This is a genomic window from Streptosporangium sp. NPDC002607 (assembly GCF_053592655.1).
Genome location: NZ_JBSFWD010000008.1, coordinates 261,319 through 305,424 on the forward strand (window position 1 = coordinate 261,319; position 44,106 = coordinate 305,424).

At 70.1% G+C, this 44,106-nt stretch carries 42 protein-coding genes and 1 pseudogene (1 of these 43 only partly in view); 15 read left to right on the forward strand and 28 right to left on the reverse strand.

The window, feature by feature from the left end:
• Nucleotides 1–713 carry the 5' end (the start) of a peptidoglycan D,D-transpeptidase FtsI family protein gene (locus ACWD3H_RS12685; RefSeq protein WP_451955037.1) on the reverse strand. It extends 754 nt beyond the left edge of the window, so the window shows 713 of its 1,467 coding nt (coding positions 1–713); its start codon is at nt 711–713; the stop codon falls past the left edge of the window.
• 187 nt (nt 714–900) lie between these two features.
• The gene (locus ACWD3H_RS12690; protein ID WP_350912094.1) at nt 901–1,263 is read right to left on the reverse strand and encodes a MerR family transcriptional regulator; all 363 of its coding nucleotides are present in this window, start codon (nt 1,261–1,263) and stop codon (nt 901–903) included.
• A 101-nt stretch (nt 1,264–1,364) separates the two neighbouring features.
• Here ACWD3H_RS12690 and ACWD3H_RS12695 point away from each other — a divergent pair, with 101 nt between their 5' ends.
• On the forward strand, nt 1,365–2,303 hold the full coding sequence (locus tag ACWD3H_RS12695; RefSeq protein WP_451955038.1) for an aldo/keto reductase: 939 nt from the start codon (nt 1,365–1,367) through the stop codon (nt 2,301–2,303).
• Between the two features lie 129 nt (nt 2,304–2,432).
• Here the strand turns inward: ACWD3H_RS12695 and ACWD3H_RS12700 are convergent, their stop codons facing one another.
• Complete coding sequence (locus ACWD3H_RS12700) at nt 2,433–3,089, reverse strand: TetR/AcrR family transcriptional regulator (protein WP_350912090.1); 657 nt, start codon at nt 3,087–3,089, stop codon at nt 2,433–2,435.
• Nucleotides 3,090–3,157: 68 nt separating this feature from the next.
• Here ACWD3H_RS12700 and ACWD3H_RS12705 point away from each other — a divergent pair, with 68 nt between their 5' ends.
• Nucleotides 3,158–4,459 (forward strand): GH1 family beta-glucosidase, encoded by a 1,302-nt coding sequence (locus ACWD3H_RS12705; RefSeq protein WP_451955068.1) that lies wholly within the window; start codon nt 3,158–3,160, stop codon nt 4,457–4,459.
• Between the two features lie 127 nt (nt 4,460–4,586).
• Here the strand turns inward: ACWD3H_RS12705 and ACWD3H_RS12710 are convergent, their stop codons facing one another.
• The gene (locus ACWD3H_RS12710) at nt 4,587–5,399 is read right to left on the reverse strand and encodes an aldo/keto reductase (protein ID WP_451955039.1); all 813 of its coding nucleotides are present in this window, start codon (nt 5,397–5,399) and stop codon (nt 4,587–4,589) included.
• Nucleotides 5,400–5,754: 355 nt separating this feature from the next.
• Here ACWD3H_RS12710 and erm point away from each other — a divergent pair, with 355 nt between their 5' ends.
• Nucleotides 5,755–6,585 (forward strand): ErmE/ErmH/ErmO/ErmR family 23S rRNA (adenine(2058)-N(6))-methyltransferase, encoded by an 831-nt coding sequence (gene erm, locus ACWD3H_RS12715; protein WP_451955040.1) that lies wholly within the window; start codon nt 5,755–5,757, stop codon nt 6,583–6,585.
• Nucleotides 6,586–6,668: 83 nt separating this feature from the next.
• Here the strand turns inward: erm and ACWD3H_RS12720 are convergent, their stop codons facing one another.
• From ACWD3H_RS12720 to ACWD3H_RS12730, 3 genes are all read right to left on the reverse strand, one after another.
• Complete coding sequence (locus ACWD3H_RS12720; protein WP_355554306.1) at nt 6,669–7,292, reverse strand: hypothetical protein; 624 nt, start codon at nt 7,290–7,292, stop codon at nt 6,669–6,671.
• Nucleotides 7,285–8,328 carry a hypothetical protein gene (locus tag ACWD3H_RS12725; protein WP_451955041.1) on the reverse strand — a complete coding sequence of 348 codons (1,044 nt, stop codon included), beginning with the start codon at nt 8,326–8,328 and terminating at the stop codon, nt 7,285–7,287. Before ACWD3H_RS12725 ends, ACWD3H_RS12720 begins: the two co-directional genes overlap by 8 nt.
• Nucleotides 8,329–8,582: 254 nt before the next feature.
• On the reverse strand, nt 8,583–9,404 hold the full coding sequence (locus ACWD3H_RS12730; protein WP_355554310.1) for a helix-turn-helix transcriptional regulator: 822 nt from the start codon (nt 9,402–9,404) through the stop codon (nt 8,583–8,585).
• Between the two features lie 118 nt (nt 9,405–9,522).
• Between ACWD3H_RS12730 and ACWD3H_RS12735 the strand changes: the two genes are divergently transcribed.
• From ACWD3H_RS12735 to ACWD3H_RS12755, 5 genes are read left to right on the forward strand one after another with little or no spacing between them, the layout of a single operon-like run.
• Nucleotides 9,523–10,524: an ABC transporter substrate-binding protein gene (locus ACWD3H_RS12735; RefSeq protein ID WP_451955042.1), complete on the forward strand. Its 1,002-nt coding sequence runs from the start codon at nt 9,523–9,525 to the stop codon at nt 10,522–10,524.
• Complete coding sequence (locus tag ACWD3H_RS12740; RefSeq protein WP_355554314.1) at nt 10,521–11,336, forward strand: siderophore-interacting protein; 816 nt, start codon at nt 10,521–10,523, stop codon at nt 11,334–11,336. The genes ACWD3H_RS12735 and ACWD3H_RS12740 overlap by 4 nt, the downstream gene beginning before the upstream one ends.
• Nucleotides 11,326–12,315 (forward strand): FecCD family ABC transporter permease, encoded by a 990-nt coding sequence (locus tag ACWD3H_RS12745; protein ID WP_451955043.1) that lies wholly within the window; start codon nt 11,326–11,328, stop codon nt 12,313–12,315. Before ACWD3H_RS12740 ends, ACWD3H_RS12745 begins: the two co-directional genes overlap by 11 nt.
• A complete protein-coding gene (locus ACWD3H_RS12750; protein WP_451955044.1) occupies nt 12,312–13,343 on the forward strand; it encodes a FecCD family ABC transporter permease in 1,032 nt (343 codons plus the stop codon). The genes ACWD3H_RS12745 and ACWD3H_RS12750 overlap by 4 nt, the downstream gene beginning before the upstream one ends.
• Nucleotides 13,328–14,104 (forward strand): ABC transporter ATP-binding protein, encoded by a 777-nt coding sequence (locus tag ACWD3H_RS12755; RefSeq protein WP_451955045.1) that lies wholly within the window; start codon nt 13,328–13,330, stop codon nt 14,102–14,104. Before ACWD3H_RS12750 ends, ACWD3H_RS12755 begins: the two co-directional genes overlap by 16 nt.
• A gap of 50 nt (nt 14,105–14,154) precedes the next feature.
• Here the strand turns inward: ACWD3H_RS12755 and ACWD3H_RS12760 are convergent, their stop codons facing one another.
• The 7 genes from ACWD3H_RS12760 to ACWD3H_RS12790 all read right to left on the reverse strand — a co-directional run bounded on the left by ACWD3H_RS12760 (nt 14,155) and on the right by ACWD3H_RS12790 (nt 21,248).
• Nucleotides 14,155–15,273: a hypothetical protein gene (locus ACWD3H_RS12760; protein WP_451955046.1), complete on the reverse strand. Its 1,119-nt coding sequence runs from the start codon at nt 15,271–15,273 to the stop codon at nt 14,155–14,157.
• The gene (locus ACWD3H_RS12765; protein ID WP_355554324.1) at nt 15,270–15,809 is read right to left on the reverse strand and encodes a sigma-70 family RNA polymerase sigma factor; all 540 of its coding nucleotides are present in this window, start codon (nt 15,807–15,809) and stop codon (nt 15,270–15,272) included. Before ACWD3H_RS12765 ends, ACWD3H_RS12760 begins: the two co-directional genes overlap by 4 nt.
• A gap of 410 nt (nt 15,810–16,219) precedes the next feature.
• Nucleotides 16,220–16,930, reverse strand: a complete 711-nt coding sequence (locus ACWD3H_RS12770) for a hypothetical protein (RefSeq protein WP_451955047.1) — start codon at nt 16,928–16,930, stop codon at nt 16,220–16,222.
• Between the two features lie 124 nt (nt 16,931–17,054).
• Entirely contained in the window at nt 17,055–18,095 is a 1,041-nt protein-coding gene (locus ACWD3H_RS12775; protein ID WP_451955048.1) for an LLM class flavin-dependent oxidoreductase, read from the reverse strand.
• On the reverse strand, nt 18,092–19,123 hold the full coding sequence (locus ACWD3H_RS12780; RefSeq protein ID WP_451955049.1) for an alcohol dehydrogenase catalytic domain-containing protein: 1,032 nt from the start codon (nt 19,121–19,123) through the stop codon (nt 18,092–18,094). Before ACWD3H_RS12780 ends, ACWD3H_RS12775 begins: the two co-directional genes overlap by 4 nt.
• On the reverse strand, nt 19,123–20,346 hold the full coding sequence (locus tag ACWD3H_RS12785) for an amidohydrolase family protein (protein ID WP_451955050.1): 1,224 nt from the start codon (nt 20,344–20,346) through the stop codon (nt 19,123–19,125). The genes ACWD3H_RS12780 and ACWD3H_RS12785 overlap by 1 nt, the downstream gene beginning before the upstream one ends.
• 2 nt (nt 20,347–20,348) lie before the next feature.
• Nucleotides 20,349–21,248, reverse strand: a complete 900-nt coding sequence (locus tag ACWD3H_RS12790; protein ID WP_451955051.1) for an ABC transporter substrate-binding protein — start codon at nt 21,246–21,248, stop codon at nt 20,349–20,351.
• 206 nt (nt 21,249–21,454) lie between these two features.
• Between ACWD3H_RS12790 and ACWD3H_RS12795 the strand changes: the two genes are divergently transcribed.
• From ACWD3H_RS12795 to argH, 5 genes are all read left to right on the forward strand, one after another.
• Nucleotides 21,455–23,065, forward strand: a complete 1,611-nt coding sequence (locus tag ACWD3H_RS12795; RefSeq protein WP_451955052.1) for a PucR family transcriptional regulator — start codon at nt 21,455–21,457, stop codon at nt 23,063–23,065.
• 90 nt (nt 23,066–23,155) lie between these two features.
• Nucleotides 23,156–24,067, forward strand: a complete 912-nt coding sequence (locus ACWD3H_RS12800) for an amino acid ABC transporter permease (RefSeq protein WP_451955053.1) — start codon at nt 23,156–23,158, stop codon at nt 24,065–24,067.
• A complete protein-coding gene (locus ACWD3H_RS12805) occupies nt 24,064–24,834 on the forward strand; it encodes an amino acid ABC transporter ATP-binding protein (protein WP_451955054.1) in 771 nt (256 codons plus the stop codon). The genes ACWD3H_RS12800 and ACWD3H_RS12805 overlap by 4 nt, the downstream gene beginning before the upstream one ends.
• Before the next feature lie 41 nt (nt 24,835–24,875).
• The gene (locus ACWD3H_RS12810) at nt 24,876–25,778 is read left to right on the forward strand and encodes an arginase family protein (protein WP_451955055.1); all 903 of its coding nucleotides are present in this window, start codon (nt 24,876–24,878) and stop codon (nt 25,776–25,778) included.
• Complete coding sequence (gene argH / locus ACWD3H_RS12815) at nt 25,775–27,292, forward strand: argininosuccinate lyase (RefSeq protein WP_451955056.1); 1,518 nt, start codon at nt 25,775–25,777, stop codon at nt 27,290–27,292. Before ACWD3H_RS12810 ends, argH begins: the two co-directional genes overlap by 4 nt.
• Before the next feature lie 194 nt (nt 27,293–27,486).
• Here the strand turns inward: argH and ACWD3H_RS12820 are convergent, their stop codons facing one another.
• The 3 genes from ACWD3H_RS12820 to ACWD3H_RS12830 all read right to left on the reverse strand — a co-directional run bounded on the left by ACWD3H_RS12820 (nt 27,487) and on the right by ACWD3H_RS12830 (nt 30,902).
• Nucleotides 27,487–28,128, reverse strand: coding sequence for a response regulator transcription factor (locus ACWD3H_RS12820; RefSeq protein ID WP_355554332.1), 642 nt, complete (start codon nt 28,126–28,128; stop codon nt 27,487–27,489).
• Nucleotides 28,125–29,282, reverse strand: a complete 1,158-nt coding sequence (locus ACWD3H_RS12825) for a sensor histidine kinase (protein WP_355554334.1) — start codon at nt 29,280–29,282, stop codon at nt 28,125–28,127. The genes ACWD3H_RS12820 and ACWD3H_RS12825 overlap by 4 nt, the downstream gene beginning before the upstream one ends.
• 288 nt (nt 29,283–29,570) lie before the next feature.
• Complete coding sequence (locus ACWD3H_RS12830; RefSeq protein ID WP_451955057.1) at nt 29,571–30,902, reverse strand: hypothetical protein; 1,332 nt, start codon at nt 30,900–30,902, stop codon at nt 29,571–29,573.
• Between the two features lie 307 nt (nt 30,903–31,209).
• On the opposite strand from ACWD3H_RS12830, the gene ACWD3H_RS12835 reads away from it, so the two are divergent.
• On the forward strand, nt 31,210–31,350 hold the full coding sequence (locus ACWD3H_RS12835) for a helix-turn-helix domain-containing protein (RefSeq protein ID WP_451955069.1): 141 nt from the start codon (nt 31,210–31,212) through the stop codon (nt 31,348–31,350).
• A 149-nt stretch (nt 31,351–31,499) separates the two neighbouring features.
• Here the strand turns inward: ACWD3H_RS12835 and ACWD3H_RS12840 are convergent, their stop codons facing one another.
• From ACWD3H_RS12840 to ACWD3H_RS12865, 6 genes and pseudogenes are all read right to left on the reverse strand, one after another.
• Nucleotides 31,500–31,856, reverse strand: coding sequence for an MmcQ/YjbR family DNA-binding protein (locus ACWD3H_RS12840; RefSeq protein ID WP_451955058.1), 357 nt, complete (start codon nt 31,854–31,856; stop codon nt 31,500–31,502).
• Nucleotides 31,846–32,031: a response regulator transcription factor gene (locus ACWD3H_RS12845; RefSeq protein ID WP_355554340.1), complete on the reverse strand. Its 186-nt coding sequence runs from the start codon at nt 32,029–32,031 to the stop codon at nt 31,846–31,848. Before ACWD3H_RS12845 ends, ACWD3H_RS12840 begins: the two co-directional genes overlap by 11 nt.
• Entirely contained in the window at nt 32,028–32,150 is a 123-nt protein-coding gene (locus ACWD3H_RS12850) for a lasso RiPP family leader peptide-containing protein (RefSeq protein ID WP_451955059.1), read from the reverse strand. Before ACWD3H_RS12850 ends, ACWD3H_RS12845 begins: the two co-directional genes overlap by 4 nt.
• A 72-nt stretch (nt 32,151–32,222) precedes the next feature.
• Entirely contained in the window at nt 32,223–32,504 is a 282-nt protein-coding gene (locus ACWD3H_RS12855; RefSeq protein WP_451955070.1) for a helix-turn-helix domain-containing protein, read from the reverse strand.
• Between the two features lie 1,713 nt (nt 32,505–34,217).
• A pseudogene (locus tag ACWD3H_RS12860) lies at nt 34,218–34,626 on the reverse strand (IS5/IS1182 family transposase); the annotation flags it as partial.
• A 53-nt stretch (nt 34,627–34,679) separates the two neighbouring features.
• Nucleotides 34,680–34,889 carry a hypothetical protein gene (locus ACWD3H_RS12865; protein ID WP_451955060.1) on the reverse strand — a complete coding sequence of 70 codons (210 nt, stop codon included), beginning with the start codon at nt 34,887–34,889 and terminating at the stop codon, nt 34,680–34,682.
• A 247-nt stretch (nt 34,890–35,136) separates the two neighbouring features.
• Between ACWD3H_RS12865 and ACWD3H_RS12870 the strand changes: the two genes are divergently transcribed.
• The gene (locus ACWD3H_RS12870) at nt 35,137–35,628 is read left to right on the forward strand and encodes a hypothetical protein (RefSeq protein WP_355554346.1); all 492 of its coding nucleotides are present in this window, start codon (nt 35,137–35,139) and stop codon (nt 35,626–35,628) included.
• Between the two features lie 49 nt (nt 35,629–35,677).
• Here the strand turns inward: ACWD3H_RS12870 and ACWD3H_RS12875 are convergent, their stop codons facing one another.
• The 5 genes from ACWD3H_RS12875 to ACWD3H_RS12895 all read right to left on the reverse strand — a co-directional run bounded on the left by ACWD3H_RS12875 (nt 35,678) and on the right by ACWD3H_RS12895 (nt 43,956).
• Nucleotides 35,678–37,498 carry an ABC transporter ATP-binding protein gene (locus ACWD3H_RS12875; protein ID WP_355554348.1) on the reverse strand — a complete coding sequence of 607 codons (1,821 nt, stop codon included), beginning with the start codon at nt 37,496–37,498 and terminating at the stop codon, nt 35,678–35,680.
• A gap of 88 nt (nt 37,499–37,586) precedes the next feature.
• Nucleotides 37,587–40,742, reverse strand: a complete 3,156-nt coding sequence (locus ACWD3H_RS12880) for a lantibiotic dehydratase (protein WP_451955061.1) — start codon at nt 40,740–40,742, stop codon at nt 37,587–37,589.
• A 45-nt stretch (nt 40,743–40,787) separates the two neighbouring features.
• Entirely contained in the window at nt 40,788–42,119 is a 1,332-nt protein-coding gene (locus ACWD3H_RS12885) for a lanthionine synthetase C family protein (protein ID WP_451955062.1), read from the reverse strand.
• A gap of 504 nt (nt 42,120–42,623) precedes the next feature.
• A complete protein-coding gene (locus tag ACWD3H_RS12890) occupies nt 42,624–42,794 on the reverse strand; it encodes an FDLD family class I lanthipeptide (RefSeq protein ID WP_355554354.1) in 171 nt (56 codons plus the stop codon).
• Between the two features lie 193 nt (nt 42,795–42,987).
• Nucleotides 42,988–43,956 carry an LLM class flavin-dependent oxidoreductase gene (locus tag ACWD3H_RS12895; protein WP_451955063.1) on the reverse strand — a complete coding sequence of 323 codons (969 nt, stop codon included), beginning with the start codon at nt 43,954–43,956 and terminating at the stop codon, nt 42,988–42,990.
• Nucleotides 43,957–44,106 lie beyond the last annotated feature (150 nt).

A 44,106-nucleotide genomic window follows, 5' to 3' on the forward strand; every position in this document is an offset into this window, starting at 1 on the left:
CCGGAGTGCAGCGCCGCCGCGCCGGTGACGACCTTGAAGGTGGATCCCGGCGGGTAGTTCCGCTGGATCGTCCGGTTCAGCAGCGGGTTCGCGGGGTCACCCCGCAGCCGCTTGTCCACCCTGTCCAGCCTGGCCGCGTCGAAGCTCGCGTACAGGTTGGGATCGTACGAGGGCAGCGAGACCATGGCCAGGATCGCGCCGGTGCGGGGGTTGATCGCGACAACGGCGCCGGGCTTTCCGGTGGCGCGCAGCCCGTTGTAGGCGGCCCGCTGGGCGCCGCGATCGACGGTGAGCCGGAGCGTGGCGCCGCCGCGGGTGCCCCCGACCAGCCCGCGTACCCTCACCCGGGGGTCGCCTCCCGAGAGCAGGGCCTCCTCCGCCTGCTCGATGCCCGCGCCGCCGTGGAGCGAGAAGTGCCCGGTGATCGCCGCGTAGAGCGGGCCATCGGGATAGAACCGCTGATACCGGTAGGTGGCGCTCCTGGCCTTCCGGCTGGTCGCGATGACCGTGCCGTCGTGGAGCAGGATCTGCCCCCTGGGGCTGTGAAAACGAGCGATCATCGTCCGCTGGTTGCGCGGGTCCTCGTTGAGCCGCTCGGAGTCCAGCCCCTGGAGGTAGGTCACGTTGGCGAGGAGGGCGAACAGCATCCCGCCGCACATCAGGGCGACGTGCCGCAGCGGAATGTTGATCCGGCGTGCGCGCGGTGCGACCATGACCCCTCCCCGATACCGGTTTAACAGCCGGACCGAAAAGGGCACCTCGACCAGCGGCAAAGCCGCCGTACGGGTTCTAGCCGACCATAAGCCGCGATGGTCCACGGCCGTGGCCTCCGCCCGGGCCGATCGCCCGTGGTGTCGGATCGGCGACGGCCGCCGACCGGCAACGATGCGGCAAGCGGGGCTAGTCGACCACCGAGTGGTAGAAAGCGATCTTGTTTCGGATCGCCACCTGCCGCTCGCGCAGGTTGTCGACCTGCTCCTGCACCCGCCGGTCGTGGGCTTCGAGCAGCGCGATCCGCTCGCGCACCGTGTGGTCGCCCGCCCTGGTCATCTCGGCGAAGCGGAGCATCTCCGCGATCGGCATCCCGGTGTCGCGCAGGCAGCGGATCATGCCGAGCCAGCCGACGTCCTTCTCGGTGAACCTGCGCTGTCCGGCCGCGTTGCGGTCGATCGACTCAAGCAGCCCGATCCGCTCGTAGTAGCGGAGCGTGTCGAGGCTGAAGCCGGTCTCCTCCACCACCTGTCCCGGTGTGTACACACTCACCTGGGCAGCATGCCACCTGGAGCCCACTCCAGGTCAAGCCCAAAAATTTCTGGATGAACCCGCTTGACCTGGAGCCCACTCCAGCATTCAAGGTCGTCCCCATGACACACATCCCCCTCGCCCTGGGCACCATGTACTTCGGCACCCTCCTCGACGACAAGACCGCCTTCGCGATCCTCGACCGGTTCACCGAGGCCGGTGGCACCCTGCTGGACACCTCGAACAACTACGCGTTCTGGAAGGAGGGTGCCACCGGCGACGAGAGCGAGCTGGCCCTCGGCCGCTGGCTGGCCGCCCGGGGCAACCGCGACCGGGTGGTGCTGAGCACCAAGTGCGGCGCCCGGCCGACCGTCCCCGGTGACCGGACCCTGGACTTCGCCGAGGGCCTGTCGGCCGCGACGATCGCCGCCGCCGCCGAGGGCAGCCTGCGGCGGCTGGGCACCGACCACGTCGACGTGTACTGGGCCCACATCGAGGACCGCTCCACACCCCTGGAGGAGACCCTGGGCGCCTTCGCCGAGCTGGTCGGAGCGGGCAAGGTCCGTGAGATCGGCGCGAGCAACGTGCGGGCCTGGAGTCTGGAGCGCGCCCGCGCCATCTCTCGGGCCACCGGCCGGCCGCTCTACACCCATGTGCAGCTCCGCCACACCTACCTGCACCCCCGGTACGGGACGCGGCTGCCCGATTCAGGTCACGTCCTGGTCGAGGACGACATGCTCGACTACCTGCGCTCGGAGCCCGGTCTGACCCTGTGGGCGTACAACACGCTCATGGCCGGCTCCTACACCCGCGCGGACCGGCCGATGCAGGACGCCTACGACCACCCGGGCACCACGCGCGGGCTCGCCGCGCTACGGGAGATCGCGGACGAGCTGGGCGCGACGGTCAACCAGGTGGTGCTGGCCTGGCTGACCGGCGGTGACGTCACGACGGTCCCGCTCGTCGGGGTGAGCTCGGTGGCCCAGCTGGAGGAGGTCCTGGGCGCCCTGGACCTCAAGCTCGACGGCGAGCACCGCGCCCGCCTGGACGCCGCCCGCTGAAGGAGCATCGGGATCCCGCCCCCGGTCACGGAGACCCGGGGCCGGCCCGCGACCACGCCGTACCCTGCCGTGAAGGCCGGGTACGGCGCCTCCCCCGGCAGGAACGCCTGCCAACGCGGGCGCCCGGGGTCATTCCTGCGGCAGGTGCGCCGACAGGTAGCGGCGGACCAGGTGCTTGCACTCGGCGATCAGCTCGGGGTCCCCGTCCGGCAGGGAGCGGAAGGCGAGCTTGAGCACCGCGTCGGCGGCCTCGACCGCGACGAAGAGCGCCCGATCCAGCTCGGGGCCGATCGGGGCGCCGAGCAGTTCGACGGTGATCGTACGGAGCCGGTCGGCCACGATGACGTTGTTCTCCAGCGCGGCGTCGAGCATCCGGTTGGTCCCCTTGACCACGGGCCCGCCGGGTGCGGCGAGCACCTCCCCGAAGTCGACGACGGCGAATCCCGGCGTGGCCCGCTTCATCGCGACGAACTCGTCGATCGCGAGGTCGACCATCTCCGTCCAGTTGGAGAGCCGCACCTCCGCGAGCCTGGCCGTGATCCGGCCGAGGAACGCCTCCAGGTTGCGCAGCGCCAGCGCCCGTACCAGCCCCTGCTTGTCGGGGAAGAACTGGTAGAAGGTGCCGATCGGCACCTCCGCGCGGCGCGCGACCTCCTTGGTGGTCAGCGCCTCGTAGCCGACCTCGTCCAGCAGCCGCGCGCACTCGTCCAGCATGCGCTCGACCCGTTCCAGGCTGCGGCGCTGGGCAGGGCGGCGGCGAAGCGTTCCCCCGGAGACGTTCGTCATCCCCCCATCATCCCCCACGAGCAGGCCCGGGGGTTAACATGAGCCAGACTCATGCATTGGAGGCCGGAATGTTCCTGTGGGGTACGGCGACCGCGTCCTACCAGATCGAGGGCGCCGTCGCCGAGGACGGGCGGGGCGTCTCGATCTGGGATACCTTCACCCACGAGCCCGGCCGCGTCCGCGGCGGCGACACCGGTGACGTGGCCTGCGACCATTACCACCGCTGGGATGAGGACGTCGAGCTGATGTCCGGCCTCGGCGTGAACTCCTACCGCTTCTCCATCGCCTGGCCGCGCGTCCAGCCGGCCGGCAAGGGCGCGATCAACCAGGCCGGCCTGGACTTCTACGACCGGCTGACCGACGCGCTCCGCGAGCGGGACATCATCCCGGCGGCCACGCTGTTCCACTGGGACCTGCCCCAGCCCCTGGAGGACGAGGGCGGCTGGCTGAACCGCGACACCGCCTACCGCTTCGCCGAGTACGCCGCGGCGGTGGCCGACCGGCTCGCCGACCGGATCCCGATGTGGATCACCCTGAACGAGCCCTTCGTCCACATGGTCTTCGGCTACGCGCTGGGCGCCCACGCCCCCGGCAGGACCCTGGTCCTGGACGCGCTCCCCGCCGCCCACCACCAGTTGCTCGGGCACGGCCTGGCCGTGCGGGAGCTGCGGGCGCGCGGCGCGGAGCAGGTCCTGATCACCAACAACTGCACCCCGGTCTGGCCCGCCTCCGCCGACCCCGCCGACCTGGCCGCCGCCGACGCCTACGACACCCTGCACAACCGCCTGTTCAACGACCCGGTGCTGCTCGGTTCCTATCCCGACCTGTCGGCGTACGGGGTGAGCCTGGACTGTGTCCGGGACGGCGACCTGGATCTGATCGGCGCGCCCCTCGACGGCATCGGTATCAACTACTACAACCCCACCAGGATCGCCGCGCCCACCGATGAGGGCCTCCCCTTCTCCGACGCGGGCGTCACCGGCTACCCCACCACCGCCTTCGGCTGGCCCGTCGTCCCCGACGGCCTGCGCGAGCTGCTGGTCGGCCTCCGGGCCCGGTACGGCGACGCCCTCCCGCCGGTCTACATCACCGAGAACGGCTGCTCCCAGCCCGACGAGCCGGCCCCTGACGGAACGGTCGACGACCAGGCCAGGATCGACTTCCTCGACGGCCACATCGGGGCCGTCGAGCGGGCGCGGGCGGAGGGGGTGGACGTGCGCGGCTACTACGTCTGGTCCCTGCTGGACAACTTCGAGTGGGCCGAGGGCTACAGCCAGCGCTTCGGACTCGTCCACGTCGACTTCCCCACCGGGAGGCGCACCCCCAAGGCCTCCTACGCGTGGCTGCGCCGGCGGATCTCACAGAGCTGACGTCACGTCTTTCCCGCCCGGCGCCGCGTGCTCGGACGCCCGCGTACACCGGGAGCCGGCATCGCGCCCCCGACGCGGGGTCCGTGCCGTGGCGGTGCGGCTCACCGCCACGGCACGGACACCGCACTCAGCGGTTGAAGGTGTCCGGGTCGGGGCCGATGCGGGTGCCGGCGTCCAGCTTGGCGATCTCGGCGATGTCCTCGTCCGTGAGGGCGAAGTCGAAGACGTCGAGATTCTCCCTGATCCGCGACGACGTCACCGACTTGGGGATGACGACGTTGCCCAGATCGAGGTGCCAGCGCAGGACCACCTGGGCCGGGGTCTTGCCGTACTTCTCGGCGATGTCGACGATCACCGGGTCGACGAGCACCGCCCCCTGCGCCAGCGGGCTCCACGCCTCGGTGACGATGCCGTGCCTGGCGTGGAACTTGCGCAACCCGACCTGCTGCAGTGCCGGGTGGAGCTCGACCTGGTTGACCGCCGGGACGATGTCGCACTCCTCGATGAGGCGGAGCAGGTGGGCGGACTGAAAGTTGGACACCCCGATGGCGCGGACCCGGTCCTCGGTGTACAGCTTCTCCAGCGCCCTCCAGGTCTCGACATACAGGTCCCTGGCCGGGGTGGGCCAGTGGATGAGATAGAGGTCGAGCTGCTCCAGGCCCAGCCGCTCCATGCTCGCGTCGAAGGCGGCGAGGGCTGCGTCGTAGCCGTGGTCGCTGTTCCACAGCTTGGTGGTGACGAAGACCTCGTCACGCGGCAGCCCCGAGGCGGCCAGCGCCTCGCCCACCCCCCGCTCGTTGCCGTACAGCTTCGCGGTGTCGATGCTCCGGTAACCCGCCTCCAGCGCGGCGCTCACCACCTGGGCGGTCTCCGGCGGCGGCACCTGGTACACGCCGAAGCCGAGCCGAGGCATGGAGACCCCGTTGTTCAAAGTGATCATCAGTGGTTCTCTCCTTGAGCGGTCGCGAACAACCTGCTGGCCATCACGAACACAGATCTCCGCATTATCGGCAAACGCCGGTTATCTGAGCACGCCGCCACGGCGAACACCAGAACAGATCCCCTCCGACGGAGCGGAAAATCCGTTGCGAGCCGGCGAGAGGGGCCCGTAGCGTCCAGAGCCATGTGCATGTACTTCGCCAACCTTCTGGTCGGCTACGTGATCCGTCCTCGCGGCAGCCGGGCTCTGGCCCGCTAGGGACGCGTCGACCTCCACTCCGTTCCGCACGCGTCCCCGATGCGCGCCCAGGGCCTTTCCGAGACCTTTTCACCTCGGACCCGAAAGGGCGACGGCTGTGGCGCACTCCTTCGCGCACGGAAACCATTCGCACACCCAGAGAAAGGTAAGGAACGGCGGCGGTCGCGATGACCGCGACCGGGCCAGACGCACCCTCTCGCAGAACTTCCTCGTCGATCCGCACGCCGTCCGGCAGATGGCCGCCGCGGCCGGATCGCACGGGCTGGTCCTGGAGCCGGGCGCGGGCGAGGGTGCTCTCACCCTCTCCCTCGCCGAGAGCTGCGCGAGGGTCGTGGCGTACGAGATCGACCCGCGACATGCGGGCAGGCTCGCCGCCCGCACCCGCGGCGACGACAGAATCGAGGTGATCAGGGGTGACTTCCTGACCGCGCGGGCCCCGCGCGAACCGTTCGCGGTCGCCGGGAACATCCCGTACTCGATCACCTCCAGGATCGTCGACTGGTGCCTGCGCGCCCCCGCGCTCACCTCGGCGACCCTGCTCACCCAGCTGGAGTACGCGCGCAAGCGGTCCGGCGACTTCGGCCGCTGGAGCAGGCTGACCGTACTGACCTGGCCGGGTCACTCCTGGGAGCTGGCCGGCCGCGTCGGCCGGATGAGCTTCCGGCCGGTGCCCGCCGTCGACTCGGCGATCCTGCGGATCGAGCCGCGCGGTGTCCGGCTGCTGCCCGCGGAGCGGGACGCGGCCTGGCGCGAGTTCGTCGAGTACGGCTTCACCGGTCTTGGCGGTTCGCTGCACGCCTCGCTGCGGATGCGGTACGCGGCCCACCGGGTCGACGCCGCGTTCGCGGAGGCGCGAGTGGGCCGCGACACGGTGGTGGCGTTCGTCCACCCCGACCGGTGGCTGACCCTCTTCGAGCTGCTCTGCTGACACTCCCGCACACCGCCCGGGTCCGGCCGACCTCATCGGCCGGACCCGGGCCCCTCCCGCCCGAGCCATCCGGTACCGCCCCGTCACAGAGCATGGGCAAGGGGCCGCAACAGGGCCAGGACCCTGTCCGCCGGGTACGACTCACGACGGCTCGTCGACAGCTCACCGTCCAGCGGGCCCAGCACCAGGTTGTGCACTCCGGGACGATGCTCTCCCAGCACAACGGTGGCGGTGCGGCCACGATGCCCGCTGCGGTGGTACTGCCCGGCCGCCAGGCGATAGACCCGTCCCTCCGGGACCTCTTCCAGCCGTTCGCGGACGGAGGTGACGAAGCGCTCGGTGAACCGGGCCTCGTCCACACCGTCCGAACTGTCCACCTGGTACAGGCGATGACCCCGGCGGGCGGCGTCGTCACGAATCTCGAATATCTCGTTGAACACCGTGCCGGACAGCACATAGCTGCACAGGTCCCAGCTGTGCGCGTGGACGACGGGATACACCTCCTCTCCCTCGCCTTCCCACAGGTGCAGGCAGAGTCCGGTCAATCCGTCCCGACGCAGGGGCAGGCACACGAACTCCAGGGGGTGCCGGACCGCCTTGATGGAACGGCGTCCCGAGCACAGTTCGGCGATGGTGTCCCGTGCCCACCGCCGCAGGCTCACCGTGTCGCCGTCACGCAGAGCTCGTACCGGGTCGACCTCACACATACGGGTTGTCGGCGTCGATGGCGTGCCTGACGACCGCTGCGACGTCCGAATCGGAGTAGGCATCTGGAAGCTGCATCTCCAGCTGGGTGAACAGTTCTCGTGCTTCCTCCACCGTAGGCGTATCGCTCAGCATCGGGGCGCGACGCAACGGCACGGCCCGCGCCTGGTTGAAACTCTCGTCCAGTTCATTGCGCCAGTAGTCGTAGTAGAAGCGACCTTCTTTGATCAGCATGGCGGGAAAGCGGGGGCCCCGCTCGGTGATGACCACGCACGCCTGCGTCATGTCCCAGCGGAAGATGGTCATGGTGGACGAGAGTCCCACAGCGATCTTGAGGCGCGGGTATCTCTGCTGCCACCAGCACGCCGCGAAGATCGTGGCGTACAACTCCACCTGCGTCTGCTTGGCCGTCCAGGATCTCTCGTCCTCGTTGGGGTCGTCGACCATGCGCCGGAAATAGTTCGCGTATCGCGCGCACAGCTCATAATTCATCGGATCGAGGATCTCCAGCCGGATACTCAACTCCCGGCGGTTCTGCCGCGCCCGCCGTACACATTCGGGAATCACCACCGCCCGTACGAAAGTCGCCGTGCCCCCCTTGAAAATCCATTCCTTGGCTTCGCTCCTGGCCTCGGCCAGGACCCGGGAGATCTCGCTTCCGGTCAGGACCCTGACCTTGGCCGCCTCGTCCAGCGCGACCCTGGCATCGGAGATCACGTCATCGACGGCGTTGATCCGCTCAAGCTGATCGGGCAACTGCTCCAAGGCGGCCCCGGCGGCCAGCAGGGCCTTGCGAGTATCCGGCTCGGACTCCCTTCCCCAACGCTCACGCAGCAACGCGAGCGAGAGCGCCGCGAGCGTGACCAGGATGGCGCTGTTGACATGCGCGACCGATGCCACACCGGTGAGCCCGAGCACACCCGCCACAACCGCGATCACCAGCGCGATCAGCGCTTCGGCATTGGCACCGAACCAGGCCAGAAGAACTTTTCCGCGCACGCCACCGCCCTCACCTGACCAGCCGGCTGATTCACCCAAGTTAACGGGGAAACGGAACGGATGGATCTACTTCTCCGACAGGAGATTTGATTTCTTCCGCGAAAACGACGTTCTACCTGCCGGGGAGAACGAGAGACCCGTCGGGATCGAATTTATCCATCGGCGATATCCCGGTTTGGTGCGTAGCCAAATGAGGAGCGGACATCGGACGCCCCGGGGTGCCGGCCGTCACGGATCCAGGCACGACCCCGCGCACCTCGTCGAGCAGGGCGCCGGCACCGCCATCCGGACCGTCAGGCCGAATCGGCCTCGCGCAACGCGTAGCGGCCGGGCGTGCATCCGTACTCCCTGGCGAAGGCCGTGATGAAGGCCGAGGGGGTCGCGTATCCGACGCGGCGGGCCACCTCGGCCACCGGCTGGCTCTCCAGCAGCACCCGCGAGGCACGCAGGCGCAGCTTGGTGCGCCACTGCGAGTAGGGCATGCCGAACTCGCGCACGAAGTCGCGTTGCAGCGTCTTGACGCTGACGTGCAACCGCTCGGCCCACTCCTCAAGGAGGACGGGGTCGCCCGGGTCGTGTGACAGCGCGCGGGCGACGGTCATCGCGAATCCGGTACCGGTGGCGTGGTGGCCGACGAAGTCACGGGTCGACGCGCCGAGTCCGGCCATGATGCGCTCGCGGGCGACGAGTGCCGCCTGCTCGTCGTACCCCGGGCGGGCGATCGCCTGGACGAGCCGGGCCGCCTCGTCGTCGATGGACACCGCGCCGGCGCGCAGCCCGCCGAGCACCTCGGGCACCTGGCGCAGGCAGACCCGGTACACGGTCTGCCGGTCCGCCGCCCGCACCTCGTGGCTCACCGCGCGGTGGGCCCAGAACGCCTCCCGCGCGCCCACGAACTGCGCGTCGGCACCGTGCCGGGTGGAGAGCACGCCGTCGGGCGACCAGTAGAGCTGGTGCAGGAAGTCCTGCCTGCTCTGGCCGAATTCGAGCACGGCCGCCGAACGGTACTTGAGCACGAGGATGCCGGTGAGCGTGCCCAGGCCGTAGCCGTACTCCTCGCACCAGAGCGGATCGGTCCCGAAGTGGCCGGCACCGGTCGCAGAGTGACTTCCCATCGACATCGGATGGCCTCCCGTCGATATCAGAAAGGTTTTGGTAAGGCTAACCTAAGTAGCGTCTGACCATGAGGTCGGGCCACCCTCCCGCTCTGAGACACCCCGAAGGAACACACCCATGTCCTCCCGACAGCCCCGGCGCCTTGCCGGCGCTCTGGCCCTCACACTCGCCCTGGTCGCCGGCTGCGGTTCCACCGATTCCGGCGAGGGGTCCGCCGCCGCGGCGCCCGAGACCCGCGTCTTCGCCGCCGACAACGGCGAGATCACCATCCCCGCCGACCCCAAGCGCGTCGTCGCGACCGGGTACGCGGTGCCGGCGCTCATCGAGGCCAACACCCCCCTGGTCGGCATCTCCGGCTGGAGACGTGGTCTGGCGATGATGACCGAGGAGGACCTCGCGACGTACAACGGCCTCGAAAAGGTCGCCGGAGAGACGGCCGCCGAGACCAACTACGAGGCCGTCGCCAAGGCCAAGCCCGACCTGATCGTCATCGGCGTCCCGAAGCCGGCCCTCGCCGATCTCGACATGAAGCGGCTGGAGTCCATCGCCCCGGTCGTCGTCCTCGGCCCGACCGTCCCCTCCGCCTGGCGCGAGCTGTCGCGACGCCAGTCCGACGCCGCGGGCCGTCTCGGCGACTTCGAGACCGCCAAGGCGGCGTACGAGAAGAAGGCCGCCGAGCTCACCGAGAAGTACCGGGGCGCTCTGGACGGCGTGAAGTTCGGCCACGTCGGCGCCTACGGCGACATCGCCAAGGGAACGTTCCATCGCGAGTTCGCCGGGTCGTGGGGCACCAACATCGCCTCCGACATCGGCGTGACCTACTACGGCGAGGTCAAGGAGAAGGGCGGCAACGCGCTCGACGTCAGCGAGCACCCCTCGATCGAGGAGCTGCCGGAGAGCCTCGCCGAGGCCGACGCCGTCACGTACACGCTGGAGAGCGACGGTTCGGTGAGCGAGCCGGTGCGCTACGTCCTCGACTCCAAGCTGTGGAAGAACCTGCCCGCGGTCAAGGCCGGCAACGTCTTCCCGCTGCGCTACACCGAGGCGGCGACGTACCGCTCGGCGCTCAAGGCGCTGGACTCCATCGACGAGGCGCTCGCGCCGCTGCTCAGCCGATGAGCATCGACCGCCTCGACCCGCAGGGCCGGGTCGCCTCCCACCACCGGTCCGGGACCGGCACCGCGCGTATCGGCTACCCGATCGGGGTCCGCACCGTCTCGGTGCTCGCGCGTGAGTACGTGACCCCGCGCCTGCTCCGGCTGACCGTCGGCGGCCCCGGGCTCGAAGGGTTCCACACCTACCAGGCCGACGACCACGTCAAGATCGTCTTCCCGGATCCGGACGGCACCCGCCGCGCCCCGGTCGCCAACGACCACCTGGAGCTCGACTGGCCGAGGCCGATACCCACGACGCGCAAGTACACGGTGCGGCGGTACGACGCCGAGGCCGGCGAGCTCGACCTGGACTTCGTGCTCCACCAGGGCGGGGTCGCGTCGGCGTGGGCGGTCGCCGCCGAGGTGGGCGACGAGCTCACGATCGCCGGTCCGCCGGGGGCCAAGGCGTTCCCCCACAACTACGGCCACTACGTCTTCGCGGTCGACGCCACCGCGCTGCCCGCGGTCGCGCGCTGGCTGGAGGAGTCCCCGGCCGACGTCTCGGCCCAGGTGGTGATCGAGACCGACGACGCCGCCGAGCACGCCTACCCGCTCGCGGCGCGCGAAGGGGTGCAGGTCGTCTGGCTGGTCCGCGAGGGCACCCGCTCCTCGCTCGCGGAGACGGTGCGCTCCCTGCCCCTGCCCGAGGAGCGGACCTTCCTGTTCGCGGCCGGGGAGGCGGGCGACATCAAGCCGCTGCGCTCGTGGAGCGCGGGACGGCTCGACTCGCTGTTCACCGGATACTGGAAGCGCGGAGTTGCCGGGCTTGAGGACTGATCTACCGGCGCGGGCCGCGATCCTCCTCGCGGCCCTCGCGCTGCTCGTTGTGGTGGCGGTGGCCGGCGTGAGTGTCGGAACGCGCGCGATCGCACCGGCCGAGATCTGGCGTGCCTTCGCCGACTACGCCGGCAGTGACGATCATCTGATCGTCCGCGATGTCCGGGTGCCGCGCACGATCCTCGGCATCCTCGTCGGCGCCGCCCTCGGCGCCTCGGGCACGCTGATCCAGACGCTGACCCGCAACCCGCTGGCCGAACCCGGCATCCTCGGGGTGACCGCCGGTGCCGGTTTCGCCATCAACCTGGGCGGCGCGCTCGGTCTCGCGGGGTCACAGTTCGCGCAGCTGATGCTCGCGTTCGCCGGCTCCGTGCTCGCGGTGCTCCTGGTCTACTCCGTCGGCCGGACCTCCCCGCTCCGGCTCGTGCTGGCCGGCGTCGCCCTCAGCTCGGTACTCGCGGGCCTCTCGCTCGGCATGCGCCTGATGCTTCCCGACGTCTTCGACCGGTTCCGCTTCTGGTCCGTCGGGGCGCTGGCCGGCCGCGAGCAGATGTCGCACACCATCCCGCTGCTGGCGATCGGCATCGCCCTGGTCTGTGCCATGGCGATGGCCAGGCCGCTGAACGCCATGGTCCTGGGCGACCAGGTCGCCCACACGCTCGGCGGTCACACCGCACGGACCAGGCTCGGCGTCCTCGTACTCGTCACCCTGCTCGCCGGCGCCGCCACGGCCGTGGCCGGACCGATCACCTTCGTGGGGCTCATGATTCCGCACCTGGCCCGCCGGCTGGCCGCCGGCTCGATTCCGTGGCTGATGGCCTACACGATGGTGCTCGGCCCGATCCTGCTGCTGGTCTCCGACATCGGATCGCGCGTGCTGCTGCCGACGGGCGAGGTCCCGGTGGCCGTCGTCACCGCCTTCCTCGGCGGCCCGGTGCTCATCTGGGTCGTCCGGCGCTACGGGGCGGCGTCGCTGTGAACGCCGTCGTGCTGCGCGCGGGCTCCCGCTCGGTCAGGATCGAACGCCGGACGATCCTGATGTCGCTCGTGCTCACCGGCGTCGCGCTGGCCCTGGCCTTCCTCGGCCTCAGCCACGGCCCCTCCTGGGCCGCGCCCTCGGAGGTGTTCGCGGCGCTCGCCGGTCATGGGGACGCGGCCCTGGTGATCCGGGAGTGGCGGCTGCCCCGGGTGGCCGCCGCGTTCGTCTTCGGCGCCGCCCTGGGGCTGGCCGGGGCGATCTTCCAGAACCTCACCCGCAACCCGCTCGGCAGCCCGGACGTCATCGGCCTGGACGCGGGCGCCTACACCGGCGCGCTGGCCGCGCTCACGCTGCTGAGCGGGACCTCCGCGCAGCTCGCCGTGAGTTCGGTGGCGGGCGGCCTGCTGACCGCGGCGGCCATCTACCTGCTGTCGCTGGACGCGGGGCTCAGTGGCCTGCGGCTGGTCGTCATCGGGATCGCGATGAACGCCATCCTGACCGCGGTCAACTCCTGGATCGTGCTCCGTGCCGAGCTCGATGTCGCGATCGCCGCGACCGGGTGGAGCGCGGGTTCGCTGAACGGCGTCGACTGGGACGAGGTACGCCTGCCGTTCCTGGTCATCGGCGTGCTCGCGCTGCTGCTCGTCACGCTGTCACAGGCGATGCACCAGGCCGCGCTCGGCGACGAGCTCGCCGTCACCTCGGGCGTGGGCCTGGGCCGCCTCCGGCTGCTGATCGTGCTGGTCGGCGTCGGTTGCACCGCCACCGTGACGGCGGTCGCCGGGCCGATCGTGTTCATCGCGCTCGCCGCCCCCCAGATCGGCCGCCGCCTCGCCGGCGAGGCCGGGGTGCCCCTGGTGCCCGCGGCGCTGACCGGCGCGGTGCTGCTACTGGCCGCCGATCTCATCGCGCAACTGCTGCTGGCGCCGGTCGCGCTGCCGGTCGGTGTCGTGACGACCGCGATCGGCGGGTGCTATCTCATCTGGCTGCTCTTCAAGGAAGTGAGGCGACCGTGGCAGCGCGCCTGACCGCCCAGGACATCACCCTCGGCTACGGCGAGCGGGTGGTGTCGGCGCACGTGAACCTCGACGTGCCCGACGGCGCGTTCACCGCCATCGTCGGCGCCAACGCCTGCGGGAAGTCGACGCTGCTGCGTTCCTTCGTCCGGCTGCTCAAGCCCTCGGCCGGTACGGTCGGCTTCGACGGCCGCGACGTGAACGGCTACCGGCCCAAGGCCATCGCCAGACAGATCGGGTTCCTGCCCCAGGGCCTGGTCGCCCCGGAGAACATCGTGGTGCGGCGGCTCGTCGCCCGGGGTCGCTACCCGCACCAGTCGATGCTGTCCACCTGGTCGGCCGAGGACGAGCGGGCCGTGCAGGAGGCCATGGCCGCGGCCGGCGTCGCGGAACTGGCCGAGCGGGGCGTCGAGGAGCTGTCCGGAGGCCAGCGCCAGCGCGTCTGGGTCGCGATGGTGCTGGCCCAGGAGACTCCCTACCTGCTGCTCGACGAGCCCACCACGTTCCTCGACATCACCCACCAGTACCAGCTGCTCAAGCTGTTCGCGCGGCTGCGCGACGAGGGGCGCACGGTCATCGCGGTACTGCACGACATCAACCAGGCCTGCCGGTTCGCCGACCACCTGGTGGCGATGAAGGCCGGCCGCGTCGTCGCGGAGGGAGCCCCCGCCGACATCGTCGACGCCGAACTCATCAAGGAGGTCTTCGACCTGCCCTGCGTCGTCGTACCCGACCCGGTCACCGGCACCCCCATGGTGGTACCGACCGCCTGACCTTCACCCGCCAGGCGGCCCGAACACGGAAACCGCGCGCCCCCATGCCCCTACCAGGTGGTTTCCAGCCTTACGTCCTGCCCTTGCGGCAGTTCGGGCGTCTTGATCCGGGTCACCCGCTGACCGTCCAGCCGAGCAGGAGCCCCACCTCGGACGATACCGAGCAGCACCCGCCCCGACGCGTCGAACGCCACCGGTTTGAACCACTCCTGGGGAACCCACGCGCGCACTCGCCTACCGGTGGTCACTGAGAATTCGACCAGGGAGGGAGCCCTCACATCTTTCCCTCCTTCCTGGGTGACGAAGCTCGATCCGCCCGGCCTGGCGGCGAAGAAGGTCGTGTCGCCGTCGACCGGCTTGGCGGACAACAGGTCGCGGCCCGCGACGGAGGTGTCGAGCAGCATCGCCTCCTGGCCGAACGGCCGATCGTTGTCCTGCCAGGAGAACACCAGTGTGCGGGCGCCTCCCACCCAGGCCATCCGGTAGATGGCGCCGGGTTTGGGCGTACGCCAGCGGCGCACCTCGCCGGTCACGACATCCGCCACTCGCACCTCGCGCAGGTCGGTCCACGGCTTGCTGACGCTGTACGCCAGCTTTCGCCCGTCCGGTGAGGCGGCCAGCACATCAAGCCTCTCGGTTCGCAGATCGGCGGGGAGCGACAGCGCGACCCGCTCACCGATCTCGCCGTCCGATGTCAGGGTGATCCGGTAGAACCGCAGCGGGGCGCCCTCCCGCTCTCTCCCGGCCATGAAGAAGGTACGGCCGTCACCAAGTCCGGCGACCTGGCTGTGGTCAAGCGCGGGCAACCACGCCGTACGTTCACCGGTCCTGCTGTCGTAGACGCCCAGCGGGCCTCGGGTCGAGCTGGTGTGCGTCGCATTCTTGGTCTTGACCGTGGAGGAGGTCACCACGGCCGCGACATAGAACGGCGGCGCGGGGGCTATCGCGGGCGCGAGCACCGGCGGTCGTCCGCTCTCCCCGCCCCGTACGGTCACCCCGATTCCGGCCATTACGGCAACGGTCGCCACCGCGACCGCGAGCGGCAACGTCCACCTCCCCCACAGGAGGCGGCGCGGTCCGGGGAGAGGCGGGGGTGGACCATCGTCCCGCACGGTCCTTGCCCTGGCGGCCATCGCGTCGCGCAGCCGGTCCTCGATGATCCTGCTCATGCGTTGCCTCCCAGCTCGCGGTGGAGTCTTGCCAGTGCCCTGGCGGTCGTGGACCGGACGGTGCTCGCCCTGACGCGCATGGTCCGGGCCGTCTCCGACTCGGACAGGTCCAGGTAGTAGCGGAGCACCAGAGTCTCTCGCTGCCGCTTCGGCAGCCTGCCCAGCGCGTCCAGCACCTCCCGGCGCGACTCCCCGAGCAGCACGTCCGTCTCCGACGAGTCGAGCGTCTCCTTGCCCCTCTCCGTCCAGCGCGACTCCACCATCCGTCGTCTGAGCACCGATCTGGAGCCGTTGAGCACACATGTTCTGACGTAGGCGAGCGTGAGGGTCTCAGGGCGGCGGCCGTGCAACCGGGCGAACACATCCTGAACGATGTCCTCGGCTGTCTCCCGATCGCCGACGAGAAGTACCGCGAGCCGTATCAGGTCGAGCCTGTGGCTGCGGTAGAGGGCCGTCAGCAGAACCTCAGCCGGGACCGCGGGCAGACCCCGTGCCTGGGACGCCCATTTCGCCAGCCGCGATATCTCAGCGTTCATACTCTAGGAACGCTTGCCCTCCCCGATCCGCTGCTTCCCGGGACCGCTCAGTTCGTCGTTCGTCACCCCCTCGATCCCGCTCCCCAGAGATGCCTACCCCGAGGTCTTCAGCGACTTCCTGATCATTGAACTCTTACGGCTATCGGCGGGGGGTGATCCACCTGGTTTCGCCCTGCGATGGTGTAGGCCCTGGCGGACAGCGCGGTTTTAAGGCATTGATCGGGCAGGGTGGTGTGAGCGGTGCGGATTATCGCCGCGGTTGGGGTCTGGTCAGGGGATAGCCTGATCGGAAGCGCACGACGTGGGCCGCGAGTTCCTCGGCGGTGTCGGCGGTGAAGGTGGTCGTGCGGCCTTGGAGGGCGACCCGGTCACCGGCACCCCATGGTGGTGCCGACCGCCTGAGTTCCCGGTCAGTTCCAGGGGTCCCAGAGGGCGTGGTCGACGATGGCCGCTGACGGTACGAGCTCCACCGGACGGTCGCCGTATCCGGCGGGAAGGACGCCCCGCAGCAGGGCCAGCAGTTCCCGGTGGGTGTGGTCCGCCGTCGTGGCCCGCCACAGGACGCGCCCTCCGCTCAGCCGTACGACCGGCCGCTCCCCCTCCAGGGTCAGCTCCAGCCGGAGCACGCCGTCCCCCGGGTGCTCCGGCAGCGCCGAGGCGAAGGACGCGCGTACCGCGTCGAGCCCGCCCCTGCGGACCGCGGCCTCGGCCCGTTCGCGATCGGCCAGTTCGGCGACCGCGGCCAGGACCCGTTCCAACGGCGGTACCCGTGCCGGAGCCAGCGGGATCAGCCCCGCGCATTCGAGCGATCTCTCGTGCCGCCCCTCGGCGTGCCGGTGGTCGTAGACGAAGTGGTGCGCGTACAGCGCGTCCCCCTCGACCCGGTACGCCGTCACGTACGACTCGTCCTCCAGCGAGAACACCCGGGTGTCGTACACCCGGTCCACCGCTCCCGAGGCGTCCAGCGCGTAGTGGGTGCGGACACCCGCACCGCCCGCGCCGGCGGGCTCACCGCCGAAGATCTCATCGAGGCCGGGAGGACCCGCGTCCCACGGTTCCACCGGCCCGGCGACCAGCGTCCGCCCGTCACGCATCCGCCAGCCGTCAGGACGGTCGACCATGACGCTCCCATTCAGTTCGTCTTCCAAAGGCATCGGACTCACCCACCGGGCAGTCTTCGACGTCCACCATAGGTCAGCCGACCGCCTTCAAGGCGATGCCCAGGGGCGGTTGCCGGGCGCGGATCTAACGAGTGCCGCCGGTTCCGAACGTGGACAACAGGCGGTCGAGTTGGTGCGGTGCCGCCGGGCGGACCAGTGGCATGGTGACGCCGGCCTGCCGGTATGCCGCGATCCTGGCCCGGACGTCCGCGACCGTTCCGGTCGCGGTGAGCGAGGTGACGTAGTGCTCCGGCAAAACCTCCTGGAGCGCCGCCTCACCACCCTGTTCGAAGGCGGCGGCGAACCGGGGCAGGTCGTCCGGGTTGATGGTCGGCTCACCCACCGACATCTTCGCCTTCGGTGTCGAGGCGTGCTTGAACTTTGTCGCCACCTCCCAGCGGATCGCGGCGACCGCGGCGGCGCGATCGTCCTCGATGGAGGTGTTGATCAGCTGAGCCACGGCCAACTCGCCCGGGTCGCGGCCGATCTTCTCGCAGCTCTGACGGAGGAGTTCGACGGCGTTGGCCGAATACTCCGGAGAGGCGCCGGCGTCCAGCAGCACACCGTCGCCGAGTGCCGCCGCGTTGATGAGACCCCGGCGGCTCGCCGCCGCGATCCAGATCGGGATGTCGGCCCGGATCGGGGTGAAGTTCAGAGCCACGTTGTCGAGTTGTACGACCTCGCCACGGTAGGTGACCGGTTCCCCGCTGAGGAGCGCGCGGATGGATTCGACGTACTCCCGCAGGGTGGTGATCGGATCGGTCATCGGGCGGCCGTTGCGGGCGGCGTGTTTGGCGGTGAACGCGCCGACCACCAGCACGAGCCGCCCACCGCTGAGCTCGTCCAGGGTCGCCGCCGTCTGCGCCATCACCAGCGGGCTGCGCAACCGCACCACCTGGGTGGCGCCGAGGGTGACGCGCTGGGTGGCCAGTCCGAAGGCGGTGAGCGCGCTGACCGAGTCGCGGTTGGTGAACAGCGTCTCGGAGAAGAAGGCGGTGTCGAAACCGGCCCGTTCCGCGGCGGCGGCCGACGCCGCCATCTCGCGTACGGTGACTGCCGGGTCATACCCCAGCGCGAGCCCGATGCGGGTCGACGACGGGGGCGAGGCGGGTGCTGGCTGGATCACAGCGGCTCCGTGAGGTCGATGACAGGTGCGTCGTGGTGGGCTGATACGTCGAGGACGATCTTGCCGAGCAAGCCGCCGCGTTCGAGGCGGCCTAGCGCCGCTGCGATATCGGCAGCCGGATAAGCGGCGGCGATCACCGGCCGGACACCGTCCGGCCCAGCCCATGGGCGGGCACGTCGCAGGTCGGCGATGACAGCGGCCTTCTCGGCGGTGGGAAGAGCGCGCAGCGATCCACCGGTCAGGACGAGTCGGCGCCGGATCACTTCACGCAGGCTGAGCGGGACCTCGTCGCCGCCCAGGACGCCTACGCAGAGCCAGCGCCCGTTGGTACGAAGACCGGCGAGGGTGAGCCCGGCGACGGACGCGCCAACGAGGTCGAGCACGACGTCGAAGCCGTCCGGTGCCTGCCTGCGCAGGGCTTCCTCGGCGCCGGGCAAAGTGGAGACCACAACGGGGTCCACGCCCAGGGCACGCACACGTTCGGCCAGCGTGGGAGTGCGTACGGTGCCGGCGACTGTGGCTCCGAGCGATCGGGCCAGGCGTACGGCCATGGTGCCGACGCCGGAGTTCGCCGCGTGCACCAGCACCCGGTCGCCGGGACGGAGGTCGGCACGTGTCCGCAGATTCCACCACGCCGTGGCCAGCGCCTCGGGCAGCGCTGCGGCCTCGGCCAGGCTCCATCCGTCGGGTACCGGAAGCAGGAGGTCCTGCGGCACGAGCACGTGCGACGCGTAGCCTCCGCTGCCGAGCAACGCGCACACCAGGTCTCCGACCTGCCAGCCGGTGACGCCGGGACCCGATGCGGCGATCCGGCCGGCGCATTCCAGCCCCGGCACCGCGGACTCGCCCGCGGGCGGCTGATAGTCGGCGTCGCGTTGCAACAGGTCGGCGCGGTTCAGACCGGAGGCGTACACCTCGATCAGCACCTGACCGGCGCCGGGTGCCGGGGTGGGAGCGTCCCCCCAGACCGGCATCGGCGGACCGGCCGGTGATCCGCTCGCCGGATCGGTGAACAGCACTTGACGCATCAGCGTTCTCCAGCGGCCGATGGGGATTCGGGACGGAACGGTGTGGGCGCGGTCGCGCGTCCGTCCCGGACGACCTCCACGCCGTCCCGGAACACCCGGCGGACCCGCAGATCCATGTCGAGCACGGCGACGTCCGCCGGCCCGCCGGGCCGCAGCGTCCCGACGCCGTCGAGTCGCAGGGCCGTGGCCGGGTTGCGGGTCGCCAGGGCCAGGGCGTCCGGCAAGTCGAGGATGCCCGCCTCGGCCAGGGCCCGTACGGTCGGCAGCAACTCCACCCGGTGGGCAAAGCGTTCCCACGAGCCGTCGGGCAGCGTACGCGGCACCGACGCGTTGCCGTCGCTGCTGAGCGTGATCTGGTCGGCCGGCACGCCCCGGGCGAGCAGTTCCGCCACCGCCGCGGTCGGTGCCACGGCGCCGGCGATGCGGGCCGGGTTGATCAGTGGGTTGACGTCGACCCAGGACCCGGCCGAGCCGAGCCGGCCGGCGACGTCGAGCGTCGCGGGGCTGTAGTTGGCGTGGGTCACCTGAAGCCGTCGCGGGTTCGCGCCGGATCCGTCCAGCGCCCGCGCGAGCAGATCCGGATCCCCGACCGCGGTACCGAGGTGTACGTGCAGCAGGCAGGCCTTCCCGGTGGCACCGGCCGCCCACTCCAGTTCCCGGAGCAGGTGGGTCAGCTCGGCAAGGTCCGGGCAGGTCGCCTTGTGCTCATACAGAGCGATCTTGACACCCACCAGGTGCGGCAGCAGGTACAGGTCGCGTACCAGCGACCCGGTTACGGTCGGTGGTGGCCAGTGGAACCCGCCGGCCATCGCCCAAGCACGCGGACCGGTGACCGGAAGCGCGTACGCCCGGGCGAGCAGGGCTTCTGGGCTCTTGCTGATCGGGTCGACGCCGGGCATTCCGACGCAGGTGGTGGTGCCGGCCTCGACGATCACGTCAGCGGGCAGCTCCGGAATCCTGCTGTGGTACCCGGAACCGCCACCGCCGCCGAGGATGTGCAGGTGCCCGTCGACGACCCCCGGCGCCACGATCAGCCCCGCGCAGTCATGGACGACCGTGCCCGGCGGCCCGGTGGGGATCCCCACCGGGCCGCCGGGCGTACCCGCTCTGGATTCATCCACCGGTACGACGGCCAGAATGTCGCGCCCACCGATCACAACCTCGGCGATACCCGCCGACCGCGGGGTGAGCACGGTGCCGCCGTGCAGGATGGTGAGGGTCATGGTCAGCCCGCCGACTGACCGTTGATCGTCACGGCGGGGCGCAGGATGTCCGACAGTCCCCACTTCTCGCCGAGCTTCGCGTAGCTGCCGTCCTCCATGAGCGCCTTCAGCGCCGCCGCCACCGCGTCCCGGAGCTCGTTCTGCTTCTTGCTGACCGCGATGCCGACCGGGATCTCCGCGATCGGCTTGCCGATCAGCGCGTACTTTCCGGGTGACTGCTCCTTGACGACATACCGGATGGACTCCGCGCCACGGATACCGACATCCGCACGCCCCTGCTCAAGCTGCAGGAGGGCGTCGGCAGTGCCGTTGGTGGTCAGTTCCTGGATCGCCGGCTTGCCCGCCGCCGCGCAGACGTTCTTGCTGAAATCGCTGAGCGCGTTCCGGTAGCCGGTGTCGCCGCTGTCCACCGCCACCTTCTGCCCGCACACATCGGCCTCGGTGCTGAACCCGCCGACCTTGTCCGCCAGGCCGAACAGCTGCGGACCGGTCGTGTAGTAGTCGACGAAGTCGACCGTCTCCCGGCGCGACTCCAGGTCCTGCATGGCCGAGTGGACCAGGTCGATCCTCCCTGTTGCCAGCGACGGGATGTACTGCTCGTACTCCTGGGTCACCAATGCGACCTTCACCCCGAGCTTGTCGCCGATGGCCCGGGCCAGATCAACGTCGAAGCCCTGCCGCTTCTCCTTATCCTCCGTCCCCTCCGGGAGGTAGGACATCGGCGGATAGACCGGACTGTTCCCCACGTTCAGCCGGCCGGACGCGCGGATGGCGTCCGGCAGCATCGCGTTGAGCGGGTTGTCCGACGACGAGGGGGCCGCCGACTCGTCGGCATCGCTGCCACAACCGGCGAGGAGCGCGACGACGACCGCCGCGCCTACCCACATGGCTGACTTTCTCACTCTGTCTCCTCCGGGTTCGCGGGTGGGCCGCACCGCGGACCCCGCATGGCCGCCGGCGACCCCGGCGAGCGTGGCCCCCAGTTTTCAAGCGACGGCCATGTCATCGGAAGGGGACATCTTGTCCAGCTTGCCCAAATTAGACTGTACTTCAGGGCCAGGTCACGTCGACCGAGGCGGTGACCGAGAACCGAGAGAGTGGGTATCCGGTGGGAGTCACGATCGAACACGTCCTCGCGCTGCCCGACCTGAACCTGCGGGTGGTGGCCGGTGCGGCCGGACTCGGCAACGAGGTCCGATGGGTGCACGTCAGCGAGACCGCCGACCCGACACCCTGGCTGCGCGGCGGGGAGCTGCTGCTCACCACCGGCCTCAAGATCGAAGATATCGAACAGTTCGAACCATACCTGCACCGGCTCGCGGACGCGGGCCTGGCCGGCCTCGGGTTCGGCATCGGGCTGGGGCACCCGGAGGTACCCGAGCCCCTGCTCGTGGCCGCCGAGGAGCGCGGCCTTCCGGTGCTGGAGATCCCGGTCGACGCCCCGTACGTGGCCATCTCCGAGGGCGTGTCCAACCTGCTCGCCGCCGAGCGGCGGGACACCATCGCGCGGGCGTTCGACGCCCAGCAGGCGCTCACCGCCGCCGCCCTGGAGTCCGGCCGAGGGGGCGTCATCGCGGCGATCGCCAATGTCCTGGGCGGGTGGGCGATACTCACCGACACCTCCGCGGCCGTCGTACGGTCCTGGCCGCCGGAGGCGGCCGAGCGGCTGCCGACCCTGCTACCGGACATCATGCGTACCCGGGAGCGGGGCATCCGATCGAGCAGCTCGATGGTCAGCCCGCACGAGTCGATCGTGATCCACCCCCTCGAAGCCCGGGGCCGGATGCGCGGATTCCTCGTCGCCGCGGTACCGGGCGGGGTCGACGACTACAGCCGGATGGTCCTCGCCGGTGGGGTGGCCCTGCTGTCGCTGGAGATGGAGCGCTCGCACTCGGCCGGCCGTCAGCTACGCCGGCTCCGCGCCGACACCCTGGGCCATCTGCTGCGCGGCGCGGTCGCGCTCCCGGTCGCGAGGCAGCACCTGGCCGGCTGGGACCTGGATCCCGATGCGCTACGGGCCGCCGTCTACCTGTGCCCGGCCGGCCGCGGCGGCCAGCTGTACGACCAGGTCACCGAGCTGATGAGCGAGGCCGACCTCCCAGGTGCCGTGGTCGCTCAGACTTCCGGGCCGCACACCCGGGTGGTGGTGCTCACGAACGACTCCGAGCAGACCGGCACGACGCTGGCTCGGCTGGCCTCGGTGCGTCCGGCGGCGGTGCTCGGGCTGGGTGACGTGGTCTCGGCCGAGGGCATCGAGCAGTCGTACCGGGCCGCCGTCCACGCGGCCGAGGTCGGCCAGGCGGAGCGGCGGGCGGTGACCCGCTTCGACGACCTGGAGACCCTGCAGATGCTGCTGCGGGCCCAGTCGCCACAGGCCCTCGCCAGCTTCGTACGCCGGGTCCTGGGGCAGCTCCAGCAGCACGACCGTGGACGCGAAGGCCCGTTGAAGGCCACCCTGCGCGCGTTCCTGGCGCACAACGGCCACTGGAACGAGACCGCCACCGAACTGGGTGTGCACCGGCACACGCTGCGCGCCCGGATCGACCGGATCGAGCGGATCACCGGCCGCGACCTCAACTCGGCGTACGCCCGGATGGAGCTGTGGCTCGCACTGCTCGCCGACGGCGCGGCCGAATCGGGGGACGACGTCGCGGACGCCTCGGCGGCCGACCGCCCCGGCGACGGCGTCCAGATCGCCCCGGCACTGGACAAGTGGTAGTGGCCAGGGCCGGAAAAATCGACCTCCTGTCGGGTATCGCGTCCCTTGTCGCAGCGGCAAGACTCACCCCAACGCAGACGGGAGAGAGCAATGACGAGCACTGAGCGGACAACTGCCGCCGCTGTGCCCGGGCCGGGGCGACTTGCCGGGCTCGAACGTGTGCCGCTCCGGCACTACGGCCGGTGGATCTCAGCGGCGGTGGTGCTCGCCCTGATCGCCCTGGTGGGTGTGGCATTCGCCCAGGGCGGCATCGAGTGGTCGGTCGTCGGACGCTACCTCACCGCCGGGGCGATCCTGCACGGACTGGGCAACACCATCGTGATCACGTTGGCGTCGATGGCCCTCGCCATCGTCCTCGGCGTGGTGGTGGCCGTGATGCGGATGTCGGCCAACCCGGTCATGCGCTCGGTCGCCTTCGGGTACATCTGGCTGTTCCGCGGCATCCCGGTCCTGCTCCAGCTGCTCATCTGGTACAACCTGGCGCTGGTCTTCCCGACCATCGGCTTCGGCGGCCTCCAGGTGCGCATGATCGACGTGATGACGCCGTTCATGGCCGCGCTGCTCGGCCTCGGCCTCCACATGAGCGCCTACACCGCCGAACTCGTCCGGGCCGGCATCCTCTCGGTCGATCGGGGGCAGATCGAGGCCGCCCAGGCGATCAGCCTGACCCCGGGGCAGATCCGCCACCGGGTGGTGCTGCCGCAGGCCATGCGGGTCATCCTGCCTCCACTGGGCAACGAGTTCATCAGCACCCTGAAGACGTCCTCGCTGGCGGCGGTGATCTCGTACGGCGAGATCCTTGAGAGCGCCGAGTTCATCTACTACGCCAACAACCGGGTCATCGAACTGCTCGTCGTCGCAGCGATCTGGTACCTCGTCGTCGTCTCGGTGCTCAGCGTGGCCCAGCACTTCGTGGAGCAGCGCGTCGGGCGCGGCTTCCAGCCCTCGGCGAGACGTACCGGTCGCTCGGCCGGACGCACCGGGAAGGGAGACGCGGCATGAGTGGGACGCCCATCGTCCGGGCCATCGAGGTGCACAAGTCCTATGGGCCGGTCCACGTACTGCGCGGCGTGTCCCTCGAGGTGCACGCCGGGGAGGTGCTGTGCCTGATGGGGCCGTCCGGCTCCGGCAAGAGCACGTTCCTGCGGTGCATCAACCAGCTCGAACGCGTCGACGACGGCGAGTTGTGGGTCCGCGACGAGCTGGTCGGCTACCGGCTGCACCGGGACAGACTGTACGAGCTGACCGAGCGGGAGATCGCGCGCCAGCGCCGCGGCATCGGCATGGTCTTCCAACGGTTCAACCTGTTTCCGCACATGACCGCGCTCGGCAACGTGATCGAGGGGCCGCTGCGCGCCCTGAGACACAACCGCGCCGACGCGCTCACCGCCGCCCGCAAGCTGCTCGACCGGGTCGGGCTGAGCGACAAGTACGACGCCTACCCGGCCCAGCTCAGCGGCGGGCAGCAGCAGCGGGTCGCGATCGCCCGAGCCCTGGCGATGCAGCCCCATCTGATGCTCTTCGACGAGCCCACATCCGCGCTCGACCCGGAACTGGTCGGCGAGGTGCTCGACGTGATGAAGGGGCTGGCCGCCGAGGGCATGCCCATGGTCGTCGTCACCCACGAGGTCGGCTTCGCCCGCGAGGTCGGCGACACGCTCGTCTTCATGGACGACGGCGTCGTCGTCGAGAGCGGGCCACCGGTCGAGGTGCTCAACACACCGCAACACCCGAGAACCCGGGAGTTCCTCTCCCGCGTCCTCGGCTGAACCACACACCAGACACCTTGAGGCCTAGCGAAAGGTCAGGAATGCCACGTCGTCAGGAGACGCGGAAGTTCGACGTGTGGGGAGTCCCGTTCGACGGGGGCTCGACGTTGGGCTGGCCGGGTTCGCGATACGCACCCGCTCGGGTCCGCGACGCGCTGCGTTGGATCACCCAGCGCATTGAGAACGGCGCCATCTACTCCTTGGAGAGCGACTCGGTGCACGAGGTCGGCGACGACCTGCTCCGTGACCGGGGTGACGTCGAGGTGGTCGGGCACGACATCCTGGCCACCCTCGACGCCTGCTCCACCGCGGTCGCCGACTCGCTGGGAGCCGGCCGCACACCGATCGTCATCGGCGGCGACGACTCCGTCCTCTTCCCCTGCGCCCGAGGGGTGCACGAGGCGTTGCCCGGCCGGGTGGGCATCGTGCACTTCGACGCGCACCTCGACCTGCTCGACCACAACCGCCACCAGGGCCGGGTCAGCCAGTCCAGTGGCATGCGGCGCAGCCTGGAACTGGAGCGAGTCAATGCCAGCGACTGTATCCAGGTCGCCGTGCGCCACTTCAACTTCCCGTCCTCGGCCGAGTTCAAGCGCAAGTCCGGGCTGACCCACATCACCGCCCGGGAGTTCCAGGCACTCGGCCCGGTTTCCGCGGTCGAGCAGATCCTCGACCGGGTCTCCGGCGCCGACCACCTCTTCCTGTCCTTCGACATCGACGCGATCGACCCGGCGTTCGCCCCTGGGGCCGGCGCGCACGAACCCGGCGGTCTCACCTCAGGCGAAGCACTGGAGGCGGTCCGCCTGCTGGCGCCCTACTGCGACGCGTTCGCCGTCACCGAGGTCAACCCGATGACCGACCATGCCACGGCGACGACCGCGACACTCACCGCGTATCTGCTGTTCCACTTCGCCGTCTCGGGCTCGGGCGCGGTGCGTCGATGAGCGCCGACCAGAGCCACGGCTACCAAGGCTTCCGAGGGACCGGCATCCGGCTGACCGAGGAGCAGCTGCCACACCTGCAGAGCCACCGTACGGAACTGCTCGGCGACTCCCTGCCCGCGATCCACGCCTTCGACAAGGCACACACGGTGATGCTCACCGAGCAGGGCCTGCTCGACCCCGCCGACGGCCAGGCGATCCTCAAAGCACTGCGCGGCATGGAGGCCCGTGGTGTCGCGGAGGCCCGGATCGAGGCCGGAGGCGGGATGCACTCCGGCGAGCAGTATCTGATCACCGTGCTCGGCGCCGAGACCGGCGGGCGGATCCACCTCGGACGCAGCTCCGGAGACCTGATCGAGGTGGCCCGGAGGATGACCATCCGCCGGCACCTCCACGCCCTGCTACCGGCCCTCACGGACGTGCGGGCCGTACTCCTCAGCCTGGCCGAGGCACACCGTGACACGATCATGCCCGGTTACACCCACGGCCAGCACGCCCAGCCGACCACCCTGGCGCACTGGGCCACCATGTTCGAACAGGCCTTCGCGCGCGACGCCGAGCGGTTCCTCGGCTTCCACGGCCGGCTCAACGTCTCGCCCGCCGGCGCGGCCATCCTGACCGGCAGCGACCTGCCGATCGACCGGCACCGGGTCGCCGGCCTCCTCGGGTTCGACGCCCCGCTGCCGCACACCATGGACGCGATCCTCAGCCATGACCTGGAGATGGAGGCGGCGGCACTGCTCGCCACCACCGGTGCCACGCTGGCCCGGATGGCCGACGACCTCTACCTCTGGTCGACGTCCGAGTTCGCGTACATCGAACTGCCCGACCGGTACTGCGGCACGAGCAGCATCATGCCGCAGAAGAAGAACCCGGACGCGCTGGAGGACATCAAGTCGGTTGCCGCTCAGGCGCTCGCCGCGCTGGTGGGAGTGATCACCGCCGAGCGCGGGCCGACCGGCTTCCCGATCCTGGAACGACGCTATTCACAGCAAGCGCTGTGGTCGATGGCGGCGGCGATCACCGGCAAACTGGGGGACACCGTCGGGATCCTCGCCGATCTTCGCGTCGACCGGGACCGGATGGCCAGACAGGCGGGCGCGCACTGGGCGCAGGTGACCGACGTCGCCACCGCGCTGGTCAGGCACACCGGGCTCGACTGGCGTCATGCGCACCAGATCGTCGGCGTCTTCGTCCGGCTCGCCGTCGAGCGCGGCCTGGGCACCTCAGCGGTGGCCCTGGATCTGCTCGACGAGGCGGCAGGGCAGGTCATCGGGCGGAGAAGCGGCCTGACCGAAGAGCAGTTCGCGGAGGCCATGGACCCGCGCGCCTTCGTCGCTCGGCGAACCATCTACGGCGGCCCGTCGCCCGATGCGGTCCGGCGGGAGTCCGCCCTGTTCGCCGAACGGCTGGCCGCCGATCGGCGCCGGGTCGAGGAGCTGCGGCAGCAGGTGGCCGGTGCCGAGGCGGCGCTGGAGGCGGCCATCGACGCCCTTGTTTCGGAGGACGCCCGCTGATGATCTGTACGGCCACTCGGCGTGAGTATCTTTCGCCGTGACCTATTCGATCGATCCCTGGACGGATCCGGCCGTACCAGAGGAAGACACTTCTCGGTGATGGGAGCCGGCCAGAACTGGAAGAGCGACTCCTCTCCCGGATCCGCCTCGTCGTCGGTGCGAGTATGGGCCCGCACGTGCCGGCACGTGCCGCTTCAGGCGTAGGGGACGACGAGTCCCGACTCGTAGGCGTAGACGATGGCCTGGGCGCGGTCGCGCAGGCCTAGTTTGGCCAGCAGCCGGGCGACGTGCGTCTTGACGGTGTGCTCGGTGACGACCAGCTCTCCGGCGATCTCGGCGTTGGACTGCCCCTTCGCGATCAGCCGCAGCACCTCGAGCTCGCGAGGGGTGAGGTCGGCGGGAGGGCACGAGCGGGGCCGCTGCCTGGCGAACTCGGCGATCAGCCGCCTGGTCACCTGGGGAGCGAGTAACGCGTCCCCGCGCGCGATCACCCGGACCGACTCCACCAGATCCTTCACCCTGACGTCCTTGAGCAGGAACCCGCTCGCCCCCGCGGAGAGCGCGTCGTACACGTAGTCGTCCAGATCGAAAGTGGTGATCATGAGTGCCCGGGTGGGCAGCTCGGCGACGATCTGACGGACCGCCTCGATGCCGTTCAGCTCCGGCATCCTGATGTCCATCAGCGCCACGTCGGGCCGGGACTCCCTGGCCAGCCGTACCGCCTCGGCCCCGTCCGCGGCGGTGCCCACGACGGTGATGTCCGGCTGGGCGTTCAGCGCCGCGGCGAAACCGTGCCTGACGCTCTTCTGGTCGTCGGCGACCAGAACACTGATCACGCCGCCGCCTCCGCCTGCGTCAGCGGAAGGCCCGCCTCGATGAGGAAACCGCCCTCGGGCGCCGTACCGGTGTTGAGCCAGCCCCCCAGCATGACCACCCGCTCCCGCATCCCGATCAGGCCGTGGCCGCCCGCGTTCGGGGAAGGGCCGGGGCCGTCGTCGCTCACCCTGATGGCCAGCGTGTCCTGCAGGTAGGCGAGCTCGATGCGCACGTTCGCGTCCGGCGCGTGGGAGCGGGCGTTGGTCAGCGCCTCCTGCAGGATGCGGTACGCCGACAGGTCGACGGCCGCGGGCAGCGGGACGGCATCGCCGATGACGTCGAGATCGACCGTCCCCCCTGCCCTGCGGTGCTCTTCCAGCAGCTCGGGTACGCGTGCCAGGCCCGGTTGCGGCGAGGTGCCGCCCGCCCCGCCGTCGGTGCGCAGCACGCCGAGCAGTCGCCGCATCTCCACCAGCGTCTCGCGGGCGGTGGTCGCGATCTGTTCGAAGCCCTCGCGTGCCGGATCGCTGAGATCCTTGACCGTGTACGGGGCGGTCTCGGCCTCCACCGCGATCCTGGAGATGGAGTGCGCCACGATGTCGTGCATCTCCCGCGCGATCCTGGCCCGCTCGGCCATGGCGGCCTGCTCGCACTGTGCGGCGATCATCTGCTCCATGCTCTCCTGCCGGACCTCCTTGACCTCGCCCCGGGCGCGGGCGAGGTCGGCCAGCAGCGCGATACCGCCGACACAGAACGCGATCATGGCCCCGTAGACCACGGCGGTGGCGAGCCCACCCCTGCCTTCCCAGCTCAGCAACACGCCCAGTACGAACAGCCCGGTCAGGGCCAGCACGGTCACCCCCCAGGCCTGCTGCCGCGTCAGCAACCTGAGCAGCGTGTAGAGGGCGACGGCGGCGGATGTGGCGACCGCGAGATTGGACATGGGATAGATCCCGGTGAAGAGCAGCCCGACGCCGCCGACGAATGTCGCGGCCAGTGCCGCGGGCGGATTCACCCGGCGGAAGGCCAGGGGCAGGGTCGCCAGCAGCAGGAAAGGCGTCATCATCCCGTCACGGCTCCAGGCCAGCCCGACGGCCCAGACCGCCAGCCCGATCCCGATCGCCGCGTCGAGGACGTGGACCGGGCCGATCTTTCTTTCCTGTAGAACGCTCATCGGAGTCATGCGCAGAATTGTGCGGGCAGGCGAGGAGTGTCCGCGTCACTCGAAGGAATGACGTTCAGCCGAGCACCGGAGCCACCGATCAGCGTCTCCGCTCCCCCGGCGACCCGGGCGCGCGGATCCGACGCCAGGCGCCCCCTGACACCGCGGTCTGCTACCGGGCCTCCTGCCGGCTACCCGGACCGAACTCACACCGGCAGCTTACGAACCCAGGGATCCGCCGCTAGGTCACGACGCTGCTGGGCGCACGAAAGACCGAGGTTAACGGCCGGGGAACCGGCCCTACGAGGCAAGACGCATCGCCGCCCGCAGCAGGGTCAGCAGGTGGCGCACGGGCCCCGTGGCGGGCCGTACGGAGTCGAGCACGGGGAGGTCGGCCGGGCGGAGGGTGGCTGGGGGGCGCTCGGCCAGGGTGGCGACGGCTCCGGCCGCCGGGTCGCGTACCACGTAGACCGCGCTTTCCGTGGCCAGCGCGTGGCGGGAGCCGTCGGGGGTGCGCCACAGTTCGATGCCGATCGAGTCGGACAGCTCACGCGATCCTGTGACGTCGGCCAGGGTCTCGGTGTCGAGGTAGCGGACCTCGCCGCCCTTATTGGGGTCAGGGGTTCCGTCCAGGATCATGATCTCGTGGCGCTGCGGGATCAGGATCGGGCAGTGTCCCCTACGGCGCGGGCGCAGGCCGATGCTTCGTACCCGTTCCAGGGTCGCGCCGGTCGCCTGCCAGATCTCCAGGCACTCGTTGCCCGCCGCGGCCAGGCGGTCCGGGGAGAGGAAACACAGTTCGCGATAGTGCTCCTGTTCCGGTGAGCGAGCCAGGACATGGCAGGGCGGCTCGATGATGCGCAGCGTACGGCCGTCCACGGCGAGCCGGCCGGAGGACAGGTCGGCGGCCATGTGCGACGGCAGGATGTCCAGCCCCTGCTCGCCCCAGACCAGGTCCTCCTCCATGGTGACCTTTTCGATGCGCCCGCCGTCGCCGGTGTAGTAGGTCAGGTGGCAGTCGGCGGGCTCCAGATCGCGGCCGAGGTGGGGGTAGTGCCGGGCCAGCACCGCGAAACGGTCGTGGTCCAGCCAGGTCAGCGCCGCGATCAGGGAGAACTCCTCGGGCTGCGACATCGTCCTCTCCGCGGCGTTGCGCACGAGACCGAGGAAGGGGTTCGGTGGGATCCAGTCCATGCTGAAGATGGACGTGCCCTTGTTCAGCATCACCCCGGAGTCGGCGTCGCCCGCCCGGCAGGCGACCTGGCGTCCGTCGTCGAGGTCGAACACCTGGAGTTCGTGGCGGCGAATGGACGTCCAGCCTCTTGTGCAGACCGCCAGCCATCGGCCGTCCGGGGACAGCGAGCCGGTGGTGATCCAGCCGTCGACGGGGATTTCGAGCAAGGGGTCGGCTGTCAGGGTGGCGCACGCCTCCTCCACGGTTCCAGCCGGGGTCGCGGCGAGCAGGTCGAACAGGGGACGTGCCGGGCCGTCCGGCCGCCACCGCTCGTCGAACAGCGGCAGGACGCGGTCCGCCTCGACGAGGGGGACCCGCTGCTGGACCAGGTCCCACAGGTCCCCCCAGCGCCGCTCCTCCGCCAGCTTCGCCGCCGCGTCCTGCCAACCGTGTCTCATGTGTCCCCTCCTGGCTTCGTGATCAGGCTAGGGACACGGGCAGACGCGAGGCATCCGCCGGGCGGGGGACTCCGGGGGGCGGTTCGGCGCAGGCGGGATCCAAGGGGCTGGTGCGCGCTGGTCGGTCATGAGGCGGACAAGACCATCGTCTCGGTTGAGCGCGACGGTGAGGATCTCGGTCTTGCTGGAGAAGTGTTTGTACAGCGTGGGGCCGGTCACGCCCCCGCCCTCCTGATGTTCGCGCTCGCGGTCATCCTGGTGCCGGACGACGCCGTCCCCCCGGGCATGATCCTCCTGATGTGCGGGGCTGTCGTGGCAGTCCTGGGGGTCGCACTCGTCGCACTCGTGCTGCGGATGCTGCTCGCTCCTCGCCGCGCTCTGCGAGGCGCTCGAATGCCAGCCGGGAGACCTGCTGCGCTGGGAGGCCGTGGGCGCCGCGGACTGGTGACGTCAACCGTCGGCGACGGTGGCCCTGGCCGACGCGTCGCGGGTCTCGGCGTTCACAGGTTCCGACAGGTCGATGCGCGCCCTCGCCCCCCTGCGAAGCAGCGGTCACACCCGCGTCGTTCCGTACCGCCGCCTTCGGGTAGGCCCCACTCACTCCAGGCGGGTGACCAGGCGCTTGGGCGCGACGGTCCGGTAGGCGTCCCCGACGATCTCGGCGATCTCGGCCCAGTCCTGGGGAACGTCGAGACGGACGCCGAGCCAGCCGCGGTGGCCTACGTACGGCGGACGGAAGAAGCGCTCGGGAGCCTCGGCGACCAGGGCCTCCTGGACGCCGGGCGAGGCGGCGCACCAGAAGGCGAGCCGGTCGTCGTGGTGGTGGTCGGCGTACATCACGAACGTCTTCCTGCCGCGGACGAACCAGGTCGGCTCGCCGTGGCTGAGTCGTTCGGTGGTCTCGGGGAGCGCGAGGCAGAGCCGGCGCAGCGACTCCAGCGGATCATCGGCCATGGCCAGACGATACTTCGCCCAACGCCACGTCGGGCCGGGACTCCCTGGCCGGCCGTACCGCCTCGGCCCCGTCCGCGGCGGTGCCCACGACGGTGATGTCCGGCTGGGCGTTCAGCGCCGCGGCGAAACCGTGCCCGACGCTCTTCTGGTCGTCGGCGACCAGAACACTGATCACGCCGCCGCCTCCGCAATGAGACGGCCCACGAGCTGGTCACCTACCCAGCAGCCGGAGCCGGCGGTATCGGCCGCGAAGGAGCCGCGTGCGACGAGTGCGGGAGCCTGGTGAACCTTCATGAATTCCTCCTCTCGGCTACCGGAGTCCAACGACATGGCAATCATTTCGTCAGACCGGCGGACCGACAATTCTCATTGGCGACGATATTCGCGCTTCGCCGGCTCGCCATCCGGGCGGCTTAGGCGGTGTGTGTAGGACGCCATGCACGCCTGCAGGCGGTTGGCGAACTGGAGCTTTGACATGATCTGCGCCAGGTGGGCGCGTACCGTCCGTTCGCTCACGATGAGCCTGTCCGCGATCTCCTGGTTCGACCCGCCGTCGGCCAGCAGGAGGAACACCTCCAGTTCCCGCGGCGTCAGTCGGTCAAGGAACCCCAACGCGTTTACCCACCCTGGTTCCGGCACGCTAAGCATGGTCTCCACGCGTCTCCCTGTTCCGAAGTATCGGCCGTATCTTGCACAGGATTTAGATCAGAGGATCGGATTGCTGATCACGGCGAGCGAAGTTGCCGTGTCCCATGAGGAGCGCGTGGCATGCGGGAGGATCCCTGCCACCGGCACGTAGGGATGAACCGGGCGCTAAGCGGCCGGCTCGATGAGGAGCGGGAACCGCCCGCCTCGCCCGACGGCCCCCCTCGCCATCGTCGCTCATAGGTGACCGCGACTGGCAACAGGAAAACGGTGAGGACTGCGCCGACCTGACCGCCGCCATCCGCGGTCGTGGGCGACGTCTGAAAGCGGACGAGGACCCACCACTGCCGCGGTGTCGAGAGTCGCGGTTGTCTGCCACGGGCGACTGCGGTGAGCCGGACCCGCTCAAGATGATCCCGCCACGCCAGGCATACCACACCGTATCTGGAAGCTGCCTGTGGACCAGGCAGACAAGGATCAGGACCCACGCCAGGCCAAGGGCGATGACCACCTGACCGAGCCGCGCGTCGGTGCGCGAGCCCACCCTGGGAGGCGGGTCGCAACGGTGCCGATTAGGCGCTCGTAATCGATCGCGCCCTCGGATTCTCGCTCCCTGGAGCAAATCCGCTGGCGATTCCCATATCACGCTGGCCGTCCACACTCGATTGGGGGCGACAGAGATGTTCCGGCGAACCACGGAGAAGACGAAGATCCCCGTCTCGCGAAGGCGCCGGCCTGTCCGGCGAAGTCGGCTATGGAGACCCATGGGCTCTGTACGGATCGCACCGAGTGGTCGATGCGCATCCGGCTACCGCCAAGGACCCACAGGAAGGAGGGAAGAAGCCATGCTCTACCGCCAGTGTCGTCTCAATCAGCCGCTCCACCGCAGCGTCGACCGGCTCCCCCCTCGGTTCGGAGAACTCCTCGGCGACCGCCCCTTGGCCCAGGACGAGTCCGCGGTCCTCCCTCCCCGGTCATGGACGGCCGGTTCGCTCACGCTTTTCCGAATGGCCCGGCCAGGCTTGGAGGGGCGCGTGAAAGTTCCCAGGACTCCTGGCAAGCACCGCCAGATACCATAATGAATGCGTCATAACTCCCTAGCCCCCTGCATAGGTGTGATACAGACATGCGGGAGACTAACATCCTTCTATAAGACTTGTAGTGATTGCTGATATTTTTCGCGATCAGGTGACGTGACGGAGTTCCAGCCGCCACGGGTCGTGGAGCGCGATCCGCCTGTGTCCGGAACTCCTGGCACGGATGCTCACGATTCAGCTTGGAGGGCGTTTGATTTGAGTAGATTGCACCTTATATTCTAGTGACGTTTTCTCAGCGGAATCGATTCGGATAGCAGGATTTTCCGTAGCTCAGGCATGCCGTTCGAGTAGACACGCAGACAGATCGCCACGCCCCGAAATAGGCGTGGAGCCTCCGGTGGAAGAGGTCTCACCATAAGATCTCTCCACTACCAGAAGGCTCCACGTGATCGCCTGTCCTGCCATGCTCGACGTCTCCCGTGAACCGATCAGTTCGTCGTCGGCCTACTACGCACCGAACGCCAGAGTCGCGGCACCAGGACGGACTCCGGGGCGCCGACCTGCCGGGTTCAGGCTCTGTTCGCGATCGCGTGGTTCCGGGACAGGCCCGATCTCGCCCGGCACGGCAAGGCCTTCGGCATCTCCCCGGCAAGATCACGTGAAAGTCAGCGAGAAGATGTCAGTAGGCGCCTTGCCAGGTTGGGGTGGTCTCGTCTGTTATGCGGTTGGCGAGGTTGTTGATCGGGACAGTGTGGATCATGGCTTGGGAACCGGCGGGGAGGGTTTCACAGTCGCGGGCCAGGCGGCGGTATAACGTGAGCCGGCCCGGACTTCGCTCGACGACCCAGCGGCGTTCGACGACGTGAACACCTCGAGTCCGGATGTTTCCGGAGACGACTTCGACGCCGATGCCGAGCTTGGCGCCGTGTTCGGTCGCGATGTTTTCGAAGCCGGTGCCGGTCGGCTTTGGATATCGTCGGGTAGCTGTTTTAGGCCTGGTCGAGCAGTCGTATTCCGATGACGTTGTCGGACAGGCTTGCGGCAGTGGCCATCACGGCGAGGATGATGCCGAGCGCGTCGGTGACGATCTTCTTGTTCTTATCCCGGTGCCGGGATAAGGACAATTATCGGGGGTGGCCTGTTATGCCAGGGGTGAGGCGGCCACCTTCACCCCGAGCACGAGTAGTTCGCCGTGCACGCGCCGGTACCCCCACCCGGGGTTCTCCCGGGCCAGGCGGAGCATCGGGGCGCGGATGGAACGCACGGCCGCTTCGGTCTTGACCGGTGCGCGTGCAGTGCCGTGATCAACCGGCGCGAAGCCGGCAATAGCCTTCAAGGTCGTTCCGTCCATGATCGTGTCCCGCTGGCGGGACAGCACAATGGCAGCGGCACATCCCCTGGCCCGGAACTGCGCACTTCGAGTGGCGCTTTTGGCGGCCGGGACGGATGAGGACGGGTTTCTGAGGATTCTAGCGGGCATTTTACGGACGTTTCCACGCTCAGCGGGAGGCCGGTGGACACGACGCCCGCGTGCCACCGGGGAGAAGCACTATTGTGGCCCTCGAATTGATGCGACGGCCCATGACGAAGGAAGCAGAATGCCCCTCGGCACCGATGGCGAGAAGGATGACGAGAAGGATGGCGAGAACCCCCAAGATTGGAAGACCGGCGTCGGTGAGATGGTCGCCGACCTGTTCTCCTATTGGATGTTCGGCCTGGGCGCCTACACCGCCGGAGAGTCCGACCGCCAATACGGTCCCGTCAAGCTCGTGATCTGGACCGTGTTCGCGATCGGCATCGCGGCGGCTGTGTCCGCACTGCGGATCGCCTTGTTCGGCGAGCCTCGGGCCGGCTGGGGGATCGCCCTGGTCCCCCTGATCCTGCCGATGGTCGGCGCCCTCGCGTACCGGCCCAGGCACTACGTTCCCGGCCTGGTCCTGGGCGTGATCGCCGGCCTGCTCACCACGGTCGGCCTGGGCCTCGACCTCGGTGCGACGACGAGCTCCTTCTGGGGCGGGCTGGCCGTGGTGTCGGCGGGCTTCCTGGTCTGCTCCGTGGTGTTCGCCGCGGTCACCTGGCCACGCCGGTGACCCCCGCGTAGCGCTCGGCCAGGCGTCCCCGGCCGGGCGGTACGCGTACTCAGGCCCTGGCCTCGACGGGCTGGTCGAGGTAGCCGGCCGCCTGGAGCCTGAACAGCTTGGCGTAGACGCCGTCCCGGTCCATCAACTCCGCGTGGGTGCCCTCTTCGAGCACCTTGCCGTGGTCGATGACCACGATGTGGTCGGCCACCCGCACCGTGGAGAACCGATGGGCGATCATGAGCGTGGTCGACCGGTCGGTCAGGCGGGTCATCTGGCCGAAGATCTCGGCCTCCGCCTCGGCGTCGATCGCGGCGGTCGGCTCGTCGAGGACCACAATCGGCGCGTTCCGCAGGAAGGCGCGGGCCAGCGCGACCTTCTGCCACTCCCCTCCCGACAGCTGCCTGCCGCCCTCGAACCACCGTCCCAGCTGGGTGTCGAGCCCCTTGGGCAGCTCGTCGATGAACGGCAGGGCGCCCGCCTGGCCGGCGGCCCGCCGGACGGCCTCGTTGTCGTCCAGCGCCGCCACCCTGCCGAAGCCGATGTTCTCCCTGGCCGACGCCTCGTACTGCACGAAGTCCTGGAAGATCACGCCGACGTTGCGGCGCAGTTCCTCCAGGTCGTACTCCTCGATCGGGTGGCCGTCGATCAGTATCTCGCCGCCGGTCGGCGCGTAGAACCTGGCCAGGAGCTTGACCAGGGTGGTCTTGCCGGCGCCGTTCTGGCCGACCAGGGCCACGCACTGGCCGGCGGGCAGGAACAGGTTCAGGTTCGACAGCACGGGGGTGTCGGTACCGGGGTAGGCGAAGGTGACGTTCCTGAACTGCACGCCCTTGGTCAGGGTGGCGGGGAACGGCCTGCTGCCGCTGGGGAGCGCGTCCTCCGGGATGTCCAGGAAGGAGAACAGGTTGCCCAGGAACAGGTTGTGCTCGTACAGCTGGGCGATGCCGCCGAACAGCGATCCCAGCGCGCCCTGCACCAACGTGATCGCCGCGATGTACCCCGCGAACTGACCCACCTGGCCGGTGCCGACCGTGGTGGACACCGCGAACAGCACCGCCCCGCCGGCCGCGGCCACGCTCAGCAGGCCGAGCAGCGCCGACGCCACGGCCTGCCGGCCCTCCAGTTGGCGGTCCACCGCGTAGAACCGGCCCACCATCGCCCGGAACCGCTCCAGGAAGAGCGGGCCGAGGTCGAACAGGCGGGTCTCCTTGAATGTTCGGTCGGTCGTCACGAGGTACTGCAGGTACGTCGTACGGCGCCGGTCCGCGGAACGGTCGTGCTCGATCTTCCAGCCGAGCCTGCCGAAGAACAGGTTGGCCACCATGGTCGGCACCGGGGCGAGCAGCACCACCAGCGCGACCCGCACGTCCCAGGACAGCAGCACCACGGTCACCGACACCAGGGAGACGGCGTTGGAGGTGACCGCGATCAGGTCGGCGAAGATCTGGTACGGCCGGAACCCGGCCTCACGGGTCGCCCGCTGGAGACCGTCGTAGGTCGTGGGGTCCTCGAAGTGGCGCAACTGGAGGCGGATGGCCTTGGCCATGATGCGCTCGTTGACCTGGTTGGCCATCCGGTACTGCAGGAGCGTCTCAAGGTAGTTGCGGCCGACCGCGAAGAAGTGCGCGAGCGCCATGAGGCCGGCCAGCGCGCCACCGGCCCACAGCGCCGTGCGCAACCCGTCGCCATCGGTCACCGCGTCCGCCACGGCCTGCACGGCCATCGCCGTGAGGTACACGTTGACGGCCGGGATGACCGAGGTCACCGCCGTCAGCATGAGGACCCCCACCACGTGCCGCGGGTTGACCTCCCACAGCAGCCGCAGGGCGCGCGCCCAGTATTTTCCCTGCCGGCCAGATTGCGTGTCCGACACCATCATCTTCTCCTCACCGAACCTCTTCCACCCGCCACCGTGGAGACGGCGACCGCGTCTCCAGATCCGTTACCCAGAAACGTCTGACAAAGGTTCACTGCCGGGGCCGTCCCCGCACGGCCCGGATGGCGAGCAGCCACAGCGCATGGGCGGCCCGCTCGCGGTCCTGGTCCATTCCGAGTAGCCGGTTGATCTGCATGTGGGCCAGGCTCGCCAGGATGCGCCGCTCGTCGCCGACCAGGCGGCCCTCGTCCGCCAGGTTCCGTACCCGTGTGCCTGCGGCGGCCAGCGTGTCCCGCTGGAGCGCGAAGACCTGGCGGAGCGTGCCCAGGTGTGCCCGGGCGACCGGATCGGGGTGCCGGTCCCAGGGTTCGACCAGGTCGCACAGGGTGCGCTGGATCTGCCGGAAGCGCTTGCGGATCGGATCGGCGATGTCCATCTCCTGGTCGCCGGCGATCCGCAGCGGGTCCAGGCCCCAGTCGCGGTACAGGTGGTGCACGGCCATGACGGCGAGGACGTCGGGCTCCAGCCCCTGGAGGCCGCCCCGCGGCAGGGCCACCAGTTCGGCCGACACGTCGCTGTTGGCGGTGAAGACCTCCTCCAGGGTGCCGATCGCCAGTGGGCCGCCGTACCGCTCGATCTCCCTGTCGTAGCCCACCAGGGCGAGGTCCGCGGCGAGGCCGGCCCTGACGCACTCCCGCGCCCAGGCGATGCACCGGGTGGTCACCTGCGCGATGTCTGCCGGGTCCGTGCCCCGCACCCGCACCCGCACCCGCAGGTGCGGGCCGGGGTCGCAGTAGCGGATGTAGAACCAGCGGTCGATCAGGCCGTCCGCGCGCAGCCCCGCGACCAGTTCCCGCAGCGGCCCGGCGATGACGTCGTCGTGCTGGTTGAGCGCGGAGTACAGCTTGAGGTAGACCCACTCGTCGCCCACCAGGCGGCGGCGGGGCACGGCGGGCAGGGCCCCGGCGGGGGGCACCTGCGAGATCGGGGGGCGGCGCACCCGCGCCGGATCCCTGGCGAGCATGGGCACCACGATCTCGCTCAGGTACCGCCCGCCGACGTCGTCGCCGAGCCACGCCTCCGGCACGCCGGGAAGCATCTCCTGGAGCACCAGAGGGCTCCCCGCGCCGCCACGCTCGGCCCTGCGCAGCTCCTCCTCAAGCTCGGCCGCGCACAGCGGGTGTTCCAGGTCCAGGAGCAGCCGGTTGTCCATCCAGGACAGGTAGACGTACCTGGGCACCCGCCAGGTCTCCCGCCACCGCGCCAGCCCGGCGCCGAAGTCGCCCTCGCCCAGCATTCGGGAGGTGAGCGTCCACTGCGCCGGGTGCAGCACCGCCCGGCCGCGGACCACCCTGGGCAGGTACGGCGCGGCCACGGCGGGGCCCCAGTCGAAGCCCACGTGCGGCATGAAGCCGTCCTGGGACAGCTCGATCAGCAGGCGGCAGACGTTCGGCGCGTTCTGCGCGGAGAGCATGTGGCCCTGGGTGACATAGACCTCCTGGCCGAGCCGGGCCGAGCGCAGGTAGAAGCGGTCGGCGGTGGCGCCCACCAGGATGTCGCCCAGCGCGATCCGGTGCTCGGGGACCACCGAGGGCGAGGTGTTGATGCAGATCTCGTAGCGGCGCAGCGGCGGATGGAAGGTGACGTTCCCGCCCCTGCCATGCGGCGGCACGTAGCTCAACTCGGCGAAGATCGCATCGGGGTACAGTTCCTCCTCCGCGCGCGCGAACTCCTGCAGCCGGGCCACCGACTCCTCGTCCAACAGGTCGAAGAACCGCCCGAAGGTACGACCGCCGTCGGTCATCGCGCCCGGCGAGACGACGAACCGCCACTCCCCTGCGTCGATCGCGGCCGGCGACTCGGCCGCGATCTGCCCGTAGATGTCCAGCGACGGCCGCAGCGCGGTCCGCTCCCCCGGGGGCCGCCAGGCGGTCAGCCGGGCGAGCAGGTCATCGGTGATCTCGATCTCGGCGAGCCCGCGGTGCAGCGCGTCGGCCGCCAGGGAGGCGAACACCAGGTCCCTGCGCCGGCTGTCCTCCTCGGGGACCGCGGCGAGCGGGACCGCACGGGGCGGCATGGTGTACGTCGGCGGGGCGTCGAGGCCGGTCTCCGGGCTGAGCACCTCCAGCAGCGGCACCTCGGCGTCCACGCCGTACCGCTCCAGGAAGGCGCTGTGGTACTCGACGATGTGGTGCGGGCGGCGCCGGGTGACGCCGAGGCGCAGCAGCACGTCGGTGGCCTCCGCCGCCACGGTGGCGACCTGCCGGGACAGCTCGCCGCGTGCCGCGAGGGCGGCGTCGACCTGGTAGGTCTCCCGGGTGTTGCCGGGCGTCATGGCGCGCTGCCGGGCGGACAGCCGGTCCAGCGCCGCGGTCCCCGCCGTACCGTGCGCGTCGTCGATCGCGTCGGCGAGTTCTCTGACCTCGGTGAGGCCGGCCCGCACCGCCTCCGTGCCCGCGACGCCGTCCAGCCGCTTGAGCAGATCCAGCTCGGACAGCGGCGCGGTCATCGCCGGCCGCAGATCGCTGATCAGCACGTGCAGGTCCCACAGCTGGGCCAGCAGGGCGCGGGCCTTGTCCGGGGTGGCACCCGGCACGTCGGTGGCGATCCGCTCGGCAATCTCGGCGTACGTGGTGCCCGGCACGGCGGCCATGCCGAGCGCCAGCTCGACCGGCGCCGTGACCCGGAACCCCACGTGCCGGTTGTCGGCCGTGCCGTGCACGTCGGCGAACGACAGCACCGCACGGTCCCCGACCCGGTACAGCATCGGGTTGACGCCCACGTGCAGACCGTCGCGCAGTGTGTCGTCCTCTTCCAGTTCCTTGATGAGGGACAGCAGCCAGCCGGCGTCCGCCCGGGTACGGGTGCGGGCCAGCGGGTCACGTGCCAGGTGGAGGGAGGTGGTCCCGGCGAACCGGCCCCCGCCCACGCCGGAGAACAGGCCGTAGGGCGTCGGCCTGGTCGCCATCCTGGTCCCGTACCGCAGCAGCGTCGAGTAGGCCCGGGCCACGCGCTTCTCGTCGGTGCCGGACAGGTGCGCGAGGCCCGCGGTCATGCTCGGGCTGGCCACGTGCAGCGCCTGCACAAAGCGGGGGTGCTCGCTGAGCGACCTGAGGCGTTCCCTGGCGCCGTCCGCGCCACCGTCACCGGAGAGCAGGCCGGTGAACGTCTGGACGGGCATGATGGGGGCGCGCAGCAGGAAGAATCCGGCCGGGGTGTACAGCCGGGATGCAGGGGTGTTCGTCATCGTTTGCCCTCTCCGTCGCTCTCGTCGCTCTGTCGCCGGGTTCGGTCAGCTGATGAGCAGCGCCCGTTCCCATCGGGTGGACGCCGGCGCGGACACCGACCACAGGGCGAGCGCCACCCCCGCGGCACCGGTGAGCAGGCCGGGACTGTCCAGCAGGACGCCCGGCTGTTCGAGGTCCTGGACGCCGAGCGGCAGGTCGGGGTCGCAGTGCTCCAGCACGGCCTCGGTGAGGACGGGGAGCGTCCGGCGCGCCACGGCGCTGTCGGTGTCCCTGGCGAAGCGCGCGCAGATCGCCAGCAGGCCGGCCGCTCCGTGGCACAGGGTGGCCGAGCCGAAGTGGCCCTCGCCGGCGAACCTGTGCAGCACGCCTTCCAGCGCGGAGATCGCGAACCGGCGCAGGGCGTGGTCGTCCAGCGCGTCGGCGGCGTGCAGCAGGGCGCAGGCCACTCCGGGGGAGCCGTAGCACCAGGCGACCCGGGCCGGGGCAAGACCGTGCCGGTGCTCCGCGCCAGAGGCGTCGAGCGGGATCCCCATGGCCCAGCTGGGGCCGTGCTCGTCGGCGATGGCGGCGTCCACGAGGTAGTCGGCCACCTGTCGGATCGTGGTGCGCACCGGCTCACCGCCGTGCCTGGCGCGCCCGGCAAGGGCCAGCGCGGCCAGCGGGCCGGGGATCCCGTGGGCCAGGCCGAGGTTGACGTACCCGTGCGGATAGGTCTCGTGGTAGTCCTCCGCGGGGAAGAACTCCGGCGGTATGGACCACGGCCGGCGTTCCCCCGTCCCGTCGCACAGCCACAGCAGATCGTCGATCAGTCGGCGGACGGCCTCCGCGGCGACGGGCTCGGCCGAGTCCGCGTCGGCCATCCTGGTGAGGCTGCCCGTGGCGCCCACGATCACGTCGTAGTCGTGGTCGGCCACTCCCCCGGCGCGCCGCCAGGACGGGGCGGTGAGCACCTGGTCGGCCAGCTTGCGGTCCAGACCGCGGGCGGCGGCCTCGTACCGCGGGTCGTCACTCGCCGCGTCGGCCAGGACGAGCGCCAGACCGGCCGTGCCCGCGGCCATACCGGCGTCGGCCAGCGGCTCCTCGTGAGTGCTGCGCACGGCGGTGACCACCTGTTCGTGGGCGAGGTCCCGCCAGTGCTCGGCGTCGTCAGGCAGCGCCCTGGCGGCCTGGCGGAACAGCAGCGCGCTGCTCCCGTGTCCCGAGTACAGGGAGGCGCCGCCCCAGCCGAAGGGGTACCGGGCGGTCTGCTCGGACCTGGCCACGGCCAACCGCACCACCTCGGGGTCGGCGAGCCTGCGCGCGATGAGCTCGGCGGTCTTCCTGGCCGCTTCGGACAGCGCCTCGGTGACGTGCCCGGATTCGACAAGTGTGCTCACGGATCTCCCTATGGGTCGCGCAACCGGCGGCCTGGTGAGGGGCGGAGCCGGGACGCCGGTCGGCGGACTCCTGATCGCCACCTCGGGCGACAGGGCCGGTGGAAAAAGGTTTAATGAGAGGTGGCTGCCGTACCCGCGGCGTGAGGCGTTGGCGGGGCACGGCGGCTTCGACGGTGGGCCCGCCGTGATTCCAGCGCGGCGGATCCATCCACACCCCCGGACACGGCTTTCCGACGCGACGATCGGAAAACGCTTCCTTATTCCTGGCTCGCGGGCCGGACGGCATATTGTGGGACGTGATTCCGGAGGCCGTCATTCGTGACGCAGCCGACGGCTCGCCGGGCGTATGGCCGTTTTCGGATGGCACGGCTTTCCGAAATCTCGACCCGTCTTACCTGAGCCGTTCCCGCGGTGTGCGGCCGCCGTGCCCGCGAGTTTTCTGCACGGACACGGCGGCTCGGGCGGGGCCGCCGAGATTCCAGCGCGGCGGACCCTTTCAGCGGACTACCAGCAGCCGAGCGGGCACTGCGTGATGCAGCTCACGCAGGTGCAGCTGCGGCAGGTCACACGGGTGCAGACCAGACGGGTCACCACGCTGATCGAGTCGGGCTCGGCGATGTCCCCGGGCTTGGCGACGCGGACGTCCAGGTCGAACTGGTCCTTGACAGCAGACATGTGTCTCCACCTTTTCATTTCTGGCCGTGAGGCCAAATGGGCTGGCACATGTGACGAGCGGAAATCCGGGGCGGTCTTTCCGGCGTTCAACCGTCGGGGCCCACCCGGCTTTCCTCTTCCGGCGCCGGACTCTGTCACACACATTCATCCTGACATTTCAGGACCACATGGCTCTATTGTCGATTACGCCGATTTACTCGAGGGCCGCCAGCACATCGGCCAGGTCGGCCAGCGCCGCGCCGGGACCCTCGGTGGCCAGCACGCCGCAGGAGTTGAGCACGACCTCGTCCGCGCCGGCCTCGTGGAACCGGCGCAGTTCGGCCGCGATCTCGTCGGGCTTGCCCGCCACGAACGCCCCGGCGTCCAGCAGTGCCCTGGAGACATCCGCCGGGCCGAGACCCGCCAGTTCAACCCCCGCCCGGCGCAGCATGTCGGCGTAGTGCCCGGCCTCCAGGTGCGCACCGGTCGCCACCCGGACGAGCCGCCCGATGTCCCGCCCCGACCGCTCGACCGCGACGTGCACGACGGACACCACCCGGGGCGGCCGGGGACGACCCTGCGCCCCGGCCCGCAGCGCCGGGGACAGGACGCCGCCCAGATATCCGGCGGGCACCAGCCAGGTGATTGCGACGTCCGCGACCGCCCCCGCCGTACGCGCCATCATGGGCTGCAGCACGCCCGCGCCCACCTCGACCCCAGGATGCTCGGCGGGCAGCAACATACCGTGCACCGTGAAGTGCTCGCCCTCGTGCTCGACGGCCCGGCCGTCGAGCAGGGCGCGTACCGCCGACAGGTACTCCTCGACCGCCCGCCGGGGGCTGCGGTACGGCCGGCCGGCCAGGTTCGCCGTGAACTCCGGGTCACCGGCGCCGAAGCCCGCGACGTACGGCCGGCCGGTGAGCACGGCCAGCGACCTGGCCTCGACTGCGGCCTGGTAGGGATGGCGCAGCGGCAGCAGCGTGACGCTGGAGCCCATCGGCACGCGCAGCCCGCGCCCGGCCAGGTAGGCGGCCGCCAGGTGGGTGTCCACGTTCAGTGACTGGCCCAGCCACAGGCGTTCAGCCCCCGAACGGAGCGCGAACTCGGCGAACGGCACGACCACCTCCGGATGGCGGATCTGCAACGGGTAGACGACCGAGACGGCGAGGGCGTTCGAAGACATGTGAACCTCTCACATCGGGCGGATGGCACGGGGTGCCCATCGTGGGGCGCGGTGTCCCGATCCCTCAATTGGCGGTCCTGACGATTTCCGGCCGTCCGCCGGAGTAAGGGCATCCGGCTCGGTCCGGTGGAACCTGCCGGTTGAGTCGGG

Excerpts from the sequence above, each read along its gene's own strand:
- ACWD3H_RS12810 (WP_451955055.1), top strand. The coding sequence starts at position 24,876 with ATGCCACGTCGTCAGGAGACGCGGAAGTTCGACGTGTGGGGAGTCCCG.
- ACWD3H_RS12710 (WP_451955039.1), bottom strand. The coding sequence starts at position 5,399 with ATGATCACTTTGAACAACGGGGTCTCCATGCCTCGGCTCGGCTTCGGC.
- ACWD3H_RS12770 (WP_451955047.1), bottom strand. The coding sequence starts at position 16,930 with ATGGTCGACCGTCCTGACGGCTGGCGGATGCGTGACGGGCGGACGCTG.
- argH (WP_451955056.1), top strand. The coding sequence starts at position 25,775 with ATGAGCGCCGACCAGAGCCACGGCTACCAAGGCTTCCGAGGGACCGGC.
- ACWD3H_RS12720 (WP_355554306.1), bottom strand. The coding sequence starts at position 7,292 with ATGTGTGAGGTCGACCCGGTACGAGCTCTGCGTGACGGCGACACGGTG.
- ACWD3H_RS12890 (WP_355554354.1), bottom strand. The coding sequence starts at position 42,794 with ATGTCTGCTGTCAAGGACCAGTTCGACCTGGACGTCCGCGTCGCCAAG.
- ACWD3H_RS12700 (WP_350912090.1), bottom strand. The coding sequence starts at position 3,089 with ATGACGAACGTCTCCGGGGGAACGCTTCGCCGCCGCCCTGCCCAGCGC.
- ACWD3H_RS12840 (WP_451955058.1), bottom strand. The coding sequence starts at position 31,856 with ATGGCCGATGATCCGCTGGAGTCGCTGCGCCGGCTCTGCCTCGCGCTC.
- ACWD3H_RS12735 (WP_451955042.1), top strand. The coding sequence starts at position 9,523 with ATGTCCTCCCGACAGCCCCGGCGCCTTGCCGGCGCTCTGGCCCTCACA.
- ACWD3H_RS12740 (WP_355554314.1), top strand. The coding sequence starts at position 10,521 with ATGAGCATCGACCGCCTCGACCCGCAGGGCCGGGTCGCCTCCCACCAC.
- ACWD3H_RS12765 (WP_355554324.1), bottom strand. The coding sequence starts at position 15,809 with ATGAACGCTGAGATATCGCGGCTGGCGAAATGGGCGTCCCAGGCACGG.
- ACWD3H_RS12760 (WP_451955046.1), bottom strand. The coding sequence starts at position 15,273 with ATGAGCAGGATCATCGAGGACCGGCTGCGCGACGCGATGGCCGCCAGG.
- ACWD3H_RS12830 (WP_451955057.1), bottom strand. The coding sequence starts at position 30,902 with ATGAGACACGGTTGGCAGGACGCGGCGGCGAAGCTGGCGGAGGAGCGG.
- ACWD3H_RS12705 (WP_451955068.1), top strand. The coding sequence starts at position 3,158 with ATGTTCCTGTGGGGTACGGCGACCGCGTCCTACCAGATCGAGGGCGCC.
- ACWD3H_RS12855 (WP_451955070.1), bottom strand. The coding sequence starts at position 32,504 with ATGCTTAGCGTGCCGGAACCAGGGTGGGTAAACGCGTTGGGGTTCCTT.
- ACWD3H_RS12895 (WP_451955063.1), bottom strand. The coding sequence starts at position 43,956 with ATGTCTTCGAACGCCCTCGCCGTCTCGGTCGTCTACCCGTTGCAGATC.
- ACWD3H_RS12780 (WP_451955049.1), bottom strand. The coding sequence starts at position 19,123 with ATGCGTCAAGTGCTGTTCACCGATCCGGCGAGCGGATCACCGGCCGGT.
- ACWD3H_RS12785 (WP_451955050.1), bottom strand. The coding sequence starts at position 20,346 with ATGACCCTCACCATCCTGCACGGCGGCACCGTGCTCACCCCGCGGTCG.
- ACWD3H_RS12695 (WP_451955038.1), top strand. The coding sequence starts at position 1,365 with ATGACACACATCCCCCTCGCCCTGGGCACCATGTACTTCGGCACCCTC.
- ACWD3H_RS12825 (WP_355554334.1), bottom strand. The coding sequence starts at position 29,282 with ATGAGCGTTCTACAGGAAAGAAAGATCGGCCCGGTCCACGTCCTCGAC.
- ACWD3H_RS12805 (WP_451955054.1), top strand. The coding sequence starts at position 24,064 with ATGAGTGGGACGCCCATCGTCCGGGCCATCGAGGTGCACAAGTCCTAT.
- ACWD3H_RS12850 (WP_451955059.1), bottom strand. The coding sequence starts at position 32,150 with ATGAAGGTTCACCAGGCTCCCGCACTCGTCGCACGCGGCTCCTTCGCG.
- ACWD3H_RS12865 (WP_451955060.1), bottom strand. The coding sequence starts at position 34,889 with ATGGACGGAACGACCTTGAAGGCTATTGCCGGCTTCGCGCCGGTTGAT.
- ACWD3H_RS12880 (WP_451955061.1), bottom strand. The coding sequence starts at position 40,742 with ATGACGAACACCCCTGCATCCCGGCTGTACACCCCGGCCGGATTCTTC.
- ACWD3H_RS12730 (WP_355554310.1), bottom strand. The coding sequence starts at position 9,404 with ATGGGAAGTCACTCTGCGACCGGTGCCGGCCACTTCGGGACCGATCCG.
- ACWD3H_RS12800 (WP_451955053.1), top strand. The coding sequence starts at position 23,156 with ATGACGAGCACTGAGCGGACAACTGCCGCCGCTGTGCCCGGGCCGGGG.
- ACWD3H_RS12875 (WP_355554348.1), bottom strand. The coding sequence starts at position 37,498 with ATGATGGTGTCGGACACGCAATCTGGCCGGCAGGGAAAATACTGGGCG.
- ACWD3H_RS12870 (WP_355554346.1), top strand. The coding sequence starts at position 35,137 with ATGCCCCTCGGCACCGATGGCGAGAAGGATGACGAGAAGGATGGCGAG.